This window comes from Pedobacter sp. ASV28 (assembly GCF_016428855.1).
GTDB lineage: Bacteria > Bacteroidota > Bacteroidia > Sphingobacteriales > Sphingobacteriaceae > Pedobacter.
Map to the genome: position 1 here is coordinate 1 of NZ_JAELTN010000020.1, position 57,671 is coordinate 57,671.

Genomic DNA, 57,671 nt, shown 5'->3' on the forward strand with positions numbered 1-57,671 from the left:
TCACAAACGATAAACCTATCCTTTGGGGATCTTCCTGTAAATTTACCTGTATCGATGGCTAAAGCTCCAGTATCGGCAAGCGTGCCTTCTCCGTTTTTTAAGGCCTCTTCAACAAGTTCTGGCACACAATGGAAAAGTGCCAACTATGAGGTAAATACCGATGCTACAGATGTAGTTTCCTTTGATCTGATAGGCTATAACAAATCTGGTTCTATGCAGGTCTTACAAACTAATCTGCCCGCAAACACAATTGATTTAAGTAGCTATAATGCTGATTTATATCCAAAAATGGCTATTCGTGCCAACTTTACAGATGCCACGAACAGAACACCTCCACAAATTGTAAAATGGAAATTTTTATATGATGAATATGCCGAAGCAACGATAAATCCTGAGCTTAAAAACGACTTTCACAAAGATTTGATACAAGAAGGCGATAGTGTTAGATGGGATATAGCTTTTCAAAACCTGTCCAAATATCCTTCCGATTCTGTCCATGTTTATTATACCTTGACCAAAGCAGATAGAAGTGTGACCAAGGTGAAAGTAGGGAAAATAGAAAGTTTAGCTGCGAATGCCAATACTTCTTTTAAGGTAAAGCTACCTACATTGGGCCTTACGGGGAACAACATGTTAAAGCTAGATTTTACACCAATCAACGATAAAGACAGCTATAGCTTCAATAACTACCTACAACAGCCCTTTACAGTAGTAAGGGATAGCAAGGAGCCGATAGTAGATATTGCTTTTGATGGGAAGCACATTATGAATGGAGAGATCGTATCTCCGCAGCCCAATATCTTGGTCAATCTTACAGATGACAATTCATTTGTCTTACTCAACGATACTACGGTCTTAGATATTTACCTAAAATCGGTAACGGGTAATTACAAAAGGGTATCTTACAAATCAGGGCTATTATCTTTTACGCCAGCCAATTCTGGCACTAATAACAGGGCTAGCGTGATCTACAAACCTTCAAAATTGGAAGATGGAATATATACGCTGATGGTAGAGGCCAGAGATGCCACAGGGAATATTAATAAATCGAACAACTATACGATAGATTTTGAAGTGATTAACGAATCTGCAATTACCCATTTCTATCCATACCCCAATCCATTCACTACAGCCATGAAATTTGTCTTTACCTTAACAGGAGATAAGGTTCCCGATAAGATAAAAGTACAGATCATGACCGTGACCGGTAAGATCGTACGAGAAATCTTTAAGGAAGAGCTGGGTAATATCAGGATTGGCAATAATACTTCTGATTTTACATGGGATGGTACAGATATGTATGGAGACAGGTTGGCAAATGGGGTATACTTTTATAAAGTGATTATAGAAAATAATGATCGATCTGAAATCAAACATAGAAGAACTAATGCCGATAATTTCTTTAAACAAAATACTGGGAAAATATATTTGATGAGATAATGTGCGGCATAACTGGATTTATTGATTATCAAAAATCAATAAGTGAAAAGGACTTACTTAATGCTTCTACTGCCCTTCGTCATCGGGGAGGGGACGGAAATGGGCATGTATTCGAACAGCATGCAAACTATAGTATTGGATTAGCTAATGAGAGATTGGCTATCATTGACACATCTGCCAATGGCAAACAACCATTTACTTCCAGCTGTGGCAACTACACCATTACATTCAATGGAACAATATACAACTACCAGGATTTACGACAATCCCTTATAAAATATGGCATAATCTTCAACACCCTTTCTGATACCGAGGTTTTATTAGAATGCTACAAGAAATGGGGCTTTGATCTTTTTGATAAAATTGATGGTGTTTTTGCATTTGCCATACTGGACAGAAAGCAAAAACAGCTTTTTTTGGCCAGAGATACCATGGGAGTTAAACCATTATATTACTTTAAAACAGAAAGTTCTTTTATCTTTTCTTCTGAAATAAAGAGTTTACTTCAATATCCTACCATCAAAAAAAGCATAGATAAGGGTTCCTTACAGGAATACCTGCGCCATGGATATTTTCTGGGTCATGAAACCTTATTCGAAGGCATTAAGAATTTCAAAAGAAAAAATGCCGTTATCATAGACCTGAACAGTGGCAATAGTTTGGAAAGGGAATTTTCAAATACCGATAACCAGCTCATCGATATACCCAACGATGAAAATAAAATTTTGTCCTGTATAGAAGAACTGATAACCGATTCCATCTTAAAAAGAAATATAGCAGATGTTAATGTAGGCGTATTATTAAGCGGAGGCTATGATAGTGCAACCGTTACAGCAATACTTCAAAAAAACCAGGCCAAAAAACTGAAGACTTTTACCCTTGGTTTTAAAGGGAAAAAATTTGACGAAGCCCCCCATGCCCGTCAAATTGCTTCTTATTTAAATACTAATCATCAAGAATACTATATAGATAATAAAGGGGCAACGGAAATACTGGAAAGTCTACCTGATATTTTCGATGAGCCTATGGGAGATAGCGGGGCCATTCCATTGGCATTCATAGCCAAACAGGTATCCAAGGAAAAAATTAAAGTGCTACTTGGTGCCGAAGGCGGAGATGAGCTTTTTGCCGGATACACCAATTATAAAAAGGCCATATGGCTTTATGAAAGAGCTCAAAAAATCCCCAACTTTTTAAAACCGGTTCTGACCAATGTATCGAGGAGCAAGAAGAATAAATTAGAGGAAATATTTAATTCTGCTAGTGCTCTTGGCAGCTATGAGGCATTAACCGCTTTTTTTTCCAAAAAAGAATTAAGTTCACTGTTAAACCAAGATTTTAATGAAGATAATCTATTTAAAGAAAAAGGTGATACCTTAAAATCTTTGCTCAATTATGATCTTAACAACTACTTACCAAATGACCTGCTGTTAAAGTCTGACCGAATATCGATGCACTATGGCATAGATAATAGAGATGCCCTGCTAAAAACAGATCTGGTTAATTTCATGCAACAATTAGATGATAAGTGGTTCCTAAAGAATGATCAGCTGAAATACCTACTAAAAAAAATAACACATCAATACATTCCTCAAAAATTGTTGGATAGACCTAAAAAAGGCTTCAGCATTCCCATTGAAGATTGGATGGGTACCATTTACAAACCCTACATTGAGGAGTATCTCTCCCCTACACAATTGTACAAACATCAACTCTTTAATATTATCGAGGTGTTTAAGCTGAAAAATAGATTTTACACCCATCGTAAAGGCAGTGATGCCCGAAAGCTATGGCTGCTTTTGCAATTTCAGATGTGGTACAATAAATACTTCGATTAAAACTTGGCCATAATAGCCCTGGCCATTTTTTTGACGACAAGCTTCAACTTTTTCAAAAAGACCTCATTCTTTGAGTAAGTAACTACAAAGTGTGGGGTTAATTGAGGTCTAAATCTTGATTTAAACGCTGCAATATATTGCATGTCACCTCCCATTAAATCGAGATGCGCATAACCCATGCGATTAAGGTATTTGAAAAGCTGATCATAAGAAACGGTATGTACATTACCTTTATCCTGCCTATCTTCTTTATTTTTCATGATCTCGAAGGCGATACCGTATTCAAAATCCAAAAAGAGAATATGGGAAACCATTAACTGATCTGACAAATACACATTAAAACAGCTAAGATACCTGGTATCTGCCATGGCATTTAGAAGCTTGCCAAGCAGCTTTATTTTGGAAGGGGTAAACCCCAGTTCCTTAAACAAGCTCAGGTTCAGATCGGCGCTAAGGACATTCAATTTTTCCTCTTTAAAAACATAGGGAAGATCACTTACTTTATTGAGGTTCTTTACAACGTTTCTATCATAGTGGTAGTCAGCTGTATCTTTTATATAGGTAAACCAATTTTGTATAGAAAAAAAATTCCATATAAAAGGCCTAATGTCCTTAACCAATGGCGGCAGTGAAATTTCAATACGGGTATATCTTTTCTTTAGTTCTAGCAGAAAATCGTTCAGATATTCTGAATATGCCCTATCACTCCATTCAACATCAATCCAAAAGGCCGAATAAAAAAAATGGACAGGTTGATAAATCTTTTGTCCTTTGGTAAGGGCTATAAAACTAATAACCAATTTGTTTTTTCTTTCGAAAAGAAGATAAATTGGCTTAAATCCATAAATACTGCATAATATATCTACAACTTGAGATTGTTCGTTAAATTGTAATTTCCTAGACTTCTCAATTTCAAGCACCCATTCTTCTCGTTGTATAATCTTTAACATCAATAACCTATTAAAACAGCATAAAGAGATTTTTTTTAAAACTACGTTAATTGTATCATTTAGAAAATAAAAAAAGCGATGAAATCAGTTTCATCGCTTTCACAGATCTACTATTAAGTCAAAAACTAGTTATTCATCATATAACTAATGGGCATCTGATACCTTACCCTAACCGGAAGGTTATTTTGCATACCCGCTTTCCAACGTGGCGATTTCTTAATTACCCGAATAGCTTCGTCATCACAGCCATATCCAATTCCTTTAATGATTTTAACATCGGTAATTGAACCATCTTTTTCCACCACAAAACTTAAAAACACTTTTCCCTGTATCCCTTCATCTTGCGCCATGCTTGGGTATCTTAAATTTCTCTGGATATATTTCGCCCAGGCGTTCATCCCTCCTGGAAATTCTGGATAAACATCTACACCACGAGCTTCATAGATTTCGGTACCATTGCCATTTGCAACTCCACCTTCATTACCGCCTGGGCCCACAACCGTAGCATTACCTACCGGGGCGGTTGCATTACCCTGAACCAAAGCCCCTTCTTGCTTGGTACTGGCAATAACGGCACTTTGCAGTTCCTCCATGGTGGGCGGCGACGTAGTCGTTAAATTATCCTTCACCACCTTTATGTTGGCACTAAAATTTTCAGTCTTCACCTTTTGGGTAATTGGGGCAGCCTTAGGTGCCTCTATTTGAGGTTTAGCCTGTTCAGCCTTGGGCTGCTCTTTCTTCAATTCATGTATAGGAGCGGCAATGTCGAGTTCAATCCTCTTATTTTCAATTTCTATTATGGCCGTCTTGGTGAAATGGGCATAAATGATGGGGCCAACAAAAAACATAACAAAAACAGGTACGACAATTAGAAATGCCTTTAGCAACATACCTGAAGATTGTCTCCTTAGTTCGTAGGCACCATATTGTTGGTTCCTGTTTGCAAATACGAGAGCAAGCCACTCACTACCGTATAAATTTGATGAATTGTTAAACATAGCTTTAAGGTTTTTAGCTATGATGACCAATTTGTTAAAATTCCATAAAAAATAATTCAGGACAAAAAAGCATACAAAAAAGATAAAAACCCATATAAAAATTAAAAAATCGCATCAAAAAAAATATTTTATCATATTTTTTATAAAATTTTGATTAAAAATCATAAAAAATCATATTTTTGGATAAAATTTTAAACAAATCAATGAAAAGCTTAAGAACCATAGCATTAAAAGAAGCACAAAACAGAGAAATTCCTGAAATAAAGGCTCCATCTACTAAAATTTCGGAATTCTACGGCTTGAATGTTTTCGACAAAAAGAAGATGAAAGAATATCTTTCAAAAGATGTTTTTGAAAAACTAATTTCTTCGATTAACCAAGGCGAATTAATCAATCATGACGATGCAAATCAAATTGCAGCAGCCATGAAAGCTTGGGCAATGAGCAGAGGTGTTACTCACTATACGCACTGGTTTCAACCACTAACCGGTACAACTGCAGAGAAACACGACTCTTTCTTTGAGCCAAGTGGCGATGGTGCCATCGAGAAATTTGCAGGTAGTGCTTTAGTTCAGCAAGAACCAGATGCTTCAAGCTTCCCTAACGGCGGTATCCGTAACACTTTCGAAGCTCGTGGTTATACTGCATGGGATCCTTCCTCTCCAGCTTTCATTATGGAAAATAAAGCAGGTAAAACACTTTGTATTCCAACCGTATTTGTTTCTTACACTGGTGAAGCTTTAGATTATAAAGCACCATTGCTAAAAGCAGTAGCCGCTATCGACAAAGCTGCTGTTGAGGTTTGCCAATATTTTGACAAAAGTGTATCTAAAGTAAATGCATCTTTAGGTATCGAACAAGAATATTTCCTGGTAGACAGAGCTTTATTCAACGCCCGCCCAGATTTAGTCATGACCGGCCGTGCTTTATTTGGCCACATGTCTGCAAAAGGACAACAATTAGAAGACCACTATTTTGGTTCTATTCCAGAGCGCGTATTCGCTTACATGGTCGATTTCGAGAATGAAGCCATCAAATTGGGCATTCCTTTGAAAACTCGCCACAATGAAGTTGCTCCTTCTCAATTCGAATGTGCTCCTATTTACGAAGAAATCAACTTAGCTATCGACCATAACCAATTGTTAATGGACGTAATGGAGAAAGTTGCTTTACGCCACAACTTCAAAGTCTTATTGCACGAGAAACCCTATGCAGGCATTAACGGTTCTGGTAAACACAACAACTGGTCGTTAATTACCGATACGGGTAAAAACTTGTTGGCACCAGGCAAAACACCTAAAAACAACTTAATGTTCCTAACCTTCTTTGTAAATACCATTAAAGCGGTTTACGAACATGCAGATTTATTAAGAGCAAGTATTGCATCGGTAAGCAACGACCACCGTTTAGGTGCCAACGAAGCCCCTCCTGCAATTATCTCTATCTTCTTAGGTCAACAATTAGACGAGATCTTAGACGAAATTGAGCACTCTCGCTTAAGCAAAAAACTAAAAGAAGATAACTCACTATGGTTAGGTATTCCTAAAATCCCTCAAATTTTATTAGACAACACCGACCGTAACCGTACTTCTCCATTTGCTTTCACGGGGAACAAGTTCGAGTTGAGAGCAGTAGGTTCTTCGGCCAACTCTTCGGCACCAATGACCGTTTTAAATGCTATTGTTGCTGACCAATTAAATAAATTCAAAGTAGACGTAGATAAATTGATCAAAAAAGGCGATAAAAAAGACGTTGCCTTAATGACCGTGATCAAACGTTACATCAAAGAATCTAAAGCGATCCGTTTCGAAGGTAATGGTTATAGCGATGAGTGGGCTGCAGAAGCTGAAAAACGTGGCTTATCGAACATCAAAACTACGCCAAAGGCACTTGATGCTTACGTAAGCGAAAAATCTACAGAATTATTCTCTAAAGCAAATATCTTCAGCAAACGCGAATTGCATGCCCGTCACGAGATTTTATTAGAGAACTTCTATAAGAAATTACAAATCGAAGCTCGTGTAATGGGCGATGTAACCAATAGCCAAATTATCCCAGCGGTTATTGCTTACCAAAATGCATTAATCGAAAATGCTAAAGGCTTAAAAGAGCTTGGCTTGAGCAAAGAAGCATTGGCTACGCCATTGGCCATTATCGATAAGCTTTCTAGCCACCTATCTATCGTTAAAACTAGCATAGACGCTATGCTTGAAGAACGTAAAGTGGTAAACAAAGAAGAAGATACTCGTAAAAAAGCAATCGGTTACGATGAAAAAGTAAAAGTTTACTTCGACACCATCCGTTACAACGTTGACAAATTAGAGCAAATTGTTGACGATAGCGTATGGCCATTGCCTAAATTCAGAGAATTACTGTTCTTAAAATAAGAAGCAAATTTTTCCTTAATATAAAGGTGCAGAGCTTACTTTGCGCCTTTTTTGTTGCACTGATTTTGTCATGCTGAGCTTGTCGAAGCATCTGTAGATTTTTGAAACGATAATAAAACTTATTTTTAGAAAAGCAAATCTCTACACCAAACAAAGCCAGTCCCGCTTTACGCTACAATTCCCGATAAAATCGGGATATTTTTGCTGCAATCGGGTTTATTTTACATAAACCTATACTACAATCTCGGTCTAAATAGCAATAACTCTAATTATATTAAACGGGATTGAAGTGGAAATACTTTTTGATGTTTCAATCATTTGAAACTTCGTAAGTTTTTAAACTTACGAAGTTTATTGTTAACCTTGCTTTCACAAAAAGATTCTAACGAAAAGCCCGACTAACAATAAAAATTGCTTGTCCCTTTGCTTTTGAAAAACTAAAACCTTACCACACCCAAACCTTCCAACAATTTAGCAATTAAACGATAGCTTCATTTGTTAAAAACCTTTTACCTTTTACCTTCCACCTTTTACCTTAATAAACTATCTTTGCAGCAATTATGAGCGACAATAGGTATAACCAACGTGGCGTGTCTGCATCTAAGGAAGATGTGCATGCAGCCATCAAAAATATCGACAAAGGAATATTCCCTAAAGCATTCTGCAAAATCATCCCAGACATACTGGGCAACGATCCAGATTATTGCAATATCATGCATGCCGATGGTGCGGGTACCAAGTCCTCATTAGCCTATACCTACTGGAAAGAAACTGGCGATCTATCGGTCTGGAAAGGCATTGCACAAGACGCTATTATCATGAACATTGATGATTTAATCTGTGTAGGTGCTACCGATCAAATTCTACTGTCTTCTACCATTGGCCGTAATAAGAACTTAATTCCAGGCGAAGTAATTGCTGCCATTATTAACGGCACCGAAGAAATTTTAGCAGAATTAAGGGAGTTGGGCATTTCCATTTATTCTACAGGTGGTGAAACTGCTGATGTGGGCGATTTGGTTCGTACCATTATTGTAGATTCTACCGTAACCTGTCGTATGAAACGTGATGAAGTAATCAGTAACGACAACATCAAGGCAGGCAATGTGGTGGTAGGCTTGGCATCTTACGGAAAAGCAACTTACGAAAGCGAATATAACGGCGGCATGGGCTCTAATGGCCTAACCTCTGCCCGTCATGATGTTTTTGAAAAAGCTATTGCTACAAAATACCCAGAAAGCTTTGATCCGGGCGTGCCTTTTGATTTGGTATTCTCCGGAGACAAACAATTAACAGACAAGGTTCAAATTAGCGATACGGAAAGTGTAACTGCCGGAAAACTGGTATTATCCCCTACCCGTACTTATGCTCCTGTAATTAAACAGATTTTAGATAAATACCGTCGCCAAATTAATGGCATTGTGCACTGCAGCGGCGGCGCACAAACCAAAGTACTACATTTTGTTAACGACGACATACACGTTATTAAAGATAACTTGTTTCCAATTCCTCCATTGTTTAAATTGATACAAGAACAATCTGGTACTGACTGGAAAGAAATGTACAAAGTATTTAACATGGGGCACCGCATGGAGCTTTATGTGCCCGCAGAAATTGCTGAAGATATTATGGCCATCTCAAAAAGCTTTAATATTGAGGCACAAATTATTGGAAGAGTTGAAAATGCACCTAAACAAGTGACCATTAAAAGCGAATTTGGCGAGTTTATCTATCATTAAACATCCTCTTTTAGTTTATCCATAAAATACAGCAGAAATAGACTACCTTCAGCAAAATTCATCTTTGCTGAAACCAATTCTATTGGAAAAAATATTTGATGAGCTCATTGATAGCTTCATAAAAAACAAAGTTGGTATTGCAGAGAATTTTCTGACTATCGAACTTTCTAATCACCTTAAAGAAAATCTGCTCAGACTTTTCAAAAACAAAAAGCTAACAGCAGCTGGTATTGGCAATCAAAAACTAGTAGACCACGATAAATTTATTAGGAGCGATCAAATTTATTGGCTCGACCGAAAAAACGATAACCCACATGAAAATGCCTTTTTCGATCTCATGGATCTATTTGTCGCCTATCTTAATGAAACCTGTTATACTGGCATTACTGGCTACGAATTTCATTATACATTATATGAAAAAGGAGCCTTTTACCTTAAGCACCTAGACCAGTTCAGAAATAATGACAGCAGGAAATATTCTATAGTTATGTATCTAAATACCTCATGGAATATTAACGACGGTGGCGAGTTATGCATACATCACCCAAAGCGATTGCAATTGATTAGTCCTAATGAAGGTAAAAGCGTATTCTTTAAGAGCGATGAATTAGTTCACGAAGTATTGTTAACCCATCAACAAAGATTGAGCATTACAGGCTGGCTAAAAGTCGATTAAAGTTGTCCTTAAAAGAAACCATTACCCATACATTTCGTCATAACTAAGCATTAAATGTAGTCATGCTGATTTTATTTGAGCATCAGCAGAAAGAAAGCCCTAAAATAAATTCAGGGTAACGGCACTATTGATTGGCTACCCCAATTTCTTCTTAAATAAATCTATGGTACGTTGCCAAGCCAATTTAGCTGCAGCCTCATTATATCTGGTTGGCGAAGTATCATTATTAAAGGCATGGTTTACCCCGTCATATACATATAATTGATAATCAATTTTGTTGGCTTTTAAAGCTTGCTCATAGGCAGGTATCCCAGCATTAATACGTTCGTCCAAGCCACCATAATGCAACAACAAACTTGCCTTAATTTTAGGTACGTCTTCCGCTTTGCCTTGCGCCCCATAATAAGCTACGGCCACGTTTAAAAGCGGATCACTTGCTGCCAGTTTATTGGCTATCCCTCCACCCCAACAAAAGCCCACACAACCCGTTTTACCATTGCCATTTTTATGGGTCCTCAAAAACTCCAAGGCCTTCAGATAATTTTGCAGATTTTTGTCGGCATCCAGTTTCCCAATTAATTCTCTCCCTTTATTTTCATCTTCTGGCGTACCGCCAAAAGGGGAAAGGGCATCAACACCCAAGGCCAAAAAACCGGCCAGCGCCACTCTTTTAGTCACATCTTTAATATGTGGGGTCAATCCCCTATTTTCATGGATAACCACTACCGCACCCAATTTCTTCTTGTTACCTTTCGGCATGGCCAATAAACCTTTCATATCACCTTCTGCTCCAGGAAAAGTAATTTCTTCACTAAACACTTCATTGTCACTTACCGTTGCAGCAGCGGCATAATTACTTTCCAAAGCAGGCAATATGGTTAAGGCCAATGCTGTGCTGCCTGTTAAAATAGCCAACTTTTTCATAAACTCTTTCCTGCTAAGTTGACTATGTGTATAAGAATCGTAAAGGTTAATAATTTTCTGATCCATGGTTTTGGGCTTAAGGTTTTGCTGATCTAATTTACGGATATTGACATTACCTTCAAAACCCATTTCTACCTCACTAAAATCAAGCAGAAATGACTTAAACGAAGAAAGGCCTTTTAAAAATAAAAGGCCTTTCTTTAGAATTGTATTAATTTTACTTCAATTACAATGTTTTAATAAATGAAGTTTGTGTAAAAACTGAAGTTTTTGTTCCATCGGCACTAATAGCTGTAGCTCTTACCGAATAAGTGCTTGCTGCAGATAATCCCAAAGAACTCAACTTCAACAAAATTACCCCAGCAAAAACCTTAGTATTAGGATAAGTGGTTGGCAGTAAGGTATAGCTGATACTTTGAGGACCATTTGGAGTGGTATTTGGAGCAGTTCCTGATAATACGCTGTCATCCTTACCGTTCCAACTTGGGAAATTTACTGTCTTGATCACTGGCGAAGTGGCAGATGTACCATTCAAAATTTCAAGTTTAAATGCTCCTTGATCTATGTTTGTTGCAGTAGCTCCAAAGTTGATTTGGAGTACAGTACTTGCAATGATAAAAGGACCCGTTTGCTGATACCCTAAGCTGCTCAACTGCAACGCAGGTAATTTGCTCTCACTTGCCAAAATGTCTGGATCTTTAGTACAAGATGTTATTGAAAATGTTAAAAGTCCAATAAACATTAATGCGATATATTTTTTCATACTATGATTAATTTTAAAATTTTAGAAGATATATTTAGCTCCGATCAATAAGCTCCAAGTAGTAGAAGCAGTTGTAGCATCTCTAAATGGTTGCGTTACCAATTTACCATCCAAGTTACGCATGTTATAAGAAGGAACGCCATTTGCATCAGTACTCAAGTAAGTAATAGGATTGTTATAGGTCGCAATCTTTTGGATACCCCAATATTTACTCAACAAATTCGGTAAATTAACCACAACAGCGCTAAGTTGCAAAGTGTGTTTAGTATTTCCTGTCTTAATATAGAAATCTTGAAGAATATTCGCATCAATACGATTATACCAAGGTAAAAATGCAGCATTTCTTTGCGCATATTTTCCTCTATTCTTTTTCAAATAAGGGGTATTATTGATAAACTGCTCAAATGCTGCTGCTTGTTGTTCTTTTGTATAAGTATAACCAACACCATTTACTGTAGCAGTATATTGAGTGAAATTCATTTCGCTAGCATTTCTTGGAATGTACATTAGATCAGAAGAGTTAGCATCACCATTTAGGTCACCGTTAACGGTATAGCTGATTGGCGTGGTTCCTCCAGCCTGGCCTTGAAAGAACAAACCGAAAGTAGTAGCTCCATGATTTAAATAATCAATTTTGTACGAAAAATTAGCTACCACACGGTGAGGTACATAGAACTGGGTATAACCTAATTCCACATCGTTTGTAGTTCCTACGTTATTTGTAGTAGCCCATACACTTCCTGCTGTTGAACCTGCTGTAGCAAAAGCTTCTTTCGCTTGTGTGTAAGTATAAGCTAGTGAAGCATTAAATCCTCCAGAAAAAGCCTTATTAATTTGACCAGTTAAAGAAGTCGCATAACCTTTATTAGTATTCTCTAATGCAATTACAGAATTCAAGTTAGGATAGAATGCCCTGTCATTAGCTGTTACTGCACCGTTTGTTCCGGTACCAACATATCTAACTCTAGTTAAATCACCTTCCTTCAACACACCGGTTGGCGCTTTCAAGTTGGCATTACGCATTCTCGTAGCATTAATATCTTTGGTAAATAAGCCTTCGAAACTAGCACTAAATCCATCTCCCAAATTTTTATCCAATGCTAAATTAGCCCTGAAAATTTGAGGAAATTTGAAGTTTTCGTCAATTACTACTGTGGCAGACTGAACTGCTGTACCAGCAATTTGAGGGAATAAATTAGCATAAACACTTGGATCTTTTACTAATTTAATATTTTGCAATTGAGCTGCTGTAGCTACACCTCCAAAGTTATACATCGCTGTATTACTAGGGCTGTTTGTTAAATAAACATATGGTATTCTTCCAGTAAAGATACCCATACCACCACGGAAAACCAACGACTTATCATCTAATAAGTTTGCTCTGAAACCAAATCTAGGAGATAATAAGATTCTTGATTTTGGCCAAGCTCCTGAATTGTAGCTTTTCAAATTTCCATTAGCATCAGGCAACATTAGGGCAGTCATTTGAGGGTTTTCTAGAGGATTCTCTAGGTAAATACCTTTATCAGCGCGCAAACCAAAAGTCATTTTGAAATTTTCGTTTACTGCGAACTCATCTTGAGCATATAGGCTCAAAGTTCCTACCTTTAAATTTGCAGAAAATACTTTATCAACTCCAGGTACCAATGAGTAATTATAGGTAAACTGAATTGGTGCTCTATCGTTCAAGAAATCATCCAATGAGTTGTAGATATAAGAACCAGCAGCACCAGGCATATAAGCATTTCCTACCCTTTGGAATTCATAATTTATACCTGCAGTAAGGGTGTGCTTTCCTGCATAATAGGTTAAGTTGTTATAAATACTAGTGGTATTATCAATTACTTCGTTATTTTTTGTATAAGGATCAGAACCAGCAGTGATATAGTTATTTCCTAAGCCATTATAAATATCAATGGTAGGGAATAAATCTCCTTTAGTAGTACGAGGATTATCATACTTTTTCATGGTAAATAACAACTGATTTGAAAGCTTTGAATTTATTTTTGAATTCAATTCGGCTGTTACGGTAGTCACCTTGTTCAAGAAACCATAGTTAGAATTTTCGAATGCAATAGAATTTATGCTGTAACGACCATTCACTAAGTTTGTACGAGATCCGGTAACATTGGTAACCGTATTTACCCAAGTATGAGAGGCATTATTAGGTGTGCTTTGAGAATTAACAGTTTGATCATTTGTTGCATTTAAGTAACTATACTTTACCGTTAATTTATTTTTGTCGTTAATATTCCAATCTACCTTTGCCAAGATTTTGTAGTTCTTTTCCTGAAACGCTGGAAAATTGTCATATCTACCTGTTTCATATCCGTAGTTATTTCGTAGATAATCTGATACTTTTATTAAGTCTGTAACAGTTGTTGCCGACTGTGTTCCAGTTCCTGTACCTCCGGTTGGAAAAAAAGCTATACCAGGAGAAGTTGATTCTTCTCTTTCGTAGTTTCCAAAAAAGAACAATTTATTCTTAATGATTGGACCACCAACAGTAAAACCATATGTTTTTGTACTTGCTTTAGAAACGCTGCTACTAATATCATAATCACCAATCATTGTTCCATTAAAAGATTGGTCTTTATAATAGGTATAAGCTGATCCATGGAAAGTGTTCGTTCCGCTTTTTGTAGTTGCATAGATACCTGCTCCTGTAAAGCCCGATTGCCTTACATCAAAAGGAGCTATGTTTATGGAAAGCTCGTCATAAGTTTCAATTGAAATCGGCTGCGCAGTTCCTCCTGGCAATAAAGCAGCTGAAGTACCAAAGGTGTTGTTCAAATTAGCTCCATCAACCGTTACGCTATTTAACCTGGCATCTCTACCTGCAAAACTTGTACCTGTAGATTGCGGGGTTAAACGGGTAAAGTCAGTAATGCTCCTTGAAAAAGAAGGCAAGGTAGCTAAGGCTGTTCTATTCACGTTTGTACTAGCACCTTGTTTTTGGGTTACGATACTTTTTGTTCCAACACCACTTATATTTACGGTTTGTAGTACGGTACCTGCACTTGACAATACTACATTTAGTGTATAGGGTTGCCCCAATGACAATACAATATCTGTTTGGGTAGACTTCTCGTACCCCATATAGGTCACCTCTACAGTGTAAGGCCCTCCCACACGCATACCAGTAATGTTAAACAAACCATCTTTGTTAGAAACAGAGGTATATACTGTTCCAGATGGCACATGCGTAGCTTTTATACTTGCGCCAGGTAGGGTTTCCTTAGAATCCCTGATTGTACCTGAAATTGTAGATGAGGTTACCTGTGCATTCGCTACACCGATAAAACCTACAAAAACAAAAACAATCGATACAATTTTTAATAGTAAAGATTTTTTCATGCTCTTTTTTAATGAATTAAATTGTTTTGTTAAGATATGTTAAAATAACGCCACAAATCTAGGTATTAATTTGATCATGGTCTTTATTCCAATGTTAAATAATTATTAATTATGCCAAAACTTTTCCACAGTTAACACTTGCATTAAACAGCATAAAATACAATAACACAAGACCTTAAATAAAGATTTTATATTTTTGGCGTCTTACATTTATTAATCTTTCATTCATACAGCCATTTTATTACAATAGCCACACAGCAGGTCATATGGTTTAACCAACATTTTTTTTAATTTTGGCAACATATTACTAAGTTAATTTCCCTTTAAAAAGATATGAACTACGATTTAATTGTTATAGGTAGCGGTCCAGGTGGATATGTTACTGCCATACGAGCTTCGCAATTGGGCTTAAAAACCGCAATTGTAGAACGCGAATCTTTAGGTGGAATATGCCTTAACTGGGGCTGTATACCTACTAAAGCGTTATTAAAGAGTGCACAAGTATTCGATTATATCAACCATGCGGCTGATTACGGTATCACAACCTCAGCGGCCAAGGTGGATTTTGATGCCGTGATCAAGCGTAGTCGCGGTGTAGCCGATGGCATGAGCAAAGGTGTTCAGTTCTTAATGAAAAAGAACAAAATAGACGTGATTATGGGTTCTGGCAAAGTAAAACCAGGAAACAAAGTTGAAGTTAAAGGTGCTGATGGTTCACAAAAAGAACTAACAGCTAAAAATATTGTAATTGCTACTGGTGCTCGCTCTAGAGAATTACCCAATTTAAAGCAAGATGGCAAAAAAGTGATTGGCTATCGTCAAGCCATGGTATTACCTCAACAACCAAAATCGATGGTGGTGGTAGGCTCTGGCGCTATTGGTGTTGAGTTTGCGTACTTCTATGCAACCATGGGTACCAAAGTTACCATTGTAGAATTTATGGAAAACGTTGTCCCGGTAGAAGATGAAGACGTATCAAAACAATTGCTACGTAGCTTGAAGAAAACTGGCATAGAAATCATGACTTCTTCTAGCGTTGAGTCTGTGGATACGAGTGGTACAGGTTGCAAAGTACAGGTTAAAACTGCCAGTGGTATACAAACTATCGAATGTGACATTGTACTTTCTGCTGCTGGTGTTGTGGCTAACATCGAAAATATTGGCCTTGAAGAAGTAGGCATTAAAACTGATAAAGGCAAAATTGTTGTCGACGAATATTATAATACCTCAGTAAAAGGATATTACGCTATCGGCGATGTGGTGCCTGGTCAATCCCTAGCTCACGTTGCTTCTGCAGAAGGTATCATTTGCGTTGAAAAGATTGCAGGCTTACACGTAGAACCTTTAGACTATAATAACATTCCGGGTTGTACTTACTGCTCTCCAGAAATTGCCTCCGTAGGTTATACCGAAAAAGCGGCCAAAGCGGCTGGTTACGAACTGAAGATCGGAAAATTCCCATTCTCTGCCTCTGGTAAAGCAAGTGCTGCTGGTGCCAAAGATGGTTTCGTAAAACTGATTTTCGATGCTAAATATGGAGAGCTGCTTGGCGCACATATGATTGGTGCCAATGTAACCGAAATGATTGCCGAGATTGTAGTGGCCCGCAAACTGGAAACCACTGGCCATGAAATGATCAAGTCTGTACACCCGCATCCAACCATGAGCGAAGCGATTATGGAGGCTGCAGCTGATGCATACGGAGAAGTCATACACTTATAAGTTAATTGTTAAACTGTTTAAATTGGTTAATTGTTGATAATGCAATTAACCAATTTTTGTTTAGCATAAATTTCGATTAAACAACTAAGCAAGTCAGCGATTAACCAGTAAATCGTAATTCGTCAATCTAAAATTGTAAATCAAATGAAACTCTACACCATCAATACAGGAAATTTTAAATTAGATGGCGGTGCTATGTTTGGCGTAGTTCCAAAATCAATTTGGCAAAAAAGCAATCCGGCAGACGAAAACAATATGTGTTCATGGGCCATGAGATGTTTATTGATTGAAGATGGCAGCCGTTTGATACTGGTAGATAATGGTCTGGGCAACAAGCAAGATGAAAAGTTTTTCGGTCATTATTACCTACATGGCGATGATACTCTAGATCAGTCTCTAGCTGCCCATGGTTTCCATAGGGATGACATTACCGATGTTTTTCTCACACACCTGCATTTCGACCATTGTGGCGGTTCAATTGAAAGATTCGGGGATCAGCTCCGTCCGGCTTTTAAAAACGCCATCTATTGGAGCAACCAACAGCATTGGGAATGGGCCATAAAACCAAATGCCAGAGAAAAGGCTTCTTTCTTAAGCGAAAACATTCTTCCCATACAAGAAAGTGGTCAGTTGAGATTTATTCCAACCCAAAACCATACCCATTTCCATGATGGCATCCATATTCGCTTTGCCTATGGGCATACCGATGCTATGATGCTACCACAATTGAGCTATAAAGATAAAACCATTGTTTATATGGCCGATCTTCTGCCTTCTGTCGGGCATATTCCCTTACCTTATGTAATGGCCTATGATATGTTCCCTTTGCAGACCTTGAAAGAAAAAGCCGAATTCCTGTCCGAGGCAGCCACAAATGAATACATCCTGTACCTCGAACATGATCCTATACATGAATGCTGCACCTTGCAACATACCGAAAGGGGAGTTAGGTTGAAAGATACTTTCTCGCTGAACAACATCCTTTAATGCCTCAAAACATTTGCAGATTTATTCGGTTATAGATTAAACAGGCCCCATATAATTAAAATAAGCCATTTAAGCCCATCCTTTGTAAGGATGATTTAATCCTTTAAGGAGGATAATATTTATTTTAATGTTTCAGGCACAGCCTGATCATGAAAACAATAAAAAGGCTACGTAGGTGAATAAACTATTATTTTATTTATCCGTATTATTAAGATTGGAAATAGTTTGATTTTTCACCCCATCAATCTAGGAACTTTCGTATCTTATACACTAGGCAGAAATTTTGATAAGAAATTTGATCCCAATCAGTATCCCGATGGTTATTATTGGTGGTCTACTGCCATGAAAATACATTTAAGCTTCGGTACCTAATTAAAAATACTGGGAGATCGCAGCTCAAAGATAAAGCCGGTAAGCCTATATGCAAAAACAAACAACAACAACCTTCACGCCATCAGCTGGTTTGAAAATAGAACTACTATACCTATAAATAGATTTTTTTTCATGGGCCATGGCCTAAGTATTTATTTTTAGCAACAGATGATCAGACCTGCCAAACCAGAAGATGCAAGATTTATTGCCGAGTTAATGATCCATGCCATGAAGGAACTGGCCATGCAATTCAGGAATTCGGATAAAACCGAAGATTGCATTGCTCTTTTCCAACATTTTTGTACGCTTGAGCACAACCAATATAGCTACCAGAATACCTTGGTTTACGTAGAAAACAACGAAATTATAGGTTCTATTACCGCATATGATGGTGCTTTATTAAAAGCATTACGCCTGCCATTTTTCAATTACATTAAAAAATATCATGACAATGCCGATTTTATAATGGAAGAAGAAAGCGCTGCAGGAGAATTCTATTTAGACACCATCAGTATAAAACCAGGTCACAGAGGTAAGGGCTTAGGTCAACTTCTAATTAAGGCAGCAATAGCATGGGCCGAACAACTTGGGCATCAAAAAGTAGGATTATTGGTAGACAAAGAAAATCCTGCGGCTAAAAGGCTATATGAAAGGCTCGGTTTTGTTCCCGAGGGAGAGAGAATTTTATTGGGCAAACCTCACGAACATTTAGTTTATAGTCTACCCATCTGAACCTCATAAAAAATCAGATCATTTCTTATCCCAACCCCACTTTTCAAATTGTCGAATTCATTTCCGATTAAATCCAATGGTCAAACATTCACATACCATGATAAAATAACACCTAACCTTCTCATATTTAACAAGATTATACTTATTTTAGTTGAAATCAAAAACCTTTAGATTATGGGAAAATTTGAAATTACAAAAAGGAAAAACGGTGATTACCAGTTTAACCTTAAAGCAGGCAATGGTCAGGTTATTTTAACCAGCCAGGGCTATAGCACCAAATCAGGTTGTGAAAACGGTATCGAATCCGTTCGTAAAAATTCACAGGATGATAAGCACTTCGATCGTTTAGAATCTTCGAGTGGCAAGCCTTATTTTAACCTCACCTCTACAAATGGACAGATTATAGGCACTAGTGAAATGTATGAAAGCACTTCTAGTCGCGATAACGGGATAGAATCTGTAAAAAAAAATGCACCCGATGCCAGTTTAGATGACCAATCTTAATTTATAGCAGATACATTTATTAATCAACGAAGTGAAAAATCTGTAAAATCATATTTCATTACAGGTTTTTCACTCCATCATACTATTTCTTAAAAGCCTTTAAAGCGCATTTCGATATTCTACAACTCCCAAATATACCGCATACTTTGCCAAATACTACCTCGCCGATAACATCTTCATTATTGTCATTTTAAATGGTATTTCATAATTAACCACCTAACACACTGCCCATCAACTCAAACCTTACATCTTAAAAGTCAGATTGGTTTGACATCTAAACGCTACTTTATGTCATATTTTCCCCATCTTGTTTATTTTATGTACTAAAATAACAAACCAAAACAAACAATTTGCCCTGATTTTTGCTTATTTCTACATACTTCTCAGAAGATGTAAGTACTGTTTTTTTTAAACAAAAAAAAACAAGGAATAAAATAAATTAAACTTTAATAAAATATTATTGAATTACAATAAATTATAACCTTAAATCAAAAAATAGTGACATTTTAGCAAAATTTAATTTGGAATGATTTTTGCTATAAAGTAATCATTGAAAAATTCAATATAATATATAACATTTTCAGTAATTTAACTTTCCATTCTGCATAAAAAATTCCTATTTTTGCAAAATCGAAATTATAACGAGGACCAAAACATATAAATGAGACAACTCAAAATAACCCAATCCATTACCAACCGCGAAAGTCAATCATTAGACAAATACTTGCACGAGATTGGAAAAGTAGATTTAATCACAGCTGAAGAAGAAGTAATTCTAGCTCGTAAGATACGTGAAGGTGATCAGGCTGCTCTCGAAAGATTAACAAAAACGAACCTTCGTTTTGTGGTTTCCGTAGCAAAGCAATATCAAAATCAAGGTTTGACCTTAGGCGATTTGATCAATGAAGGCAACTTAGGCTTGATCAAGGCGGCTAGACGATTTGACGAAACAAAAGGCTTCAAGTTCATTTCTTATGCTGTTTGGTGGATTCGTCAATCTATTTTACAGGCTATTGCCGAGCAGAGCCGTATTGTACGTTTGCCGCTAAACCAGGTAGGTTCCCTAAGCAAAATTAGCAAGGCCTTCTCTAAATTAGAGCAGGAATATGAACGCGAACCTTCTCCTGAAGAATTGGCAGACATATTGGAAACCACAGTGGATAAAATTTCTGATACATTAAGTAATTCTGGTCGTCACGTATCAATGGATGCCCCATTTGTACAGGGAGAAGAGAATACCCTATTAGATGTATTGGAAAATCACGAACCTAATACAGATAGTAACTTAATTAACGAATCGCTGTCTGAAGAAATTAAGCGTTCGTTATCTACACTTACCGAAAGAGAACGTGAAATTATCGTATTGTTTTTTGGGCTGAGTACCAACCACCCACTTTCATTAGAAGAAATTGGTGAGAAATTTAACTTAACTCGTGAACGTGTCCGTCAGATTAAAGACAAAGCACTACAACGTTTACGCCATACTTCGCGTAGCAAAATCTTGAAATCCTATCTAGGATAGCAGCAAAGAAAAGCTACTTAGTGTAATTTCAACACACTATAACACAATATTTTACAGGAAAATAAAATAGAAAAAGATTGGGTACTCTCCCAATCTTTTTTACTTTTGCGGCATTTCTAACCCAAATAATTTCTTGTATGCCTAATAAATATCAATCGGAATTTCAAAACTGGATTGAAAAAGAAAAAAAAGCACTTGAGCTCATTAAATGCGTTGGCCATTTATGGTTCGACAGATCGATTGAACTCGTACTTTTCCGAAAGCCTTTGTTTGATGTGGGCAGTAGTGAAATTTTGGCCTATCACCAATATGCCAAAGAGGTCAGTGGAAAGGATATTTCCATTTACGAAACATTAGAACTTGCCAATACAATTGCCCAGTCAAGTCTAGCTCCCTCCCGTATCGACATTGGTAGGCTAGCTTCTGAATGGCTCGACGAAAGCAATACCCAATCTTCACTACATGATTTTATCATTAGTAAATTGGGAGCACACATCGGTAAGGACAAAATCAATTTAAAACCCAAAGATGTAATCTTGTACGGCTTTGGTCGTATTGGTCGTATTGCCGCCAGAGAGCTTATTGTGCAGGCCGGAAAAGGGGAGCAATTACGTTTGCGGGCCATTGTAACCCGCAGCTATAGCGATGAAGAGCTGACCAAACGGGCCGAACTATTGCGTACCGATTCTATACATGGCCCTTTCAATGGTACAATTATAGAGGATTTTGAAAGTAAGGCACTGATTATTAATGGACAGACCATTTACCTTATTGCCGTTAAAAATGCAGAAGAGGCCGACTATACCCAATATGGCATCCATGATGCCCTCTTAATAGATAATACGGGAGTTTATCGTGATCGAGAAGGTTTGGGCAAACATTTATTGGCCAAAGGAGTAAGCAAGGTATTGCTAACGGCTCCCGCCAAAGGCGATATTCCAAATATCGTCACTGGAATTAACGATAGCGATTTCAACTTTAAAGAAGAGCACATTTTCTCCAATGCTTCCTGTACCACCAACGCCATTATTCCGGTACTTAAGATCATGGAAGATAGCTTTAGTATAGAAAAAGGACATATTGAAACCGTACATTCTTATACCAATGATCAAAACTTATTGGATAATTACCATAAAAAATACCGTAGGGGCCGCTCTGCTGCCCTAAATTTGGTCATTACCGAAACTGGTGCAGACAAAGCAGTTGCCAAGGTGCTACCGCAACTAGCTGGCAAATTAACGGGCAATGCGGTACGTGTGCCTACTCCTAATGTTTCCTTAGCTATCCTAAATCTTTCTTTGAACAAGCCTACCACAAAAGAGGAAGTAGAAAACGTGCTCAAACAGGCTTCCCTCTTTGGTGATCTTTCAGAACAACTAGAATATTCTGTCTCCAACGAATTGGTAAGCACTGATCTAATAGGCAATAGTCACGCTTCTATTGTTGATGGCCCGGCCACCATTCTCTCAAGAGATGGCAAATCGGTAATACTATATGCTTGGTACGACAACGAATATGGCTATACGCGTCAGGTCATCCGTTTGGCAAAGAAAATTGCTGGTGTGGTGAGGTTGACCTATTATTAACCAACCGTCATTCTGAACGGGAAGAAGCGCTCATGGTTGGAATTTTCTGACAATGTAAACACTTCTTCCTGTTCCAAATCACAAATACGATATGTAAATTTGTTATAAACCTATTTACATGAAACTTTCCATCTATCAGGCCGACGCTTTTACCGATAAGCTATTTGGAGGCAATCCAGCAGCAGTTGTTCCATTGTCCGAATGGCTCTCCAATAATGAAATGCAAAAAATCGCAGCTGAAAATAACGTATCGGAAACTGCTTTTTTCATTCCCCAAGGCGAAAATTTTGAACTACGTTGGTTTACCCCCACATTTGAGATAGACCTATGTGGTCACGCCACGTTGGCCACTGCCCATATTTTATTTACCGAACTGAGCTATGGAAAAGATGAAATCCATTTCCATACCTTAAAAGCCGGCACCTTAACAGTTAAACGCGAAGGAGATTTATATGTTTTGGACTTTCCCTCCAGACCTGCCGTTAAATCGCAGGTTCCAGACGAACTCCTCACTGCCATTGGTGATAAAAAACCAATTGAAGTACTAAGGGCCAGAGATATTATGTTGGTATACGAACATGAGACAGACATACATGAGCTTAAGCCAGACTTCTCTGCCTTAGCTAAGATAGATAAAGATGGAGTTATTGTAACTGCCAAAGGCGATCATAGCGATTTCGTTTCCCGATTTTTTATTCCTGCAGCAGGCATAAACGAAGATCCCGTTACAGGCTCGGCCCACTGCAACCTTATACCCTACTGGGCAGAAAAATTAGGCAAAAATGAACTACATGCTTATCAAATTTCGGAAAGAAGGGGTGAGCTTTGGTGCGAACTAAAAGCAGATCGTGTTTTAATGAAGGGAAAAGCTATCACCTACCTAAAAGGCAGTATCTATATTTAAAATATTGGCGAGCGTAAGATGATGCCCGCCAATATAATAAAGATTTAAAAATCTGCTAGCTTAGGCTTGGTACCTACTATATTTTCTATATCCTCTATTACTTTGTCCGTTAACAAAGGCAAGACTTCCAAAACTTTTAAATTTTCCTGAAGTTGAACAGTTTTTGATGCTCCCAAAATAACCGTACTAACATTAGGATTTTTTAAGCACCAGGCGATAGATAATTTGGCCAAAGGAATACCCAACTCATTTGCCAACACCTGTAATGCCGATGCCTTTTCCATCCTATCTGCTGCTAGCGTCCTATCTTTAAGCCACTCTAAACCCTTCATTCCCAATCGAGTTCCTTCTACCCCGCTATTGGTATATTTTCCCGAGAGGATACCCGAAGCCAATGGCGACCAAATGGTGGTACCCAATCCATATTCCTTAAACAAATGGAGATATTCATTTTCCAGTTTGTTGCGCTCAAAAAGGTTGTATTGTGGCTGCTCCATTGTAGGACCTATCAGGTTATATTGTTTAGCTACTACGATAGCTTCCATAATTTCTGAAGCGCTCCACTCTGAGGTACCCCAATACAAAATCTTGCCCTGTTGTAACAAAGTATTCATTGCCCAAACTGTTTCTTCTATAGGCGTACTTTTATCAGGCCGATGACAGAAGTACAAATCCAAGTAATCTACCTGTAGGCGTTTTAAAGCGGAATTGCAAGCTTCGATCACATGCTTACGTGACAAGCCTACCCTATTTGGGCCTTTGTTCTCCGTACCAAAAAATACCTTGCTCGACACTACAAACGATTCCCTTTCCCACTTTTGGTTTTTAATAATATTGCCCATTACAATTTCCGATTTTCCCTCGGCATAACCTTCGGCATTATCGAAAAAATTAACCCCGGCATCATAGGCCAAGCCCATAAGCTCATCGGCCACTTTATCGCTGATCTGGTTCCCAAAAGTAAGCCAGCTTCCAAATGAAAGCGCACTCACCTGTAAACCTGATTTTCCTAATTTTCTATATTCCATACTTCATATATTTTTCAGTAGCAATTTAGAAAGGAATCCATAAAAGTCATGATCAATATTCAAGATTTTACAAAAAGAAAACCTTTTTAACTGAATATTCATACCTTTAAATTTCAATATTTATAGAAATGAAACGATTATTATTTATCATCCCATTGGCATTACAATTAGGTTGCGGTTCAGTCAAAGAAAAATCAACGACCATGAGCAGCAACCAATTATTAAAAGATGTTGAAGTTTTGTCATCTGATGAGTACGAGGGAAGAAAATCGGGTACCAGAGGAGGGGAATTGGCAAGAGCTTATCTGATAAAGAGACTAAAAGAAATGGGCATTAAACCGCTTCCATCTCTCCATGCATACGAGCAGAATTTCGAGATCAAAGGTCGAAACAGTGTGACCAAGGGTGTTAATCTGTTATCTTATGTAAAGGGAAAATCTGATGACGTCATTGTAATTTCCGCACATTACGACCACATTGGTATCATTAACAATGAAATATACAATGGCGCAGACGACAACGCTTCTGGCGTGGCTGCTTTATTGAGTTTTGCTAAGTACTTTAACGAACACCAACCAAATAACACACTCATTTTTGCGCTTTTTGATGCCGAAGAAATGGGTCTTCAGGGAGCCAAGTCGTTTGTGGCCAATCCGCCGGTAGCCTTAGATAAAATAAAGTTAAACATCAATATGGACATGATCAGCCATAATGATAAAGGCGAGCTCTATGCCTGTGGTACATTTAAGTATCCTCAACTAAAGGGATATCTTACGACCACCAACCCAAACATCAAACTTTTGCTGGGTCATGACGATCCTAAATTAGGCCATGATGACTGGACTAACCAAAGTGACCAGGGCGCTTTTAACGCTAAAAACATTCCTTTCTTATATTTTGGTGTAGAAGATCATAAAGATTACCACAAAGCTACAGATGAGTTTAAAAACATTAACCAAACATTTTATACCAATGCCGTGGCGGTAATACAGGAAGTGATTATCAATATAGATAAGCAGCGCGATATACAAGCTATATTCAGAGAAAACCTGCAAATGAAAAAACAGTAGAAACAAAAATCCCAACTTTAAAAAGTTGGGATTTTTTGTTTTAGAAATCTATGTCAACAATTGACTTTATAGGTACATGCACATTATTCTTTAACTGTAGATATTTCTCGGTGACCGACCATACGGTTGTACTTACCTTTTTAACACCTTGCCTGGTATTAAATGCGATGTATGCTTTAGATTTAAACTCGTTGCCCAACCTTTGCGCAGATGAAAGCTTGGATAACATCTCTTCAGACAATTGCACATCTGCAGGCAAAAATTCGTGTACGTTTATTTCTTCCTTTTCAATTAATTCCCCAATCATAAGTATTATATTTTTTGTTTGAACAAGCTTACCATTTTTTTATAAGAATGCCAATATTGTATCTTAATTTTTAGACAGTTTACTGTAAAAATTTAATCATAAAAAAAGACTGCTAATGCAGTCTTTTTACATAAATGCATTGATTTTTTTAGTTCTTTAATTTAAAACGGTTTTCTATCATTCCCTTAAACTCACGACCTACAAAATCTGCATTGATCATATTAGAAGAAGAAACCGTGTTCGATGAAGTCTGTTTTGCAGCCATTACCGTTTTATCATTTGTAACGGTAGTGCCAGGTGCCAATACATCTAAAGCTTTTTTAAGATAGACATCATTTACATTACCAAAATCGTACATGATCGTTCCAGAAGGAACCTCAAACAAATCATAATCAGGTACCATGCCTGAATAGTAGCCACCTTGGCCTAAAGAATTTTTAGTTTCAAAAAGTGAGAAATATACATCATACCTATTCTCAATAGTAACAGGGAAAAAGCCTATCGGTTTACCATACGTTGTCTTGCCCACTAATTTAACATTCATGTGCGGTTTTAAGCTGTTAATTACCAATTCACTTGCAGATGCAGTATTACCAGATACAATAAAAACGATATTGCTCACATTCGCAAGCGCACCTTTTTTTGCAAAATTTACTGTATTTGAGGCTACCGAATAATTAACATTGGCATAGGTCAACATTGTTCCATTTGAATACCTGATTTTTCCATTGGCATCAAGCAAAGGCTGATTAGCCAATATTTTGGCATTTCCAGCTTGCATGGTGGCGTTGTAATATTCGCTAAACATCACCCCGCTTGCTGTTGAAGGGGCAATAAGATTGATCAGATGCTCGGCGGTACTTACATAACCTCCTCCATTGTACCTTAAGTCAACTACCAAATCAGTTACTCCACTGGTCGAAAACCCATCAAATATCGTATTCAGTTCATTTACAGAATTATCGGCATTTGAAAACCTGGCATAAGCTACATAACCAACTTTCTTTGTCCCTGCAGTAATCACCTTAGACTTATAGATCGGACTACTCTTAAAGACTGCTTTAGTTAAGGTAAGATTAAATGCAGTTCCCCCAGCTTTAATCCCCTCTAACGTAACTGTGGTACCAGATAGGGCTGTATTCAATGCTCCTACTTCCGAGTTATAGTCTGTACCATAACTTACGCCATTAATTTTCTTGATCACGTCTCCTCTTACAAACCCAGATTTTTCGGCAGGAGAATTCTGATAAACAGCTGTTACATAGACAATATAGTCAGAAGTAGATCCATATAATCCAAACCTGATGCCAAGATCATTACCATTTCCTTCTAAATCTACCGAAGAAACTTCATTTATCGAGGCTGTAGGGTTTTTATTGGTCTTATCAAAAATATAAGAGTATTTAGGTGACGTAGCACCAGTGGTCCATTCATAAGGGCTAGAATATTTTGTAATTTCCAGCAGTTCCTTATCATAATTTGCCTTATCTGTAGACAATCCACTATATTGCCTAGGGTTAAAGGCATCATATGTTGGCAATTTATCATTCCAATAATAGATTTCCTTGGCATAAAGAAAAATCGAATCTAAAGATAGTTGTTGTCTAGTGGCCGTACCTGTAGTTGGTGGCGTAACTACTGGAGGAGTGGTAACAGGGTCTACCTTGCTCTTTTTACAAGCTCCAATGGCCAAAACTGACATTATGGAGAATATTAAAAAATATCTTTTATTCATTTTATAAATTAATAAGCGTACTAATTAACGATTTTTTTTTCACAATATTTCTGTTACAGGAAAACAATCTATACCTAAATTTACGCTTTTTTCTTTAATTTGGTTTGGAGCAGTAACCATTGTGATGTCCTTTAAATCAACACCTTGCTCTTCTATCAGTTCTTCAATGAAACTTTTTGACGAGTTACCGTATTCTACCACAAAATGAACTTTCAGGTATTGTTCTAAACCATTCCATTCTATCTGTTTTATTTTATTCAGTTCTTCTGCCGGGTTTCCTTCCAACAAAAGGAGCAATTGCTTTCTATCGACTACTATTTCCTGCATGAGGGATAACAATTCCTTATAGAGCAATAGCTTCAATGGCAACCTAGCATTCTCATGTAAGAGGTTAAAGTTTCGCTCATATTTTTCAGCTATTCCAAATTGCTTCGCTGTCCTGGCATATATTCCATCTGCACCATGCTCTTCATATTCATTGCTCATAAATTCAATGATCTTTTTGGCATCAATCTGTTCTGAATAGGCCATAAATTCTGCAAAAAGATAGTAGACCTGCAATAGATAATCCTTCTTGGGATACAAAACATCGTCTAGGGTAAAAATGATTATTTTTTTGTTTTCTAGGTATTTATCAAATGACATAGAATAATTAAATTAAGGTACAAAACGGTAGATTAAATGACCATTGGCTCCAATACCTTCGTCTCAGGATCAAAGTAATAGGCCCCACTCCAGTAAAGCATTTTTCCTTTAGCCATCAATTCTTGGTCTGCCAAAGTATAAAAAATAGTTTCACCTCGGTCAAATACCATCCAATTTTGTCTAGATATTCCATTGGTCAAAAAATCGTCTGTTATTGTTGGAAGCAATAAACGTACCGCAAATTCTTCAAATAGTACCTTGGCCTTCGCAAGGGCGATTATTTCGAATTTATATAGAGGCAAAAGCAAAGATATGTTCTGATCTAGGCAAGTAGTTAATAAATTATGGGCAATAACTTCCCCATTTAGATCTCCAAGCCCAACAAAAGAATACAATTTGCTCTTGATCAGGGGCATTTCGCCATAATCGGCCATCAGAAGTTCATTGCCTTCAACCGCCCTACTTAATTTTAATGCTATTGACGATTTACCCCCGGTAATTAGAATTTTCAATATAATATAAATGATTTTTAATAGTTAAACAGACAAACCTAACCTATTAACCCATCTTTCATGGTAACTACCCTATTACTAATCTGTGCCAGTTCGTTATTGTGGGTTACGATGACAAAGGTTTGCTTAAAGTTGTCCCTTAAGTCGATAAACAATTGATGCAGGGCAAGGGCATTGGCCGAATCGAGATTACCCGACGGCTCGTCGGCCAATACAACAGCAGGCTTATTGATCAAAGCTCTTGCTACAGAAATGCGTTGTTGCTCTCCTCCTGAAAGTTGGTTAGGTTTGTGGTGTGCCCTATCTCTTAAACCGAACAGATCAAGTAGTTCAAAAGCTCTTTTTTCCGCTTCTTTTTTGCTTTTTTTAGCAATAAAGGCCGGAATACAAATATTTTCAATTGCAGAGAATTCTGGAAGAAGATGATGAAACTGAAAAACAAAACCAATATGCTGATTTCTGAACACGCTTAACAGTTCGCCAGAAAGCTTGCCAAGCTCCACTCCTTTCAAGCTTACACTCCCTTCATCAGCTTTGTCCAAGGAGCCCAAGATATGCAGCAAAGTACTTTTTCCCGCTCCCGAAGCACCTATAATGCTAACAATTTCAGCTTCGCCCACTTCAAAATCTACGCCCTTTAAAATGGGAAGGTTTCCATAAGCTTTTTTAATTCCTTTAGCAGTTAGCATGCCGCAAAGTTACGTAATTGTTAAATTGTTTTGAATAATCCCAAAAAAAATTTGGAAGTCGCTAATTCTTTAATAACTTTGAAATACAAAGCACTTTAAAAATGAACAATCAGCAAGAACATTTAAATGCATTGAAAGACATCAGAAATATGATGGACCGATCTTCTAGGTTTATATCCTTAAGTGGTCTTTCGGGTATTTTTGCTGGAGTAACAGCTCTGATAGGTGCTTACTTTGCACATGAAGAATTGAACAGGTACTTCAAGGGAGGATACGGCTATGGTATCGATCCGGAAATGGATATTGAATTTCAATTGCTAAAAATCGGATTGCTGGTACTGGTAGTTGCCATAGGTGGAGGTTTATTGTTCACCTATCGCCAAGGCAGAAAGCGGAAACTTCCCCTTTGGGACAAGACCAGCAGAAATTTATTGATCAATCTGTTTATTCCTTTGTTTAGCGGAGGCATTTTTATTATTGCCCTCTTACTCAACCACGAAAATTCAGGTGGCCTTATAGCACCTACTTCCTTGATATTTTATGGCCTTGCACTGATTAACGCCAGCAAGTATACTTATTCAGACATTAGGTTCCTTGGCCTATGCGAAATTGTGTTAGGCATAATTGCTCTTTTTAACATCGGTTATGGGCTATATTTCTGGGCCATAGGTTTTGGCCTGCTACATATATTATATGGTACCATCATGTACTTTAAATACGAGAAAAAGTAATACGTTTTAAGTTGTAAGTGATACGTAGTTCTTCCAAAAAACTAAAAAACAACAATAAAACTAAAGTTAACAAATGAAAAACCCAATAGGTTCACTAAATAAGATATTTGACAGCAGGATCAGGCTGGGGGTAATGTCTGTGCTTATTGTTAACGACAGCATGAGCTTCAATGAGCTTAAACAGTTATTGGAATTGACAGATGGCAACCTTGCCTCCCATTTAAACACACTTGAACAGGCGGCATACATAAAAATTCACAAAGCATTTATTGGCCGCAAGACCAACACCACCTATCATATTACCGAATTAGGAAAACAAGCTTTCAAGCAGCACTTAGATGCCCTGGAAAAAATGATAAAAGGCATTTAATTTTTTTTGCATTTAAACTTTGAAATACAAAGTACTTTATATTAATTTTAAACAACAAATCATGAAAACAGAAACAATGTTGGTCAATACCAGAAAACAAAAATCACCTAACACTTTTGCTATCATAGCCTTCCTATTAGCGATACCCTTAGTGGCCATGCAATTCTCCAATGAAGTAAATTGGAATGGCTTTGATTTTCTGGTAATGGGTACCCTTCTTCTTAGTACCAGCTTGTCGATAGCATTTATAAGCCGAAAAGTAAAATCAATCAAGTGGAGAATTGGTATTTCCATCGCCATGCTTATCCTATTATTTCTAATATGGGCGGAACTTGCCGTTGGCATTTTTGGCTTTCCAATAACCGGGAGCTAAGGTTTTTTTTTGAATTTAAACTTTGAAATACAAAGCACTTTAATAAAATGAAAGATATTAATGATGAACTGCTAATTGTTACTGTGGCAAAACAATGCGCCAGAATATCATTGTTTATTGGCACTAGCATTTTCTTACTATTTGCCATAAGTGGTGTTGGCGAAGTCATGATTTTAGGTGCTTTCTTTATTGGCCTGGCTATTTTTGCCAATGGACTGATTTTATTCATCTTATCGCTCCATCTGATTAACCACCGTGCTGCCTGGAGAAAAATTCTTCTGGCAGCAGTTCTCATGCTCAGCAACATTCCAATAGCCCTCTTTTTTGTGTGGCTATCTGTCCAAATATCCGATTTAAACCATATAAAATTATGAAACAACAAATTGATTATCGGCTGATCCTCATGGCAGTTGGTGGATTGATCTTCAATCTTCTATTTTGGAACGAGACCATCGGCTGCAACTTCGCCGTATTCTCCGTATTGGTGATGATTGTCACTTTTACAGACCGAGACATCCCCTACCATAACAACAAACTGATTACCGCCATAGGACATCTGGCCATTGCTTTCTATCTGATCTACGACAATTCAACTCTGGCCATTGTCACTTGGTTCATCACGATGCTGATATATTTGGGAAACGCCCATTTCGAGCTGCTAAAATCTACAGAAACAGCACTCATACTTGGCATACTACAAGCCATCAGTGGTCCTTATGGCATCATCAAAAAACTACAGCATACCAAGCTGGGGAAAGTAAATATAAGGCCTGTGATTAGACCAGTAAAGTATATTTTATTGCCATTTGTAATGGGAACCATTTTCTGTTTCCTATACAGCATTGCCAACCCCATTTTTGCAAAATACATCAACACTATCGCCAATAGCATCAGAGATTTATTTACGAGCATATTCAGTTTCTTTTTTATTGATATCAGTATTGAAAAATTGCTATTCATCCTGTTTGGATGTACGGTTACTGCCGGGATTATTGTAGGTATCAAAAGTAAATCCCTAACCGAGATAGAACTTGGCAACGAAGATCAGCTAAAGCGTAAACGTAGAGATTTAAAAAGGCCTTCTTTTGGTTACGAATTCCGTACACTATTGGCGGGTGGTTTAATCAAACGAAAAATGGCTTTGAAAACGGAAAACATCATTGGTGTGATTTCATTTGCCGCTTTAAACCTGCTGTTATTATTGCTAAACGGTATAGATGTAGCTACACTATGGCTCAACAAAACCATTGAAACCAATAAAAACTTTTCGGCAGAACTGCATGATGGCACTTACACCTTGATTTTCAGTATCGTTATTGCTATGCTCATCATTATTTTCTTTTTCAGCGGCAACCTTAATTTCTATCGAAAAAACAAATGGATTAAGCTGTTGGCCTATATATGGATGGCACAAAATATATTTTTGGTTGCTTCGGTATTCCACAGAGATTACGATTACATTTTTAACCATGGCCTTACCTACAAACGTATTGGTGTGTTGGTATTTGCTACACTTAGCTTAATTGGGCTCGTTACGGTATATCTGAAAGTGGCCAAACACAAAACTGCTTTTTACCTCTATCGTGTAAATTCAAAAATATGGTATGTGCTTTTAATCTTGTTAAGTTTTGTGAATTGGGACGTACTCATTGTAAGCTACAACATCAACCAATTAGATAAAATTGGAGTTGATGTAGACCATTTGATGGGTTTTTCTGATAAAACGCTTCCGCTATTAGCGCAAAATCGCACTGAGCTTGAACAACATGTAATGCAAACTGCAAAACATGAAATAATAGACAAACATGCTGTAGTGCCTGAACCCAACACCACTTTAGCCACAAAAAAAATAAGCAATGCCGAACTTGAGGCATTGTTGCTAAAGAAGGCCAAAGATGGTTTTAACCAGAGACTCGACCATAGAATTTCTTGGTTTTTAGAAAGGAAAGAAAATGTTCCATGGCTATCTTTTAGCTATCTGGAGTGGGAGGCTGTGCAATCCCTAAAAAGTAAACTTTAACCGATCCGCTCACCTCTTAAATTTTAGACAGCACAAATGAAAGACCTTACCGAAATAAAAATGGGCAGGATGTTAACCATTGGCTCTTTTGCTCTTGGCACAATCTTATTCTTGGCATACAGCCTCACCCAAAATGGAATTTTTGCCATCTTAGGACTTTACTACCTCATGGCCGTCATTCCAGCCAACCTTATTATACCGTTGGCTGTAATAGTCGGTGCATTCATAAATCGGGATAGATTTCCTGAATATGTACAAACTATAATATTGATGCTTTTAAATATACCTATTGCCCTATTCTATTTACGGCTTATTTAATTAAGACTGCCCATAATTTAAAACTAACTATATGCATAATTCTAAATACTGGGTGAACTATTTTTCACTTAACCTAAAGCAAAAACGCATAAATTGGGAGATTAAACCCGAACTGAACCCAACGGAAAGAAAAAGCATCCTAAGGTCTTTACAAGCTTGGCAACTTGGAGAGACTTCTGAAGGTTCGAATTTAATTAAAGCGGCTACAAAGTTTTCAAAAAAACTGCACGATGAACATTATGTTGAGGCGATAAAGCTATTTATCAAGGAAGAACAAAAACACGGAAACAATCTTGGGAACTATCTTGATTTAATTGGGGAGGAACGAATTAAGAAAAACTGGGGAGATAGCTTATTCAGAAAATTTCGGGGACTTTATACCGATATGGAGTTTTGGACCATAGCCGTAATTACCGTGGAAAGTGCAGCGCAAATATTTTATCAATGCTTAAAAGATGCCACCAATTGTAAGCTCCTAAAACAGATATGCACCGATATTTTAATAGATGAAGCCCCCCATATCTCTTTTCAAATTGAACGTCTGCATACCATTTTCAACCAGAAAAACAAATTAATGAAATATCTCACCTATAAATATTACCACGCTTTTTATTTCGCCACGGCCTTAGTGGTTTGGCAGGCACACCAAAAACTCTTTAAAGCGGGCGGGGTGAATTTCCAGAAGTATTGGAAAAAAATGAGTTTGAAATTTGAGAAAACGATCGAAAAATTAAAAGATCCTTCAGTTTCAGGTACTGCCAGCAAGCTTTGCCAATCTTAACTTATATGATGTTTATCAAATTGATAAACTAATGTAGTGTCCATTGTTAAATAAACCCGATTGTGTGAATCCCGATTTTTCATCGGGAGAAGCAAAAGCGGGACTTGCACTGCCAAGAATCACTTCCTTGAGTTTTCAAAAAACATAAAAACAAATAGGATTAAGGGGATCAACAATTTAACAATTCGTCCATTTAACCTTAAGAAGAAGTTAACCTTACGATTTCTTTACATTTAAATCTATTTTTCTATTGGCATAAAGCATTTGAAATTGTAGATTTGGGCAAATTTTTAATCAAATGAATATCCACGAATATCAAGGTAAACAAATTCTAAAGAGTTTTGGCGTTGCTATACAAGAAGGCATTGTTGCTGATACGGTTGACCAAGCTGTTGAGGCCGCTAAAAAAATGAAAACTGACTTTAACTCTGACTGGGTTGTGATTAAGGCACAAATCCACGCTGGTGGTAGAGGAAAAGGCGGCGGTGTGAAGTTGGCCAAAAATCTGGATGAAGTAAAGCAAAGAGCTACCGATATTTTGGGAATGCAGTTGGTTACACCACAAACTGGTGCTGAGGGTAAAAAGGTAAACAAAATTTTGGTTGCCCAAGATGTTTATTACCCAGGTCCATCGGAAACTAAGGAATTCTATGTGAGTGTACTTCTAGATCGTGCTACTGGCCGTAATATCATCATGTACAGTACCGAAGGTGGTATGGATATTGAGGAAGTGGCAGAACACACCCCACACTTGATTTTTAAAGAAGAAATTGACCCCAAAGTTGGCTTACAAGCTTTCCAAGCTCGCAAAATTGCTTTTAACTTAGGTTTAAGTGGTGCTGCACATAAAGAAATGGTGAAGTTTGTTTCTGCTCTATACAAAGCTTACGACCAAACCGACTCTGCAATGTTCGAGATTAACCCCGTATTAAAAACTAGCGATGATAAAATTATTGCGGTTGATGCGAAGGTTGATTTAGACGAGAATGCATTATACCGTCACCCTGATTATGCCGCAATGCGTGATAAACTGGAAGAAGACCCAACTGATGTTGAGGCTAGCGAAAGCAACCTAAACTACGTAAAGTTAGATGGTAACGTTGGCTGCATGGTTAATGGTGCTGGTTTAGCCATGGCCACCATGGATATCATTAAGCTTGCTGGTGGTGAGCCTGCCAACTTCTTAGACGTAGGCGGTACCGCTAACGCTACTACAGTTAAGGCTGGTTTCAATATCATTTTAAAAGACCCTAACGTTAAAGCTATCTTAATCAACATTTTTGGCGGTATTGTACGTTGCGACAGGGTTGCTCAAGGTGTAATTGATGCTTATCAAGAAATTGGCGACATCAGAGTACCAATTATTGTTCGTTTACAAGGAACCAATGCTGAAGAAGCTAAGAAATTAATAGACAATTCTGGTTTGAAAGTTTACTCTGCCATTCAGTTAAAAGAAGCGGCAGATCTAGTAACTGAAGTACTAGCTTAAGTCATCATTTTAAGGTATAGGAAAGCCAGCTTTTAAAAAGCTGGCTTTTCGTGTTTTTAGTCGTTTAGAGGCACACACAAGAAATCTATTTTAGGACACCAATTTTGTGGCCATTTGCTGCGATCTAGATGAAAAAGCGGCACATAGGTTGTAGTGAGATGGACAAAACCACCGACAGCCGATCATAATCAGAAAGATTTGCGTAGTTTTATTCTGTATACAAAATCTTAAAACCTCAAGTATGACCTACAATACCTCATTAGATAGCACGGCTAAAGGAGTAACGATAGGTGTCACCATATTATTCGCCTCGATTATTATAGGTCAGTATTCGATAATCAAAAATACAACACACACCACCCCGGTTTACACGAATATTTCACTACTCTTAATCTATTTCATTGCATTTGCATTTAGACCGATCAACTATAAGGTTTCAGCAGACCAACTTATTGTACACCGACTTTTTACAGATATAAAAATAGACCGAAATCATATTGAAAGTGTTGAACTACTGAACAAAGAAAAGCTTGGCTGGACCATCAGAACATTCGGGGTGGGTGGATTATTCGGCTATTATGGAAAATTTAACAGTTCGGCATATGGAAATATGACCTGGTATGCTACACGAAGGAACAAAACCGTCTTAATCAAAACAAGTAACAATAAGAACATTATTTTAACACCTGATGAGCCAGAAAAATTTGTAGAAAATCTTATCCCATAAAAAGCACTCTCACAGCATATGTATTTAACCTGATTTTAGATATATTTTCTATCTTTATTGGGTAAAAAATAGCCTTTTAGATCACACACGCCTGATTTCCCAACCTCATGCTGGGCAGTGGCAGTCCATTTTTTCGTTTTGTTTATTTTTTCAGCGGTTCTCAAGAAATACTTCGCCCTTTTTGAACGACCAAAAAGGAAACTGATACTTGCCGACTTCAAATTTTTACGGTAATAACAACAAGAGATGTATTGTCTACTATAAAATATAGTCGAAATAACCTAAGGCCCTGAATAACAAAAGCCAATCAAAACTGACTGGCTTTCTATAGGTTGTTTAGGTTTAGTTTAAAATTTTTTCAAGTCATTTTTCATGAAAAAGCTCTGGCCATCCAACCAGAGCTTTAATCAAACCAAATATAAATGTACTTTTTTGTATGAACACAACAAATATAAGACATATTTTTTTAATAAAAAACATTTTTTATATATTTTTTATTAAAAATTTACATTTAAAAACATAAATTCTACAAAAAACATAAAAAACAACAAAATAACAACACAAAAAACTTAAAAAAAATAAAAACTTAAAAAATTAAACACAAAAAACTTAAAAAAAACAAAAAATCAATAAATAAACATTAAAAAACCAAATAAAATATAAAATAACAAAAAAATATATCAAAAACACTTCAAAAACATAAACATAAAACACATGATTTATAATCTTATATTTGAACCGCACTCAGACCGCCTCTTACATGAACAAAAATGACTTATCAAATATCATCAAACCTGAAAATGAACGAGAAAGGATAAAAAAACTAAATTCATATGAAATTTTAGACACCCCTCCTGAAAACTCATTCGACAAAATAGCTCACTTGGCTTCAAAAATTTTCAACACACCTATCGCACAAGTCACATTTGTAGATGAGGACAGAACTTTTTTTAAGAGCAATATTAGTCCCCTAACAGCTTCAGAAATCAATAGAGCAGATAGCTTTTGCACAAAAACCATACTCAATAAGGAGATTACCTACTATAATGACCTCAAACTCGTACCAGAACTGGCAGAAAATCCCTTTGTAAAAATGCCAAATGGTGTAAGATTCTATGCTGGAGCACCTTTAAAAACCATAGAAGGGTACCAACTGGGAAGCGTATGCATTTTAGATACCGTACCCAGAGAAATTGACCCAAAGGAACTAAGGATGCTGGAAATTCTTTCTTCTATTGTTATTGATGAATTAGAGCTCAGGATCACTACCAGAAAGGCATTAAGAACACAAATTGATTTCATGAACAGAGTGGTACATGACCTAAAAAATCCAAATACAGCTATTTCCGTTACCGCCGAACTACTCAAAAAAAAGGCCAACCAACCAGATATAGTGCATAAATTTGCCGATCGAATTAAAAACTCTGCCAATAACGTGCTCAACAGCCTGAACCATCTTTTAGACCTGTCTCAATTAGAAAATGAAGAATTTAGGTTAAGTTTAGAAGAAAGCGATTTATCGGAACTACTCCATACTGTTAAAACCAATTTTGAATTTATCGCACTTGAAAAGAAGCAAAAAATCCATATCGATTGTCAAATCCAACGATTGATATGGATAGACAAACAAAGGTTACAAGAAGCCATTACCAACCTGCTATCAAATGCACTCAAATATTCAAACCCATCATCCAGGGTGTATATCGCAGCAAAAATAATCGATAATCAAGTGGTCATAGAAGTAAAAGATGAAGGCCAGGGATTAAGGGAGGATGAAATACCTAAACTATTTGTAAAGTTTGCCAAACTTAGCGCTATTCCTACCGGAAGAGAGTATTCTAATGGCCTTGGGCTTTCTATTGTAAAAATACTAGTGGAAATGCACAAGGGAAAAGTGTGGGCAAAAAGTTATGGCAAGAATAAAGGCTGCTCTTTTTTCATTGCTCTGCCCTTATAAATTCTTCTTGTTCAAATTGAAAGAAACCACAAATGTACTTCCCATAGCCTCATTTGCCTCGTACCATATCCTACCCCCTTGTAGTTCTACAAATTCTTTGCACAGCAGGAGCCCCAAGCCAACTCCTTTTTCATTATTGGTGCCAAATGTAGACAAAGCCCTAAGTTTAAAAAGGCTATCTTGCTCTATCTTAGTAATACCTAACCCATTATCTTTAACTTTAATAAAACAGGTCTCCATATTTTTTTCTGTATAAATCCATACTTTCCCACCTTCTGGCGTAAACTTAATGGCATTGTTCACCAAGTTTCGAATTACAATTTGGAACATATTCAAATCGGCCTCTATCAGCAGTTCATCTTCAGCATCTATCTGGATATCAATTTTCTTTTTTAGGGCAATATTTGTTTCCAGACTCAGACCTTTCATCAGCTCTCCTTTCACATTGACAGGCACCAGATCAACCCTGGCCCCATCCAACTGCGACTTAGACCAGGCCAGCACATTTGCCAACATTTCAGACGTATCTTTGGTCACTTGGAGCAACCGATGTTTAATCTGTTTATTTTCCTGCTCTGTCATATCTGTTTCTGCCAACACTTCCAAATAACCAAGAATAGAACTTAATGGCGATCTAATATCATGCGCTACAATAGAAAATAACTTGGCTTTCTCCGAGTTTAGCTTTTCCAGCTCCCTATTTTGCTCCAAGATCTTAAAGCTCTGTTCCTGTATCTCCATATTTTTTTGGAACACAATCTTTCGCTCATGGTCATAATTACGCCTGATAAAACTGATGGTAAAATAAATCAGCAGCGCAGCTACAAAATAAGTTACGGCAAAATCTATTGTTTTAGACAGGCTACTCGTGTAGGCATTTGGAATGACATTGGGATAAAGGTGCTCAAAGGTCAAAACACCAAACACAATAACCAGGTTAAAGGGAATCCAGATTTTAAATTGCTCTTTGGGAACCACCACCACGGTAATGAGCAACACTAGGCAAAACAACACCAGATTAGGGCCAAAAATTCCCGAATTATAAAAATAATTAAGAAGGAAGGTCAGGTTGGCCACAATTCCCAATGCGTAGATGGCAAGTGTGGTTTTTCTCTTATATCTTGACAAATAATAAAGCATAGCAGAGAAAGCTGTACCAAAAACACAAATCAAGGCCACGGTTTTTAATCCTATATAATAATTAAAGGGGATCTCTAAAAACAGTGCTACAATAGCAATGACACAAAAAGTATTAAAAATTCTTTCTTCTAATGAAAATTTTTGCGGATTGCCAATAATAAAATTACCACTTAACCACTTACTTAATTTTGCCACAAAATAATTCCGGATAATAATGAACAAACATACTTATTTCATCTAAATTAAAGCATAGATAGTACAGATAATTTTATACCATTATAGCTATATTTATTTATTAAATCGTTATTTTTGCGGCTTTTACATAACAACAATCATGATAAAGAGACAACAAATTAAGGATTTATTAAAATCGACGGCATTTAACACCGAAGTATTGGTTATGGGATGGGTAAGAACCTTCCGTAATAATCAATTTGTAGCATTAAATGATGGATCTTGCATGGGCAATATCCAAGTAGTGGTTGATTTTAATAATACGCCAGAGCATTTGTTGAAAAGAATTACTACTGGAGCAGCCATTTCTGTAAAGGGCATCCTTATAGAATCCTTGGGTAAAGGCCAGACAGTTGAAATAAAAGCCATTGAAGTGCAGATTTTGGGTGATAGCGACCCTGAAAAATTTCCTTTACAGCCTAAAAAACATAGTTTAGAATTTTTGAGGGAAATTGCCCACCTACGTTTTAGAACCAATACTTTTAATGCTGTTTTCAAAGTGCGTCATGCCTTAGCATTTGCTATCCATCAGTTTTATAACGAACGTGGCTTTGTTTACATGCATACGCCGGTGATTACGGCCAGCGATGCAGAAGGTGCCGGCGAAATGTTCAAGGTAACTACTTTAGATTTTGACCATACCCCTCGAACCGAAGATGGACAAGTTGACTTTAAGGAAGATTTCTTCGGTCGTGCAACTAACTTAACCGTTTCTGGTCAGTTAGAAGGCGAATTGGCCGCTATGGCTTTTGGCCAGATCTACACTTTCGGACCTACTTTCAGGGCAGAAAACTCAAATACCACCCGACATTTGGCCGAATTTTGGATGATCGAACCAGAGGTCGCTTTTGCCGATTTGGAGAACAATATGCAATTGGCCGAAGACATGATGAAGTACGTGATCAGCTATGCCAAGGAAAACTGTAAGGAAGAACTGGACTTTTTAAACAACAGACTAGCCGAGGAAGAGAAACAAAAGCCCCAAAATGAGCGTAGCGAATTTTCTCTTTTAGAGAAGTTAGATTTCTGTTTGACCAACGAGTTTCAACGCTTAACCTACACAGAAGCCATCGACATCTTAAGGGCCTCGAAGCCTAACCAAAAGAAACAGTTCAAATACTTGATTGATGGTTGGGGTGCAGATCTACAGTCGGAACATGAGCGCTACTTGGTAGAGAAGCACTTCAAAAAACCAGTTATTTTAACCGATTATCCTAAAGATATCAAATCGTTCTACATGCGATTGAATGACGATGGCAAAACTGTTGCAGCTATGGATATCTTGTTTCCTGGTATTGGCGAGATGATAGGTGGCTCGCAGCGTGAGGAACGCTTAGATGTACTAAAACAACGCATGGATGAAATGAACGTACCACAAGAGGAATTATGGTGGTACTTAGATACCCGCCGTTTTGGTTCTGCACCACATGCTGGCTTTGGCTTGGGTTTCGAACGGTTAGTGCTTTTTGTTACCGGAATGACCAACATCCGTGATGTAATCGCCTTCCCTCGTTTCCCTAAAAGTGCAGAGTTTTAATTTTGCAATAAGGACGAACAAGTAAGTAATAAAGACCTTAACAAAAGCCCCGAAAAATTCGGGGCTTTTGCTTTTTACTGCATAAAGTTCTTATTCCGTAGAGAAAATTTCCTCTAGTTTTCTCGTCAATTCTTTGCCTCTTAAATCTTTAGCAATGATTTTACCAGAAGGATCTATTAAAAAACTTGCAGGAATACCCCTAATACCATAAGATTTGGCCACTTCATTCTCCCATCCTTTTAGATCCGAAAGTAAGTTTGTCATCTTTAATGGCCTCTATCCACCTTGTTTGCTGTCCAGGCTGGTCTAGTGAAACTCCAAGAATTTCAAAACCTTTATTTTTATATTTATCATAAGCCTGCACCAAATTGGGATTTTCTTCCCCACAAGGTCCACACCAACTCGCCCAAAAATCAATAAAAACGTACTTGCCCCTAAAACTAGACAATTTAACAAGTTTTCCCTCTGGAGTATTTTGCTCAAAATCTAATGCCATTGCTCCTACCTGGGTATTTTTAGTAGCCGCTAAAAACGGGGGAATACCTTTGCCAATGGAACTGTTTTTTAAGTTTTCTGGCACTACAGCATACAATTTCCCAGCTTCTTTCACCATTTCTGGCTGTGCGGCAACATGGGCTAAACTTATTAAACCAATAATAAGAATTGATATACTTTTTCGCAAAGGCTAAATGCACTTGATAAGATTCCTTAGCAAGTTGTTCTTCCCTTACAATAAAACTGACGAGGACTAATGAGTCTTTCTGTTTTTCCTCGGGCAACACATCGTATTCTTTCTTTAAAGATGCTGATTTTTCATTGTTGTTTTTTAACATGGCTTTTAAATCAGCGTATGCAATATTGGCAGAAGATCCTTTTATTGAAATATTCTTTAGCGAATCTACAGCTTCCATCTTCATTTTTACAGGCTCCAAATAGAAAATCAAATAATCCATTTTTTCGCCTTTGGCCAACTTAACAACATAAGGGTTTTTATGTAAGAACATTCTAGCTATTACTGGATATTTGATTGCTCCCTTAAAAACTAAACTGTCCATTATTGACTACCGCAGAATCAGTAATTTGACGGCTACCATCTGGATATACAAGAAAAACCTTGTTGCCATCTTCAGTTGTTTAACAGTAGTATTTATAGCATATTGTTCTTGTGCCGTAGCAAATAGCGGACATAATATCACCATCAAATAAAATAGTTTCTTCATTTTACTTTATTCATGATAAGGATTAGCTGTTTGATAATCTACCTCTGTCACTTTATAATCTGTAGGCAGGAAACTAGCCGAAGTGCTCAATGCCATTCCCAGTTCAAAACGGGAAGGATATGGGGTCTTCAACAGACAACCTTCTGGAATATAAGGATAGGTTTCGCGATAATTTTGTATGACATTCGGACTAACCCTTCGGTTGATATAAGCTCTGGTAAGCTGGCCTGGCTCTTTTAAGCCTGCTGCCCCCAACAGCTCTACCGCACTAGCCACCGTTAAATTATGAAAATTCTTTACCCTAACCTTTTTATCTTCAACGACCAAGCCTTTCATCAAACTGGCATCTTGGGTTGCTACACCAGTTGGGCAGGTATTACTATTACATTCTAAAGCCTGAATACAGCCTAATGCAAACATCATTCCACGGGCTGCATTACACATATCAGCACCCAAGGCTATATTTTTCACCAAGTCGAAACCAGTGGCCACTTTACCAGATGCGATAATTTTGATATGTTTTTTCAGATCAAAACCCACCAATACATCATATACAAATGCTACAGCGTCTCGCAAAGGCATCCCTACCGAATTGGAAAATTCCTGTGGGGCCGCTCCAGTGCCACCCTCTCCACCATCAACAGTGATAAAATCTGGATAGATGCCGGTCTCTATCATCGCTTTACAAATCGCAAAAAATTCGCTTTTACGACCTATGCAAAGTTTAAATCCTACCGGTTTACCTCCCGACAAATCCCTCAGCTTCTGGATGAACCTCATCATCTCTATGGGGGTAGAGAAAGCAGAATGTGCTGGAGGAGATAATACATCCTTACCTTCTGGCACCAAACGAATGCGTGCTACTTCGGCAGTTACCTTCTTAGCAGGCAGCATTCCGCCATGTCCAGGCTTTGCCCCCTGCGAAAGTTTAACTTCGATCATTTTGACCTGATCGGTATGTGCTCTTTCTCCAAAAGCCTCACCATTAAAGGTTCCGTCTATATTTCTACAACCAAAGTAGCCAGTTCCAATTTGCCAGATCAAATCTCCTCCCATTTGACTATGGTAATCACTAATTCCTCCTTCTCCAGTATTATGGGCAAAACCACCTAGTTTGGCTCCAGCGTTCAAAGCCAATATGGCATTCTGGCTCAATGAACCAAAGCTCATTGCCGATATGTTATAAATGCTGGCCGAATATGGTTGTTTACACTCGGGGCCACCTACTAATACTCTTGGATGTAAATTTAAGTCATGATGGCTGATGGCCATAATACTATGGCTTAACCATTCGTAACCATTTTCGTAAACATTAAGCTGCGTTCCAAACGGAATGGTATCCAGCTCCTTTTTTGCCCTCTGATAAATCAAAGAACGATTTAAACGATTATAAGGTGTGCCATTGGTGTCGCTTTCTACAAAATACTGGTACACTTTTGGCCTAAGCTCTTCCATGAAATACCTTAACCTGCCAAAAACAGGATAATTTCTCACTATACTATGTTTAGGCTGGTACAAGTCATAAATCCCTAATATTACAAATGGACCAGTAAAGATGAATGTCCACCATAAAAATGGATGATAAAGTCCTAACATTACCGTAAATGCAATCAAAAAAGCGGCAATTGCAACAAATGCTTTTCTCATTTCAAATTATATTTTAACACCAAAATCTGTTTTTTGCTAATGTAGCAATTATAAATTATGATCCTAAAACAACTCCCGTTACATTTTGTTATTTTTACATATGTTAATCAAAATATATCCCGAAAACCCTAACGAAAAAGCCATACAACAGGTAGTAGAAGTGCTCAAGAAAGGTGGATTGATCATTTACCCTACAGATACGATCTATGGGCTAGGCTGCGACATTACTAACCATAAAGCCATAGAAAAAATATGTAGGATTAGGGGCATAAAACCGGAAAAGGCCAACTTTTCTTTCATCTGTTCCGATTTAAGAAACATTTCAGATTACGTTAAACCGATTGACACCATTGTTTTTAGGATATTAAAGAAAGCGCTTCCCGGTCCGTTTACCTTTATATTCAATGCCAACAACAATGTACCTAAACTTTTAAGCTCCAATAAAAAAACCGTAGGTATTAGGGTTCCCGATAACAACATTGCCAGAGAAATTGTGCTCGCTTTGGGCAATCCGATTATTTCTACCTCTATCAGGGATGACGATGAGTTGATCGAGTATTCTACCGATCCAGAACTGATCCACGAAAAATATGAAGACCTGGTAGATATCGTGATCGACGGTGGTTACGGAGATAACGAGGCCTCCACTGTTATAGATTGTACTACAGGTGATTTTGAGGTTATTCGTGAGGGCAAAGGCAAAATAGAAGATTTTCTGTAACACTTTATTCTTTTGTTAATTAATTGTTATCCTTTCTACCTTAATACCAGATTAACAACTTCATAATAATCGAAGGGTAGTTTTGTACCGTCTAAAATAATTTGGACAACAAAGCTTATTATATATGAAAAGACATTTACAAAAAATCCTTTTACTGTTTGTGCTGGTTTTTCCGGTACTTGCTTTTTCGCAGAACAAAACTTACCTCTTACAAGAAGATTTTTCTAGCTTAACCGCTGGTGGAAATACTGCCAGTACTGGATCTGATGGTCCTTCAAGTACTGTTTGGGCAGGAAACGCAAATTTCCCCACAATTGAAAGAGGCTATTCTGCCGGTGGTATGATTAAATTAGGCACAAGCAGTGCTGCAGGTTCTCTAACCAGCAGAGCATTAAACCTTAGTGTAAACAGTGGAAATTTTAAGATTTCCTTTAAGGTAAAAGGATGGAGTGCAGGTGGAAGTGTGAAAGTAACCGTTGGTTCAACATCTCAAACAGTAAACTACAACGGTACCATGACTTCGGCATTAGAAGCGAATACGCTGACATTTACTGGGGGTACACAAAATGCAACCGTAAAAATAGAAAGCGTAAGTCCGGTAAGGGCATTTATTGATGACGTGGAAGTTTATTATGAAACGGCTTCCAACAGCCCGTCAATTACAGGTACGCCTGTAAGTTTTGGTGCCCAAAACTTACAGGCGACACCCATAGGAAAAACATTAACACTGACCTATGGAAATCTAAATAATACTGATGTAACACTATCCACTGCGGCACCTTTTTCTATTTCAAAAACCATTAATGGTTCGTATAGCAGTAGCATTACTTACACCAGTACCGACTTAACCGGAACCAGCAAAGATGTTTATGTTAAGTTTACTCCTAACGAAGCAGGGAATGCCAATGGCAACCTCTCAATTACCGGTGGTGGTCTAAATCCTCCAGTGTCCATAGCATTGAGTGGAACAGGTATCGATCCCAACATTACTTCCTTTAATTTTGAAAATTGTACCCCTGTTAATAGCACTACACTAGCTGATGGTTTTACGCAATATAGTGCTGTTGGCGCACAAACCTGGGCCTGCACCAACTTTGGTCGCGATGCAAATGACGCAACAGGCAAGGCATCTTTAGGTAATGCCATCCAAATTAATGGCTATTCAGGTGGAAATATCGAAAATAGAGATTGGCTAATTTCTCCTCCCTTGAATCTTTCTAGCATGACCTATCCATTATTATCATTCTGGAGCAGGACAGCCTTCAATGGAGATCAGCTACAATTAAAATACTCTACCAATTATACTGGCTCAGGAAATCCGGAATCTGCTACTTGGGTTGATTTAGATGGCAAATTTCCTTTGGCTACTTCTGATACATGGACCAAATCTCAAAACATAGATTTATCCAACGTTAAGAATCAGACCGTGTATATTGCATTCGTTTACACTTCTACAACAACCAACGGCTCCAGATGGACGATTGATGATGTTGAGATTACCAATTCATCCACTCCAGCCCCTACAGCGCTAAACCTTCCTATAAATGCCTTAAGTTTCGGCTATCAAGCGGCAGGGTCTACCTCTACAGCAAAAACATTTACTTTCTCGGCAAGCAACATTAGCAGTAACGTTGTATTGAATGCACCTGCCAATTTTACCATTTCAAAAACAAGCGGTGGTACATTTGAATCTTCTTTAAGTTATACCGTTGCCGAAACCAATAATACTTCTACTACTGTATATGCAAAGTTCAGTCCTTCTGTAGCAAATACAAATTATAATCAGAATCTGATTATTTCTACCACAGGGGTAGCCGACCAAGCACTAAATCTTTCTGGAAATTCCTTCAATACCAGTAATACCTTAGAAGTGGTGAATTGGAATATTGAATGGTTTGGTGCCAGTGGAAATGGGCCGAGCAATAAAGCCCAACAGGCGGCTAATGTTAAAACCATATTCAACAACCTTAACGCTGATATTTATGGCTTATCGGAAGTAGTAGACACTACTTTATTTAGAAACAGCTCTTTACCTACAGGCTATAATGTCATTTTTAGCGACTTTGGCTCTTATGCAGATAGCAAAACCCATTCTGGATATGCAAGTGCCCAGAAACTAGCTTTTATGTACCGTACAGATATTATTAAACCTGTACAATGGTATGGTGTTTTAAGGGATACTTATTACCCTGGCAACACATCGAACAACGGAACGGGATCTCCTTATAAAAACTGGTCATCTGGCCGTTTCCCTTTCTTAATGGAGGCTAAGGTATTGGTAAATGGCGTAGAAGAAACCGTTTATTTTATAGAAATCCATGCAAAAGCCAATACGGGCGATGTAGCGGCACAAAATGATTCGTACGACAGGAGAAAGGGTGGTTCCCAACAGTTAAAACAGTTTATAGATGCCAATCTTTCTGGCAAAAAAGTAATTATCCTCGGCGATTTTAATGATGTGTTAGATCCAGATAAAACCATTGCCCCAAAACCTGCCGGTACTGGAACATCCTATAGTGATTTTACCTTAGACCAAGCTAATTATATCCCTATAACCTTACCTTTAAGCTTAGCGGGAAAAAGATCTACAGCCGGCTTCAACACGGTGATAGACAATGTGATCATTAATAAAAACTTAAACAATAACTACCTAAACAATTCGGCAGAAGTATTAGACAATGTTACCTCATTGGTAAGCAGTTATAGCAGCACCACTACAGATCACTATCCTATACAGACCCGGTATTTTTTCGTACCAAGTGCCCTACCTATCGAACTGGGTTATTTTAGCCCTATGGTAAAGGGTAATATGGTAGCATTAGAATGGCAAACCAAATCGGAAACAAACAATGATTATTTTACCGTTGAACGTTCTACAGATGGGAAAAAATTTATTGACATAGCCGATATCAAAAGTAAAGGTCCACAAGGAGCAACCTACCAGGCAATTGATGAAAATCCCGTACAAGGCATTAACTATTACAGGTTAAAACAAACAGATATTGACGGAAAAATCAGCTTTTCCAACATTAAGAGCATTAAATTTTTAGGTGGCAGCAGCACTAGCTTGATCATCTATCCAAATCCTGTAAAAAATGACATTAGCATCAGCTTTACCAGTACTTCCAAACAGCTAAAACTAACCGTAGCCGGTACAGACGGGAAAATACAATTGGATAAAACAGGTCACATCAGCGATTTGAATGGACAGTTGAACCAAAAACTAAAAAACTTACCCATTGGAATTTACTTGGTTAAAATTAACGACAATGGCATAATTTATCACAGTAGGTTTATTAAACAATAATTTTTAAATCTAATAAGAAAGCCCTTTAGACAATTCTAAAGGGCTTTTGTTATTATTTTGGTATTTTAGCAGTCGGCCCCTATTATATACATACCAACCCGCTTCGGATAGGTTATGGTAGCGGGTAAAAAATATTAAATAACCAATCAATAGCTATATCATGATAAAAAAAATAAACGCGACGATATTTGCCAGATTTTTCAACTCTGAAAAGATCGGTGGCATCTTGCTTCTTTTTTGTGTAGTTATTTCTTTAATTATTGCCAATACCGGTTTAAAAGATGGCTTTTCAAATTTATTAGCTTCAAACTTGGGTTTCACCATAGGAAATACAGCGGTACGTTATAGTTTATCTGCCTGGATCAACGATGGCTTGATGGCCATATTTTTTCTGTTGGTGGGTTTAGAAATCAAAAGAGAGCTCATTGAAGGTGAGCTTTCCACTGTAAAAAAAGCTACCCTACCCGTTTTAGCTGCTGTTGGCGGAATGTTAATACCAGCTTTTATTTATTTTATATTTAACAAGGGAGAAAAAACAGCCAGTGGTTGGGGCATACCTATGGCTACCGATATTGCCTTTGCGCTAGCTATTATTGCCATGTTGGGCAAAAATGTGCCCTCTTCCTTAAAAATATTCTTGGCCGCATTAGCTATTGCTGATGATTTGGGCGCAATTCTGGTCATCGCGATTTTTTATACCGAACAGATACACTGGCAGGAACTATCAATAGCAGGAGGAATATTGGCCCTATTATTGGTATTTAATTATTTCAAGTTGAAACCGATCTGGCTTTATCTTGTTCCAGGTATTTTTTTATGGTACTTTGTACACCATTCTGGCATACACGCTACCATAGCAGGGGTATTGCTTGCCTTCACTATTCCGACCAATGAAACAAACGTGTTATCACCTTTGGAAAAGCTAGAACATTGGTTAACTAAACCTGTCAACTTTTTAATCATGCCTATTTTTGCATTGGCCAATACCAACATTACTTTTGAAGGTGGAATGATCGAGGGATTAAACTCGCCTTTAGCGCTAGGTATTATATTAGGATTATTTTTGGGAAAAACCATTGGTGTAACTTTATTTTCATTTATAGCTGTAAAACTAAAATTGGCAAAATTACCCACCGCTGCCAGTTGGAAACATGTATTAGGTGTTGGGATGCTGGCGGGCATTGGGTTTACCATGTCTATTTTTATTGCCATGCTCTCCTTTACCGATCCACTACATATCACAGAAGCTAAGTTTGCTATTCTTTGTGCTTCTATATTTTCTGGCTTAGCAGGTTTTATTTTCTTAAAATCCCTAAAGAAACAAAATGGATAATCTTATGATAGAAACCGATCGTTTTTTGATCAGGCCTTTAATTGCTGAAGATGCCACTGGGATATTTGAACTTGATAGCAACCCAAAAGTACATGTCCATTTAGGAAAAAAACCAATCCAAACTTTGGAAGAAGCTGAAAACACGGTCAAATTTATCCAAAAGCAATACGAAGATTTAGGAATTGGACGATGGGCCATTATTGACAAGGAAACTAATGATTTTATAGGCTGGACAGGATTTAAATATATTACCTCACCCGTAAATGGCCATGTTAATTATTATGATATAGGCTATCGACTGATAGAAAGGTATTGGGGAAAGGGTATCGCTACCGAAACAGCACTTGCCAGTTTAAAATATGCTTTTGAAGTCTTAAATTTAAATATAGTTTATGGCATTTGCGATGTTAAAAATACAGCATCTAAAAATACATTACTAAAATGTGGACTGAAGTTAAAAGAAACCTTCAATTATGAAGGCAGTCCTCATTATTGGTTCTATATAACTGGAGAAGAATGGGTAGCCAATAAATTAGCATAAATTTTCTTTCGAAGAAAATAGTATTTTAGGCAAACTTTATATCAACTTTCAAAAAATAAAATCTATTAAAAAAGATGTCTCTTAGTTCCATTCCTAGGCCTTTAGTCATTACAATGGCTATTGTAATTCCACTTTGCATTATAATTGCGGGCGGATTTTTTGTTTTCAAAAAGGTTCAGCAAGAAATTAGTTCATCCCTAAAAAAAACTAAAAAACATATCCCCATTACCAGAATATCAGATGGTTCACCTGAAGAGAACAGGTTCAATGAAATAATGATTGACTTTTATTCTATGGCAGACATGGCACAGGGAATCATGCCTGTTGACACTACTTTAACTGGCAGAGAAAAATCCCTGGAAAAAATACAAAACATAGGTATATACTATTGGAATAGAAACCTGGAATTATTGGATAGTGTAAATAGTTTAAATCTTAATGAACAGGTAAAACAAAAAATTGGATTATATAAAGAATACTGCAGCCTGAACAAAGAATGTTATCAACTTATATACCAAGCAGTAGACAAACATACTAGAGCGTACGATGCCCAGATTGACCATTACTTTATAGACATCGCCAAAAAATCTGAAGAAATCATGGGTAAATAAAAAGGGCTTACGTTTATTTCTTAATTATCTATTCACCATAAAACATCATTAGAATAGCCTTTCAAAGGTCACAAGAAAATTATTTCTTAGCGCGTTAATACCAATAAACCTTTTTGGATAGCCCTATTTAAACGCTAAATTGTACCATAAATTCCTTAATACTTCCCTCTAAATCATCTTGCTTCAAATTCTTTACAAAGGCACTCCCAATAATGGCACCGCTAGCATATTTATTGGCCGAATCATAGGTAGCTTTATCAGAAATACCAAAGCCAATCATGAAAGGATTTTTCAGTTCCATGTCTGCGATACGCTTAAAGTAGTCGCTAGATTGGGTGGAAAGGGCCAAATTGCTCCCAGTGGTAGCCGAAGAAGATACCAGATAGATGAATGCATTACTTAGCGCATCGATTTTTCGAATGCGTTCTTCGGAAGTTTGCGGTGTGACCAAGAAAATATTGCTCAGCTCATATTTTTCGAAGACAGGTTGATACAGCTCTTCATATTCATACATGGGCAAATCTGGGATGATGCAACCGTCTACACCTACTTCCCTACATTTTTTGCAGAACTCTTCTACACCATACTGTAGCACCACATTCACATAGCCCATTAATAAAATTGGGATGGTGACCTTTTGGCGCAGGTCTTTTAATTGTTCGAATAACAAGTGTAAAGTCATTCCACCATCTAAAGCTTGTTTGCTACTCGCCTGTATCACCGGCCCATCTGCCACTGGATCTGAGTAAGGAAACCCAATTTCTAGGAAATTAGCACCGTTTTGCTCTAAAGTTTCGGCAATCTTTAAAGTATCACCTAAATTCGGATAACCTGCCGTGTAATATATAGAAAGTAAATCTTTCTGTTGTTTTTGAAATAATTGTTGAAGTCTGTTCATTTTGTAAGTATTGCATTTGTCGTGTAGCGCTTGGCATATTTATTCTAATTACCAAATGCTATACGCGTATCTCTTAACTAAAGATTAAAATATTTCATATAAGTTTCCATGTCCTTATCGCCTCTTCCCGAAAGACAAACTACTACATTTTCACCACCTTTAAATTCCATTTTTTCAAGGTAAGCCAGAGCATGGGCACTTTCTATAGCAGGAATAATCCCTTCATATTGTGTCAGCAATAAACCAGCATTTAAAGATTCATCGTCAGTAATAGACACATATTTCCCTCGCCCAGTTTTAAACAAATGTGCATGTTGTGGACCAATACCTGGATAATCTAAACCTGCAGAAACAGAATGTGGCTCTACTACTTGGCCGTCTTCTGTCTGCATTAAGATACTTCTGCTACCATGCAACACCCCTTCTTTGCCCAAAGTTGTAGTAGCGGCAGAAAACCCACTGTCAACGCCCCTGCCGGCTGCTTCCACAGCAATCAGTCTTACACTTTGATCATCAATAAAATGGTAAAACATCCCCATGGCATTGCTTCCCCCACCTACACAGGCCAAGACATAATCGGGCAGTTCGTTCCCGGTTTGTTCTTTCAATTGCTTCTTGGTTTCAAAGGAAATGATAGATTGAAACTGTGCCACCATATCTGGATAGGGATGGGGACCAACTACCGAGCCTATAATATAATGTGTATCTACGGGATTATTAATCCAGTCTCTCATGGCCTCATTAGTGGCATCTTTTAAAGTCTTACTACCAGAAGTAGCTGCAACTACTTTAGCGCCCAACATTTTCATACGAGCTACGTTGGGTGCCTGACGTTTAATATCCACCTCTCCCATATATACTACACATTCTAAACCACGCAAAGCGCAAACCGTAGCGGTTGCCACACCATGTTGGCCAGCACCAGTTTCTGCGATGATGCGCTTTTTACCTAGTTTTTCTGCCAATAAAATTTGCCCAATGGTATTATTGATTTTATGTGCGCCAGTATGGTTAAGGTCTTCTCTTTTCAGAAAGATATTTGCCCCGTATTTTTCCGATAGCCGTTTGGCCAAATATAGGGGCGAAGGTCTGCCCACATAATCTTTTAATAAGGCCTTAAACTCTTTTTTAAATTGCTCATCATCAATGATACGCTGATATTGTTGTCTAAGTTCTTCTACATTTGGATACAGCATTTCGGGGATGTAAGCACCTCCAAAATCACCATAATAACCTCTTTCGTCTACAAAGTAATTCATATTTATACCTTTTTGTTATACTGAGGGTAGCGAAGTATCTATTTAGATTCCCCGTTTCTCTCGAAATGACAGTTAATTATTTAAATCATCAAAAAAAAATTTCAATTTCTCTACATCTTTCAAGCCAGGCTCAAGTTCAAACTTGCTGTTAACATCTACCGCATAAAGTCTATCGTCTTTTATCTCTTTAATTTGTTCTGTGTGATTTAAATCTATTCCGCCACTTAAGAAATAAGGCTTAGCCAGCTCGTACTTTTCAAGTAAATTCCAATCGAATACCTTACCCGAACCACCGTGCACTGGAGTTTGCGTATCGAACAAGAAATAATCTACCACTGGCAAATAAACCTCCAATTGGTTAAAATCAAAATCGGTGGAAATACCGAAAGCTTTGATCACTTCTACACCTAAACCTTTTACTTCTCGACAATAATCCACATCTTCTGAACCATGTAACTGCACTGCCTTTAAGTGATTTTTTGAAACCGTGACCTTTACATTTTCTAAGGTATCGTTAACAAAAACGCCCACTGTCTTAATATCTTGGGGTACGTATTTGATCAGTTCGGCAGCAACTTCACTGATATATCGAGGTGATTTCACATAAAAAATAAAGCCCATGTAGTCTGGACGTAAATTTGCCACCACAGCAATATTGGCTGCATGTTTCATTCCGCAAACTTTTATTTTTAATTTCATTACTTTTTTTTCGGTCGTCATTGCAAGGAACAAAACAATCTTACCACACTTTGTCCTTCCTAAGTTAGGAGGAATCTGTAAGTTTAATAATTGCTACTTACCGATTCTTCACTCTGCTCAGAACGACAGAAAGAAAGATTGCTTCGTCGTTCCTCCTCGCAATGACGAATTAACTGCCTACCAAACTCTTAAAACTATTTAATGCCTTTTTACTCACCAGCGACTCTTCTGCTTCATAATAACAATCTGCAAAGCTTGCCTCTTGCTTGATCGTTTGGATAGCCAAAGCCGCATTACACAATACCACATTAGCTTGCGCATAAGTTGCACGACCATTTAAAACATCCATAAATATCTTTGCCGATGACTCTACGGTATCACCTCCCTGAATTTGCCTCTCTTCCAATTCTTCAAAACCCAGATCGGAAATATTCACTAAAGCTTCCCCTTTTTTACTGAAAGTTTTAAAGCTACAGGTGAGCGAAACTTCATCAAAGCCATCTACTGCATGTACAATAGTATAATTCTTATCCGTTTGCTGATACAGATAAGCATAAATACGGGCCAATTCTAAACTAAAGACACCCACCATCTGGTTCTTTGGTCTTGCGGGGTTACACATTGGCCCCAACATGTTAAAAAAGGTTTTCACGCCCAGTTCCCTACGTATGGGCGCCACTGTTTTCATGGCAGGATTAAACAAAGGGGCATGGATAAAACAAATACCCGCATGTTCCAAACTTTGTTTCAATTTGCTTTCATCATTGGTAAAAGTATAGCCCAGGTATTCTATTACATTACTCGAACCACAGCCAGAAGAAACCCCATAATTACCATGTTTTGCCACTTTATAGCCTGCTCCGGCTACTACAAAAGAGGCCAAGGTTGAAATGTTAAAAGTGTCTTTTCCATCGCCACCGGTACCACAAAGATCTACCAGTTCAAAATCGGAAAAATCAACTTTCAGGCACAAATCCAGCATGGCGTCGCGAAAACCCTGCAACTCCTCTACAGTGATATTACGCATACCATAGGCCGTAATAAATGCGGCTATTTGCGAATGGTTAAATTCTCCCAGAGCGATAGCGGTCAATATCTTCTGTGCTTCTACACGACTAAAAGTTTTGTTTTCAAAAAGGTGGTTAAGTATCTTCTTCATGGGGTTAAAATAAAAAAGGTTGCCTCATCAGCAACCTTCTAAAATATTCTTATTAAAAAAATAAACGTACAAAAGGTCACATCACGCTATTGCGTTATGCCACCACCAAATTGTATTTACGTTTACTTGTCTCATTCTGTAGGCAAATATGGAATTGTTTTTGCTTAAATGCAAAATTTGTTTGAAAATAATTATAAACCGCTTAATTTTTTTTAACCAGCCTCTTATTTTAACGCTAATTTGATAAGCTTTGAAAGCCTTTTAGGGTAAACATGAATTTTGTACCTACCCCTACTTCACTTTCTACTTTCAATTCGCCATGGTTGGCCTGTATAAATTCCTTACAGATTACCAGTCCCAAACTGGTTCCCTGTTCTTGAGAAGTGCCATTTGTACTTGTTCCCGATAGTTCAAATATCTGCCTTATTCTGTTGGTACTTATACCCACTCCATTATCAATTACACTAAAACGAACCATATTCCTATCTATCGGTTCGACATTCAAATGTACGAGGCCATTTATCTCGGTAAACTTAATGGCATTGGCCAATAGGTTCCTTATTACAAAATCAAAATGATCACCATCTGCTTTGACCAGAATATTATCAGGCACCTCAACTTTCAGGGCAATATGTTTTTTTTCTGCTGCCTGTCTTAGCAAAGCTATATTTCTATTTATATTCCTTTTTGGGTTGAATTCGGTAATGTTTAAACGAACTCCCTTTATTTGCATCTGTCCCCATTTCAACAATTTATCTAATATTTCCAAACTGCTTCTACAGTGCAATGTCAGTTTTCCAACCATTTCCCTTCTGGTGGCATTATCTATCTCGTCATCATTAATCAACTGAAGAATGCCTATGGTAGACACCAATGGCGACCTGATATCGTGCGCTATAATAGAGAAGAATTTATCTTTAACATTATTACTTTCTTCAAGCTGATAATTTGCTTTTTTCAATAGTTTGTTCAGGTACTTGGAGCGGAAATAATAAGTCAGGATAATCAATAGCAGCAGAAATGTGCCTATGGCAATAGAAAGAATTACGTTTTTTGCCATTTTTTCTCGGCTATTCTTCAGGGTCAGCTCTCTCAACTGCGCGTTTGATTTCTCCAGGTCATAATCCGCTTCCAAGCTAGAGATCTGTTTCATCATATCCTTATAGTAGACTTGATCTGCCAGCTCATAGCTCTGCTCCCGCAAAGCGAGTGCTTCCGCCAAATTTCCCTTCTTTTTGTACAGCTCGCTCATTGCATTTAAAATGGTGATCTGCTGACGGGACATTTTATGTTTATCGACAATTTCGAGGGCTTGTTTAAGGTATTTTAAGGCCGTATTGGGCGCATCATTTACATATATATTTGATAATTCGATTAGGATTTCCTGTTCTCTTAACGCATTTTTAATCTTTCTAGAAAACTGTAATGCCTGCTTAAAAGCAGTAATGGCCTTATCCTTATCACCTTGTTTCCCATAAGCCATGCCCAATAACTTTAACAGACTTACCCTTAAACCATTATATTCTACCTTATTACTTTTCCCAAGTCCTATTTTCGTGTAATAGATGGCCTTATCGTATTCCTTCATCTTAATATATACGTAGCCGTAGCTGATGTACATATTGAGGGAAAAGCTGGACAGTGGGATTTCCTTATCTATGGCTCTTGCCATATCCAAGTTTTTTAGCGCATTTTCATATTCGCCCAAGCTATAATAAGTTTCAGAAAATACCACCCGTCCCTCTAACATGCCCAACTTGTCCTTGTTTTTCTCACTTATCTTTAGGGCATCAATAAAATAGGACAGCGATTTATCATAATTACCTTTTCTTTTTTCCACCACACCCAGCCTAACCAATGTCGAAGCTAGACCTGCTTCATTTTTTTCTTTTCTATAAATGGCTTCTGCCTGAAGATATTTTTCTCTGGACTCTTTATATCTCGTTGCATTATCTTCAATCATTCCATACTGATTGAGCAATGCAGCCTCTCCCAGTTTATCTTTATCCTGCTGCGCCTTTTTCAATCCCTCTTTAACAAAAAACAAGGCAGAATCTGGATCCAGATAACGATAGTGTTTTACAATACCGATATAGTCTTTGCTATTCTTTAATTCTCGGGTATTTTTTTGTCCATAAACAAACGTACCTATAAGATTAAAGTAGAATATGATCAGTGCTAAAAGGAAATATATCTTACGTAAAAATGAGTAACTATTACTTTTTCTATACAACGTTTTGCTTAAACTAAAAATCATCAAAATAAGAATTATGCCTAGAGCGCATAAGATGATTATTTTATCAATGGATTTTTTTCCTTAGTAAATACCTCAAAAACTTTTTTATCGGCAAATGCAGGGAATAACTTATTTATCCAAACGGCCAACTTTCCCTGTCTGGTCATGATAAGTGTACGTTTCCTCTGGTCAATGCCATTGCAAATACGGACAGCCACCTCTTCAGCGCTCATCATTTTGCCCTCTTCCATACTGGTTTCGCCATGTGCAACTCCATCTTTTGCCAAGGCAGCTACCCTAATATTAGATGTGGTAAAACCTGGACAGGCTACCATCACATGCACATTCGTTTTCAAGAGTTCGGTACGCAAGCATTCCATGAAGCCATTCATGGCAAACTTAGACGACGAATAACCGGTACGTCCTGGTAGGCCCCTGTAACCTGCTATCGAAGATACGCCTACAATACTACCTTCCGTTTTTAATATTTCCGGCAAAGCATATTTAGTGCAATAGACCGTACCCCAAAAATTCACATCCATCAAATGTTTGAGCACCGATAAGTCTAAATCTTTAAATAGCGCCCGCATGGATAAACCTGCATTGTTGATCAACACATCTATTTTACCAAAGGTAAGGATAGCTTGTTTGATCAACATTTCACAATCCTCTTCTTTTGTAACATCGGTCTGTACGGCCAAGGCACGGATCGGGTATCTTGCTTCCAAATCTGCCGTAATTTCACAAAGTGTTACATATTGACGAGCCCCCAGAATTATATTTGCGCCTCTTTTGGCAAGTTCCTCGGCCAAGGCCTTTCCTATGCCAGATGATGCACCTGTAACGACAACAATCTTATCTTTTAAACTCATACTTATTTGATTAAGGTATTTTCATAGGGTACACGGGTAACGATAGATCGTCCCAAGGTTACTTCATCTGCATATTCCAATTCTCCACCAAAGGCTATTCCCCT

54 protein-coding genes (1 of these 54 running past the window's edge) are annotated in these 57,671 nt (G+C 37.6%); 30 read left to right on the plus strand and 24 right to left on the minus strand.

All coding sequences use genetic code 11. The features are described from left to right. Window positions 1-125, minus strand: a 125-nt coding sequence (locus JHD79_RS09225; protein ID WP_370583314.1) for a phosphoenolpyruvate carboxykinase (ATP), incomplete at its 3' end; no start/stop codon positions are given. Between the two features lie 883 nt (window positions 126-1,008). Here JHD79_RS09225 and JHD79_RS22755 point away from each other — a divergent pair. Then, window positions 1,009-1,440, plus strand: coding sequence for a FlgD immunoglobulin-like domain containing protein (locus tag JHD79_RS22755; RefSeq protein ID WP_255533831.1), 432 nt, complete (start codon window positions 1,009-1,011; stop codon window positions 1,438-1,440). Continuing rightward, window positions 1,440-3,278, plus strand: coding sequence for an asparagine synthase (glutamine-hydrolyzing) (asnB, locus tag JHD79_RS09235; protein ID WP_199118944.1), 1,839 nt, complete (start codon window positions 1,440-1,442; stop codon window positions 3,276-3,278). The genes JHD79_RS22755 and asnB overlap by 1 nt, the downstream gene beginning before the upstream one ends. On the opposite strand, the gene JHD79_RS09240 is transcribed toward asnB, so the two are convergent. After that, window positions 3,275-4,228 (minus strand): hypothetical protein, encoded by a 954-nt coding sequence (locus JHD79_RS09240; RefSeq protein WP_199118945.1) that lies wholly within the window; start codon window positions 4,226-4,228, stop codon window positions 3,275-3,277. The genes asnB and JHD79_RS09240 overlap by 4 nt on opposite strands. A 125-nt stretch (window positions 4,229-4,353) precedes the next feature. Continuing rightward, on the minus strand, window positions 4,354-5,226 hold the full coding sequence (locus tag JHD79_RS09245) for an energy transducer TonB (RefSeq protein ID WP_199118946.1): 873 nt from the start codon (window positions 5,224-5,226) through the stop codon (window positions 4,354-4,356). A 203-nt stretch (window positions 5,227-5,429) separates the two neighbouring features. Here JHD79_RS09245 and JHD79_RS09250 point away from each other — a divergent pair, with 203 nt between their 5' ends. From JHD79_RS09250 to JHD79_RS09260, 3 genes are all read left to right on the plus strand, one after another. Continuing rightward, entirely contained in the window at window positions 5,430-7,613 is a 2,184-nt protein-coding gene (locus JHD79_RS09250) for a glutamine synthetase III (protein WP_199118947.1), read from the plus strand. A gap of 560 nt (window positions 7,614-8,173) precedes the next feature. Next, window positions 8,174-9,352 carry an AIR synthase related protein gene (locus JHD79_RS09255; RefSeq protein ID WP_199118948.1) on the plus strand — a complete coding sequence of 393 codons (1,179 nt, stop codon included), beginning with the start codon at window positions 8,174-8,176 and terminating at the stop codon, window positions 9,350-9,352. 82 nt (window positions 9,353-9,434) lie between these two features. Next, the gene (locus tag JHD79_RS09260; protein ID WP_233164625.1) at window positions 9,435-10,028 is read left to right on the plus strand and encodes a 2OG-Fe(II) oxygenase; all 594 of its coding nucleotides are present in this window, start codon (window positions 9,435-9,437) and stop codon (window positions 10,026-10,028) included. Between the two features lie 135 nt (window positions 10,029-10,163). Here the strand turns inward: JHD79_RS09260 and JHD79_RS09265 are convergent, their stop codons facing one another. The 3 genes from JHD79_RS09265 to JHD79_RS09275 form a co-directional block, all read right to left on the minus strand. Then, on the minus strand, window positions 10,164-11,081 hold the full coding sequence (locus JHD79_RS09265; protein ID WP_233164626.1) for a dienelactone hydrolase family protein: 918 nt from the start codon (window positions 11,079-11,081) through the stop codon (window positions 10,164-10,166). Window positions 11,082-11,178: 97 nt separating this feature from the next. After that, window positions 11,179-11,715 (minus strand): hypothetical protein, encoded by a 537-nt coding sequence (locus tag JHD79_RS09270; RefSeq protein ID WP_199118950.1) that lies wholly within the window; start codon window positions 11,713-11,715, stop codon window positions 11,179-11,181. Between the two features lie 21 nt (window positions 11,716-11,736). Next, on the minus strand, window positions 11,737-15,072 hold the full coding sequence (locus tag JHD79_RS09275) for a TonB-dependent receptor (RefSeq protein ID WP_199118951.1): 3,336 nt from the start codon (window positions 15,070-15,072) through the stop codon (window positions 11,737-11,739). Window positions 15,073-15,405: 333 nt separating this feature from the next. On the opposite strand from JHD79_RS09275, the gene lpdA reads away from it, so the two are divergent. From lpdA to JHD79_RS09310, 8 genes are all read left to right on the plus strand, one after another. Continuing rightward, window positions 15,406-16,794 carry a dihydrolipoyl dehydrogenase gene (lpdA, locus tag JHD79_RS09280; RefSeq protein ID WP_199118952.1) on the plus strand — a complete coding sequence of 463 codons (1,389 nt, stop codon included), beginning with the start codon at window positions 15,406-15,408 and terminating at the stop codon, window positions 16,792-16,794. Window positions 16,795-16,938: 144 nt separating this feature from the next. After that, window positions 16,939-17,781, plus strand: coding sequence for an MBL fold metallo-hydrolase (locus JHD79_RS09285; protein WP_199118953.1), 843 nt, complete (start codon window positions 16,939-16,941; stop codon window positions 17,779-17,781). 225 nt (window positions 17,782-18,006) lie between these two features. Beyond that, window positions 18,007-18,153 carry a hypothetical protein gene (locus tag JHD79_RS22760; RefSeq protein WP_233164627.1) on the plus strand — a complete coding sequence of 49 codons (147 nt, stop codon included), beginning with the start codon at window positions 18,007-18,009 and terminating at the stop codon, window positions 18,151-18,153. A 168-nt stretch (window positions 18,154-18,321) separates the two neighbouring features. Beyond that, entirely contained in the window at window positions 18,322-18,885 is a 564-nt protein-coding gene (locus tag JHD79_RS09290) for a GNAT family N-acetyltransferase (protein WP_199118954.1), read from the plus strand. A 174-nt stretch (window positions 18,886-19,059) separates the two neighbouring features. Further along, window positions 19,060-19,389: a YegP family protein gene (locus JHD79_RS09295; protein ID WP_199118955.1), complete on the plus strand. Its 330-nt coding sequence runs from the start codon at window positions 19,060-19,062 to the stop codon at window positions 19,387-19,389. Between the two features lie 661 nt (window positions 19,390-20,050). Further along, a complete protein-coding gene (locus JHD79_RS09300; RefSeq protein WP_199118956.1) occupies window positions 20,051-20,911 on the plus strand; it encodes an RNA polymerase sigma factor RpoD/SigA in 861 nt (286 codons plus the stop codon). 137 nt (window positions 20,912-21,048) lie between these two features. Then, on the plus strand, window positions 21,049-22,497 hold the full coding sequence (locus JHD79_RS09305) for a glyceraldehyde-3-phosphate dehydrogenase (RefSeq protein WP_199118957.1): 1,449 nt from the start codon (window positions 21,049-21,051) through the stop codon (window positions 22,495-22,497). Between the two features lie 118 nt (window positions 22,498-22,615). Continuing rightward, window positions 22,616-23,401, plus strand: coding sequence for a PhzF family phenazine biosynthesis protein (locus tag JHD79_RS09310; RefSeq protein ID WP_199118958.1), 786 nt, complete (start codon window positions 22,616-22,618; stop codon window positions 23,399-23,401). Between the two features lie 44 nt (window positions 23,402-23,445). On the opposite strand, the gene JHD79_RS09315 is transcribed toward JHD79_RS09310, so the two are convergent. After that, entirely contained in the window at window positions 23,446-24,429 is a 984-nt protein-coding gene (locus tag JHD79_RS09315) for an aldo/keto reductase (RefSeq protein WP_199118959.1), read from the minus strand. Between the two features lie 128 nt (window positions 24,430-24,557). Here JHD79_RS09315 and JHD79_RS09320 point away from each other — a divergent pair, with 128 nt between their 5' ends. After that, complete coding sequence (locus JHD79_RS09320; protein ID WP_199118960.1) at window positions 24,558-25,499, plus strand: M28 family peptidase; 942 nt, start codon at window positions 24,558-24,560, stop codon at window positions 25,497-25,499. Between the two features lie 40 nt (window positions 25,500-25,539). On the opposite strand, the gene JHD79_RS09325 is transcribed toward JHD79_RS09320, so the two are convergent. From JHD79_RS09325 to JHD79_RS09345, 5 genes are all read right to left on the minus strand, one after another. Then, the gene (locus JHD79_RS09325) at window positions 25,540-25,806 is read right to left on the minus strand and encodes a hypothetical protein (RefSeq protein ID WP_199118961.1); all 267 of its coding nucleotides are present in this window, start codon (window positions 25,804-25,806) and stop codon (window positions 25,540-25,542) included. Window positions 25,807-25,954: 148 nt separating this feature from the next. Continuing rightward, complete coding sequence (locus JHD79_RS09330) at window positions 25,955-27,541, minus strand: S41 family peptidase (RefSeq protein ID WP_199118962.1); 1,587 nt, start codon at window positions 27,539-27,541, stop codon at window positions 25,955-25,957. 39 nt (window positions 27,542-27,580) lie between these two features. Continuing rightward, entirely contained in the window at window positions 27,581-28,186 is a 606-nt protein-coding gene (locus JHD79_RS09335) for a haloacid dehalogenase (protein WP_199118963.1), read from the minus strand. A 32-nt stretch (window positions 28,187-28,218) separates the two neighbouring features. After that, window positions 28,219-28,698, minus strand: coding sequence for a hypothetical protein (locus JHD79_RS09340; protein ID WP_199118964.1), 480 nt, complete (start codon window positions 28,696-28,698; stop codon window positions 28,219-28,221). A 38-nt stretch (window positions 28,699-28,736) separates the two neighbouring features. After that, window positions 28,737-29,387 carry an ABC transporter ATP-binding protein gene (locus JHD79_RS09345; protein ID WP_199118965.1) on the minus strand — a complete coding sequence of 217 codons (651 nt, stop codon included), beginning with the start codon at window positions 29,385-29,387 and terminating at the stop codon, window positions 28,737-28,739. A gap of 101 nt (window positions 29,388-29,488) precedes the next feature. On the opposite strand from JHD79_RS09345, the gene JHD79_RS09350 reads away from it, so the two are divergent. From JHD79_RS09350 to JHD79_RS09395, 10 genes are all read left to right on the plus strand, one after another. Next, entirely contained in the window at window positions 29,489-30,118 is a 630-nt protein-coding gene (locus JHD79_RS09350; protein ID WP_199118966.1) for a hypothetical protein, read from the plus strand. A gap of 73 nt (window positions 30,119-30,191) precedes the next feature. Further along, window positions 30,192-30,488 (plus strand): transcriptional regulator, encoded by a 297-nt coding sequence (locus JHD79_RS09355; RefSeq protein WP_199118967.1) that lies wholly within the window; start codon window positions 30,192-30,194, stop codon window positions 30,486-30,488. Between the two features lie 61 nt (window positions 30,489-30,549). Then, the gene (locus JHD79_RS09360; RefSeq protein ID WP_199118968.1) at window positions 30,550-30,861 is read left to right on the plus strand and encodes a hypothetical protein; all 312 of its coding nucleotides are present in this window, start codon (window positions 30,550-30,552) and stop codon (window positions 30,859-30,861) included. 47 nt (window positions 30,862-30,908) lie between these two features. After that, the gene (locus JHD79_RS09365) at window positions 30,909-31,235 is read left to right on the plus strand and encodes a hypothetical protein (protein WP_199118969.1); all 327 of its coding nucleotides are present in this window, start codon (window positions 30,909-30,911) and stop codon (window positions 31,233-31,235) included. Then, window positions 31,232-32,881: a DUF4173 domain-containing protein gene (locus tag JHD79_RS09370; RefSeq protein WP_199118970.1), complete on the plus strand. Its 1,650-nt coding sequence runs from the start codon at window positions 31,232-31,234 to the stop codon at window positions 32,879-32,881. The genes JHD79_RS09365 and JHD79_RS09370 overlap by 4 nt, the downstream gene beginning before the upstream one ends. Window positions 32,882-32,917: 36 nt before the next feature. Further along, window positions 32,918-33,199 carry a hypothetical protein gene (locus JHD79_RS09375; RefSeq protein WP_199118971.1) on the plus strand — a complete coding sequence of 94 codons (282 nt, stop codon included), beginning with the start codon at window positions 32,918-32,920 and terminating at the stop codon, window positions 33,197-33,199. 31 nt (window positions 33,200-33,230) lie between these two features. After that, complete coding sequence (locus tag JHD79_RS09380) at window positions 33,231-33,980, plus strand: ferritin-like domain-containing protein (protein WP_199118972.1); 750 nt, start codon at window positions 33,231-33,233, stop codon at window positions 33,978-33,980. Window positions 33,981-34,278: 298 nt separating this feature from the next. Further along, entirely contained in the window at window positions 34,279-35,469 is a 1,191-nt protein-coding gene (gene sucC / locus JHD79_RS09385) for an ADP-forming succinate--CoA ligase subunit beta (protein ID WP_199118973.1), read from the plus strand. A 241-nt stretch (window positions 35,470-35,710) separates the two neighbouring features. Next, window positions 35,711-36,196, plus strand: coding sequence for a PH domain-containing protein (locus JHD79_RS09390; RefSeq protein WP_199118974.1), 486 nt, complete (start codon window positions 35,711-35,713; stop codon window positions 36,194-36,196). Between the two features lie 760 nt (window positions 36,197-36,956). Then, on the plus strand, window positions 36,957-38,153 hold the full coding sequence (locus tag JHD79_RS09395) for a GAF domain-containing sensor histidine kinase (RefSeq protein ID WP_199118975.1): 1,197 nt from the start codon (window positions 36,957-36,959) through the stop codon (window positions 38,151-38,153). Here the strand turns inward: JHD79_RS09395 and JHD79_RS23150 are convergent. Next, window positions 38,148-39,488, minus strand: a complete 1,341-nt coding sequence (locus JHD79_RS23150) for an ATP-binding protein (RefSeq protein WP_199118976.1) — start codon at window positions 39,486-39,488, stop codon at window positions 38,148-38,150. The genes JHD79_RS09395 and JHD79_RS23150 overlap by 6 nt on opposite strands. 139 nt (window positions 39,489-39,627) lie before the next feature. Between JHD79_RS23150 and asnS the strand changes: the two genes are divergently transcribed. Beyond that, the gene (gene asnS, locus JHD79_RS09405) at window positions 39,628-41,064 is read left to right on the plus strand and encodes an asparagine--tRNA ligase (protein WP_199118977.1); all 1,437 of its coding nucleotides are present in this window, start codon (window positions 39,628-39,630) and stop codon (window positions 41,062-41,064) included. Window positions 41,065-41,154: 90 nt separating this feature from the next. On the opposite strand, the gene JHD79_RS09410 is transcribed toward asnS, so the two are convergent. The 4 genes from JHD79_RS09410 to JHD79_RS09430 form a co-directional block, all read right to left on the minus strand. Next, window positions 41,155-41,328 (minus strand): peroxiredoxin, encoded by a 174-nt coding sequence (locus JHD79_RS09410; protein WP_199118978.1) that lies wholly within the window; start codon window positions 41,326-41,328, stop codon window positions 41,155-41,157. Beyond that, window positions 41,288-41,677: a peroxiredoxin family protein gene (locus JHD79_RS23155; RefSeq protein WP_370583315.1), complete on the minus strand. Its 390-nt coding sequence runs from the start codon at window positions 41,675-41,677 to the stop codon at window positions 41,288-41,290. The genes JHD79_RS09410 and JHD79_RS23155 overlap by 41 nt, the downstream gene beginning before the upstream one ends. After that, window positions 41,580-42,119 (minus strand): DUF4369 domain-containing protein, encoded by a 540-nt coding sequence (locus tag JHD79_RS09420; protein WP_199118980.1) that lies wholly within the window; start codon window positions 42,117-42,119, stop codon window positions 41,580-41,582. Before JHD79_RS09420 ends, JHD79_RS23155 begins: the two co-directional genes overlap by 98 nt. Before the next feature lie 171 nt (window positions 42,120-42,290). Then, entirely contained in the window at window positions 42,291-43,931 is a 1,641-nt protein-coding gene (locus JHD79_RS09430; RefSeq protein ID WP_199118981.1) for an FMN-binding glutamate synthase family protein, read from the minus strand. 100 nt (window positions 43,932-44,031) lie between these two features. On the opposite strand from JHD79_RS09430, the gene JHD79_RS09435 reads away from it, so the two are divergent. From JHD79_RS09435 to JHD79_RS09455, 5 genes are all read left to right on the plus strand, one after another. Beyond that, on the plus strand, window positions 44,032-44,652 hold the full coding sequence (locus tag JHD79_RS09435; protein WP_199118982.1) for an L-threonylcarbamoyladenylate synthase: 621 nt from the start codon (window positions 44,032-44,034) through the stop codon (window positions 44,650-44,652). A 124-nt stretch (window positions 44,653-44,776) separates the two neighbouring features. Further along, complete coding sequence (locus JHD79_RS09440) at window positions 44,777-47,959, plus strand: T9SS-dependent choice-of-anchor J family protein (protein ID WP_199118983.1); 3,183 nt, start codon at window positions 44,777-44,779, stop codon at window positions 47,957-47,959. A gap of 160 nt (window positions 47,960-48,119) precedes the next feature. Continuing rightward, the gene (nhaA, locus tag JHD79_RS09445; RefSeq protein ID WP_199118984.1) at window positions 48,120-49,292 is read left to right on the plus strand and encodes a Na+/H+ antiporter NhaA; all 1,173 of its coding nucleotides are present in this window, start codon (window positions 48,120-48,122) and stop codon (window positions 49,290-49,292) included. Then, window positions 49,285-49,833 (plus strand): GNAT family N-acetyltransferase, encoded by a 549-nt coding sequence (locus JHD79_RS09450; protein WP_199118985.1) that lies wholly within the window; start codon window positions 49,285-49,287, stop codon window positions 49,831-49,833. Before nhaA ends, JHD79_RS09450 begins: the two co-directional genes overlap by 8 nt. Before the next feature lie 74 nt (window positions 49,834-49,907). After that, window positions 49,908-50,444, plus strand: coding sequence for a hypothetical protein (locus JHD79_RS09455; protein WP_199118986.1), 537 nt, complete (start codon window positions 49,908-49,910; stop codon window positions 50,442-50,444). A 127-nt stretch (window positions 50,445-50,571) separates the two neighbouring features. On the opposite strand, the gene trpA is transcribed toward JHD79_RS09455, so the two are convergent. The 7 genes from trpA to recR all read right to left on the minus strand — a co-directional run. After that, entirely contained in the window at window positions 50,572-51,342 is a 771-nt protein-coding gene (gene trpA / locus JHD79_RS09460; RefSeq protein WP_199118987.1) for a tryptophan synthase subunit alpha, read from the minus strand. Window positions 51,343-51,419: 77 nt separating this feature from the next. Next, on the minus strand, window positions 51,420-52,601 hold the full coding sequence (gene trpB, locus JHD79_RS09465) for a tryptophan synthase subunit beta (protein WP_199118988.1): 1,182 nt from the start codon (window positions 52,599-52,601) through the stop codon (window positions 51,420-51,422). A gap of 72 nt (window positions 52,602-52,673) precedes the next feature. Continuing rightward, window positions 52,674-53,300 (minus strand): phosphoribosylanthranilate isomerase, encoded by a 627-nt coding sequence (locus tag JHD79_RS09470; RefSeq protein WP_199118989.1) that lies wholly within the window; start codon window positions 53,298-53,300, stop codon window positions 52,674-52,676. A 169-nt stretch (window positions 53,301-53,469) separates the two neighbouring features. Then, a complete protein-coding gene (trpD, locus tag JHD79_RS09475) occupies window positions 53,470-54,459 on the minus strand; it encodes an anthranilate phosphoribosyltransferase (protein ID WP_199118990.1) in 990 nt (329 codons plus the stop codon). Between the two features lie 235 nt (window positions 54,460-54,694). Continuing rightward, window positions 54,695-56,716, minus strand: a complete 2,022-nt coding sequence (locus tag JHD79_RS09480; protein WP_233164628.1) for a tetratricopeptide repeat protein — start codon at window positions 56,714-56,716, stop codon at window positions 54,695-54,697. Window positions 56,717-56,751: 35 nt separating this feature from the next. After that, complete coding sequence (locus JHD79_RS09485; protein ID WP_199118992.1) at window positions 56,752-57,567, minus strand: SDR family oxidoreductase; 816 nt, start codon at window positions 57,565-57,567, stop codon at window positions 56,752-56,754. A gap of 2 nt (window positions 57,568-57,569) precedes the next feature. Beyond that, window positions 57,570-57,671 carry the 3' end of a recombination mediator RecR gene (gene recR / locus JHD79_RS09490; RefSeq protein ID WP_199118993.1) on the minus strand. Its footprint extends 516 nt past the window's final position, so the window shows 102 of its 618 coding nt (coding positions 517-618); the start codon falls outside the window, past its right edge — the gene reads right to left on this strand; its stop codon occupies window positions 57,570-57,572.

What these genes read in the sequence shown, in the direction of transcription:
- JHD79_RS22755 (WP_255533831.1), top strand. Translation starts at nt 1,009, where the DNA reads ATGGTAGAGGCCAGAGATGCCACAGGGAATATTAATAAATCGAACAAC.
- asnB (WP_199118944.1), top strand. Translation starts at nt 1,440, where the DNA reads ATGTGCGGCATAACTGGATTTATTGATTATCAAAAATCAATAAGTGAA.
- JHD79_RS09240 (WP_199118945.1), bottom strand. Translation starts at nt 4,228, where the DNA reads ATGTTAAAGATTATACAACGAGAAGAATGGGTGCTTGAAATTGAGAAG.
- JHD79_RS09245 (WP_199118946.1), bottom strand. Translation starts at nt 5,226, where the DNA reads ATGTTTAACAATTCATCAAATTTATACGGTAGTGAGTGGCTTGCTCTC.
- JHD79_RS09250 (WP_199118947.1), top strand. Translation starts at nt 5,430, where the DNA reads ATGAAAAGCTTAAGAACCATAGCATTAAAAGAAGCACAAAACAGAGAA.
- JHD79_RS09255 (WP_199118948.1), top strand. Translation starts at nt 8,174, where the DNA reads ATGAGCGACAATAGGTATAACCAACGTGGCGTGTCTGCATCTAAGGAA.
- JHD79_RS09265 (WP_233164626.1), bottom strand. Translation starts at nt 11,081, where the DNA reads ATGGGTTTTGAAGGTAATGTCAATATCCGTAAATTAGATCAGCAAAAC.
- JHD79_RS09270 (WP_199118950.1), bottom strand. Translation starts at nt 11,715, where the DNA reads ATGAAAAAATATATCGCATTAATGTTTATTGGACTTTTAACATTTTCA.
- JHD79_RS09275 (WP_199118951.1), bottom strand. Translation starts at nt 15,072, where the DNA reads ATGAAAAAATCTTTACTATTAAAAATTGTATCGATTGTTTTTGTTTTT.
- lpdA (WP_199118952.1), top strand. Translation starts at nt 15,406, where the DNA reads ATGAACTACGATTTAATTGTTATAGGTAGCGGTCCAGGTGGATATGTT.
- JHD79_RS09285 (WP_199118953.1), top strand. Translation starts at nt 16,939, where the DNA reads ATGAAACTCTACACCATCAATACAGGAAATTTTAAATTAGATGGCGGT.
- JHD79_RS09290 (WP_199118954.1), top strand. Translation starts at nt 18,322, where the DNA reads ATGATCAGACCTGCCAAACCAGAAGATGCAAGATTTATTGCCGAGTTA.
- JHD79_RS09295 (WP_199118955.1), top strand. Translation starts at nt 19,060, where the DNA reads ATGGGAAAATTTGAAATTACAAAAAGGAAAAACGGTGATTACCAGTTT.
- JHD79_RS09300 (WP_199118956.1), top strand. Translation starts at nt 20,051, where the DNA reads ATGAGACAACTCAAAATAACCCAATCCATTACCAACCGCGAAAGTCAA.
- JHD79_RS09305 (WP_199118957.1), top strand. Translation starts at nt 21,049, where the DNA reads ATGCCTAATAAATATCAATCGGAATTTCAAAACTGGATTGAAAAAGAA.
- JHD79_RS09310 (WP_199118958.1), top strand. Translation starts at nt 22,616, where the DNA reads ATGAAACTTTCCATCTATCAGGCCGACGCTTTTACCGATAAGCTATTT.
- JHD79_RS09315 (WP_199118959.1), bottom strand. Translation starts at nt 24,429, where the DNA reads ATGGAATATAGAAAATTAGGAAAATCAGGTTTACAGGTGAGTGCGCTT.
- JHD79_RS09320 (WP_199118960.1), top strand. Translation starts at nt 24,558, where the DNA reads ATGAAACGATTATTATTTATCATCCCATTGGCATTACAATTAGGTTGC.
- JHD79_RS09325 (WP_199118961.1), bottom strand. Translation starts at nt 25,806, where the DNA reads ATGATTGGGGAATTAATTGAAAAGGAAGAAATAAACGTACACGAATTT.
- JHD79_RS09330 (WP_199118962.1), bottom strand. Translation starts at nt 27,541, where the DNA reads ATGAATAAAAGATATTTTTTAATATTCTCCATAATGTCAGTTTTGGCC.
- JHD79_RS09335 (WP_199118963.1), bottom strand. Translation starts at nt 28,186, where the DNA reads ATGTCATTTGATAAATACCTAGAAAACAAAAAAATAATCATTTTTACC.
- JHD79_RS09345 (WP_199118965.1), bottom strand. Translation starts at nt 29,387, where the DNA reads ATGCTAACTGCTAAAGGAATTAAAAAAGCTTATGGAAACCTTCCCATT.
- JHD79_RS09350 (WP_199118966.1), top strand. Translation starts at nt 29,489, where the DNA reads ATGAACAATCAGCAAGAACATTTAAATGCATTGAAAGACATCAGAAAT.
- JHD79_RS09355 (WP_199118967.1), top strand. Translation starts at nt 30,192, where the DNA reads ATGAAAAACCCAATAGGTTCACTAAATAAGATATTTGACAGCAGGATC.
- JHD79_RS09360 (WP_199118968.1), top strand. Translation starts at nt 30,550, where the DNA reads ATGAAAACAGAAACAATGTTGGTCAATACCAGAAAACAAAAATCACCT.
- JHD79_RS09365 (WP_199118969.1), top strand. Translation starts at nt 30,909, where the DNA reads ATGAAAGATATTAATGATGAACTGCTAATTGTTACTGTGGCAAAACAA.
- JHD79_RS09370 (WP_199118970.1), top strand. Translation starts at nt 31,232, where the DNA reads ATGAAACAACAAATTGATTATCGGCTGATCCTCATGGCAGTTGGTGGA.
- JHD79_RS09375 (WP_199118971.1), top strand. Translation starts at nt 32,918, where the DNA reads ATGAAAGACCTTACCGAAATAAAAATGGGCAGGATGTTAACCATTGGC.
- JHD79_RS09380 (WP_199118972.1), top strand. Translation starts at nt 33,231, where the DNA reads ATGCATAATTCTAAATACTGGGTGAACTATTTTTCACTTAACCTAAAG.
- sucC (WP_199118973.1), top strand. Translation starts at nt 34,279, where the DNA reads ATGAATATCCACGAATATCAAGGTAAACAAATTCTAAAGAGTTTTGGC.
- JHD79_RS09390 (WP_199118974.1), top strand. Translation starts at nt 35,711, where the DNA reads ATGACCTACAATACCTCATTAGATAGCACGGCTAAAGGAGTAACGATA.
- JHD79_RS09395 (WP_199118975.1), top strand. Translation starts at nt 36,957, where the DNA reads ATGAACAAAAATGACTTATCAAATATCATCAAACCTGAAAATGAACGA.
- asnS (WP_199118977.1), top strand. Translation starts at nt 39,628, where the DNA reads ATGATAAAGAGACAACAAATTAAGGATTTATTAAAATCGACGGCATTT.
- JHD79_RS09410 (WP_199118978.1), bottom strand. Translation starts at nt 41,328, where the DNA reads ATGACAAACTTACTTTCGGATCTAAAAGGATGGGAGAATGAAGTGGCC.
- JHD79_RS23155 (WP_370583315.1), bottom strand. Translation starts at nt 41,677, where the DNA reads ATGGTGAAAGAAGCTGGGAAATTGTATGCTGTAGTGCCAGAAAACTTA.
- JHD79_RS09420 (WP_199118980.1), bottom strand. Translation starts at nt 42,119, where the DNA reads ATGGACAGTTTAGTTTTTAAGGGAGCAATCAAATATCCAGTAATAGCT.
- JHD79_RS09430 (WP_199118981.1), bottom strand. Translation starts at nt 43,931, where the DNA reads ATGAGAAAAGCATTTGTTGCAATTGCCGCTTTTTTGATTGCATTTACG.
- JHD79_RS09435 (WP_199118982.1), top strand. Translation starts at nt 44,032, where the DNA reads ATGTTAATCAAAATATATCCCGAAAACCCTAACGAAAAAGCCATACAA.
- JHD79_RS09440 (WP_199118983.1), top strand. Translation starts at nt 44,777, where the DNA reads ATGAAAAGACATTTACAAAAAATCCTTTTACTGTTTGTGCTGGTTTTT.
- nhaA (WP_199118984.1), top strand. Translation starts at nt 48,120, where the DNA reads ATGATAAAAAAAATAAACGCGACGATATTTGCCAGATTTTTCAACTCT.
- JHD79_RS09450 (WP_199118985.1), top strand. Translation starts at nt 49,285, where the DNA reads ATGGATAATCTTATGATAGAAACCGATCGTTTTTTGATCAGGCCTTTA.
- JHD79_RS09455 (WP_199118986.1), top strand. Translation starts at nt 49,908, where the DNA reads ATGTCTCTTAGTTCCATTCCTAGGCCTTTAGTCATTACAATGGCTATT.
- trpA (WP_199118987.1), bottom strand. Translation starts at nt 51,342, where the DNA reads ATGAACAGACTTCAACAATTATTTCAAAAACAACAGAAAGATTTACTT.
- trpB (WP_199118988.1), bottom strand. Translation starts at nt 52,601, where the DNA reads ATGAATTACTTTGTAGACGAAAGAGGTTATTATGGTGATTTTGGAGGT.
- JHD79_RS09470 (WP_199118989.1), bottom strand. Translation starts at nt 53,300, where the DNA reads ATGAAATTAAAAATAAAAGTTTGCGGAATGAAACATGCAGCCAATATT.
- trpD (WP_199118990.1), bottom strand. Translation starts at nt 54,459, where the DNA reads ATGAAGAAGATACTTAACCACCTTTTTGAAAACAAAACTTTTAGTCGT.
- JHD79_RS09480 (WP_233164628.1), bottom strand. Translation starts at nt 56,716, where the DNA reads ATGATTTTTAGTTTAAGCAAAACGTTGTATAGAAAAAGTAATAGTTAC.
- JHD79_RS09485 (WP_199118992.1), bottom strand. Translation starts at nt 57,567, where the DNA reads ATGAGTTTAAAAGATAAGATTGTTGTCGTTACAGGTGCATCATCTGGC.